We start from the raw sequence: 48,473 nt of genomic DNA, 5'->3' as shown, positions 1-48,473 counted from the left end.
AAGTAGGTGTGGTCATAAATCATCTCTTTTTGGTATAGCTTAAAGAAATGACACAGAAATTTGAACACTACCTTGTTTACGCATGGATGGTGCAGGGAGCACAATAATAGCGGGATAGCTTAACAGAGAACAGAAGGGCGTGATCTTAGGATCGCGCCCTTTCTTTTATGGGGATTGGTGACTTGGTTTGACTATTGAGACTGAGCCTTTTCGGTAGTCAGTCGCTTAATGGCACTTGCCTGAGCTACAGCCGCTTTGCGTACCACAACCGCCAAATTTCCCCTGCGCTGTAGGCGCTTCATGCCATTCTGGTTCAGGGAAGATTGGCCACTCAATTTTTTGAATTTTTTTGCCGAGCATCCAAATATGACCACTGTATTGGTTGATACCGTCGGTACTAAATTCAAATAAATATTTAGCTTTCCAGCATATTCCTGTCGTCCCGCCAAGGCTTGGACGGGCGGTTTCCATGGCAATCGCTAGGAGCTGAACTTTTTGCCGACAACATTCTTTCTCGGCAAAAATACGGCTTAATTCTGCCATTTGTCTTAGTTGCCAAAAGAATGCGGCAATCACGACCAATGCAATAATTAACAGTAAATCTGACATCATTTGCTTGCCGCCTTAAACAAACCACCTATGGCCTGTGATAGTTGAACGCTACGATTGGGATTTCTTAATTCACCTAGTAATTGATTGCGTAAACTAGGGATAGCCACAATATCAGCAAAGACCTGATTAAAAAAGGCTTGGGGTTGAAGGGCTAGTGCTTCTAAGTAAATACTGCGACTCACCTCTTGCTTTAGTACTGTCCAATTACGTCCTGCGATACTGAGCAGGCTATTGGCATCTAGCTGTGATGCTAGATGCAAATGAATAAATGCCTTTTGGCTTAACTCGTTATTGGAGGCTAATGCGCGCAGAAAATAGGTTTTGTATTCAACTGGGGCCAAGGTGAACTTGTCAAAAATTTTGTTGGCAAGTGCTGGGCTTAAATGCACATGCTCTAAACATTGGCAAAGGGCGATTTGCACTTCCATTGCTGCCGTATCAAAACTGGCAATAATGTGTGCCTCATGGTCTTGCTCGTTAACTCGCACGCATACATCGGCAATTCCTTGCATTCCTACCTGTTGCCATTGGCTGGGAGCGATTTGACCAGCAAGGTATTGCATTGCAAATTCATACTGTGTTGATGCCCTTTGTCCTAATTGCTTACGTACTAATGCATTGAATACCGCTAATTTTTCTTGGCTTGGTTTAAAGCTAAAAGGGTTGTTGGCTAAGCGTTCTTGCTGCTCATCACTCAGTGGTTGGGTGGGATCTTGCCCTAGGGCCGATAACACCATTTCGATAAATTGTGACCGTGGCGCGGGCGACAGTAATCCTTGTTCATCTAACGCCAGTTTTAGGAACCAGATAAAATGCTGCTGGCTCGCATCCCAAAATACAATGGCAAATTGTGCATGTCCCTGTATTGGATAAGGATAGGGAGTTGCAAGGGATTCGATTTGATGAAACGCCAGCAGATCAATATGCTGCACCCTGCGGCCTAGGTCATATACTTGAAACTGGGTTTTGGCTGTGGTTAAAAATTGGCTAAGAGTAGTAATTTCAGTCATTTGGCTACAATATCATCAAAAAGGCTCAATAAATGGGTGACATTATAGGGGGAAGTGCGTCTGGATGGTATGATTGCCGGACTTTAATCGGCCGAATGAGTGTGCGGGCATCTTGGGGATGTCGCTATCCCGCGCTAAATGTCAGTGGATTTGAAATCAATGTTATATAGCCAAACGCGAACAAAACTAGCGCAAATATCCGATTGCTTACGTCAAGCAGGGTTATGGTCAACCACAGCACCCTCCGCGCAGGCTATGGCAAGCACAGCCCCTTTTGCCTGTGATCTTATGCCCTTGGAGCAATGGTTACAGTTTATTTTTATCCCCCGCATGCAAGCGCTGATTGACGCCGGGCAGCCATTACCCTCGCAAATTGCTATTGCTCCAATGGCACAGCATGTGTGGCAAAACATGGGCCAATTACAGTTGTTAATTGGTGTCTTAAACGAATTGGATATGTTGTTAAATGAACCAAGATGATGCATGGCTGGAGATGCCCGATGCTGCACTAGACCCAGCCACCCAAGGTGACTGTGATGAGCAAGCGCCGGAGTTGACTATTTTATTTGAAGATGAATATATAGTTGCGATCCATAAGCCCGCAGGCTTACTCGTTCACCGTAGTTATTTGGCCCGCCGTGAGCGTTTTTTTGCTATGCAGTTGACCCGGGATTTAGTTGGTTGCCATGTATTCCCCGTGCATCGCTTAGACAGGCCTACTTCCGGTGTATTAGTGTTTGCCAAAAGTAGCGAGATAGCCAATAACCTCTGTGAGCAATTTGCTAATCATACTGTTGAAAAACAATACCTTGCACTAGTTCGTGGCAATATGCATGAATCAGGTGTGCTCGATTATGCCCTCAAAGTTGAACTCGATGAAGTGGGGGATAAATACGCAAGCCAAGATAAAGCGGCGCAGGATGCCGTCACTGCCTATGAGCCTTTGCTCAATGCGGAAATTCCATATCCTTCAGGACGATACCCAACGAGTCGTTTTGCGTTAGTGCGACTTTGCCCTAAAACGGGGCGCAAGCATCAACTAAGAAGACATATGGCCCATTTGCGTCATCCTATTTTAGGTGACACCACCCATGGTGATGGCAAACAGAATGCCTTTTTCCGGGAACATTTTGGCTTGAATCGCCTGTGGCTTATCGCTAAAAAACTCACCTTTACACACCCCGTAACCCAAACACGGATCAACATTGAGACTGAGCTTGAGCCACAATGGGAGCAGGTATTTTCTGGTCTTGGTTGGGATGATGCCGTACTCAGCCAAGAGCCGACACTCTTGATTGCTAAATAGTTGATTGCTAAGAACGAGCAGAACCCTGTCTAGAATGGGCTGAGAGGCTTATCGAGCGTCTTTTCATTTGCATGCTGGATTTATCAAAGTGATGCAGGTTACGGCGATTCGTTAAGCGCCCGCCGACATCAGTCTTGTATGCTTGAAGTATTTGTCACCTGTGGACGCAGCTTTTGCATCATATTGGCTAAGGTCGAAAAACCGGGAGTCGGAGCGAGGGGGGATTGAAGGTCCTGTTGAGCGGCGTGGAAGTAATGCTTGCGTCTAATTTTGGTGGTTTTGTGATGTTGCTTGAGGTGTTTGAGCCTAGTGGTCTGTCGCATCAGTAGCCTTCCTCATGCTCAATAACTTGATTTATAAATATTTTACGTCGTTACTTGCCCTAAAGCCTGAGAATAAAGTAAGTTCAGCTTAATAGCGCAAGATGGAGTATATCATGAAAAAGGTGAATCTGGTGTTTGGCACTGTGTATGGTAGTGCGCAGTTTACGGCTGAAACCTTAGAAAAGGCATTAATTCAACTCGGTTATGAGGCGAAACTATGGCAACCGGACGAGATTGCCCACTTCACCCCACCCCAGGATGAGTTGTTAGTGGTGGTGACTTCAACCACGGGGCAGGGTGATTTACCCGATGACATTCAGCCTTGGTTTTATCACCTAAAAAATACCGCCCCTTACTTACCAGAGCTTAAATTCAGTGTTATTGCACTTGGGGATTCGAGTTACGAGACTTTCTGCGGTGCGGGTAAGTCGGTCGATGAGTTACTGATTGAATTAGGTGCAAAACCTATCCTTGAGCGTCTTGAAATCGATGCCTGTGAAACCATGGAACCTGAGGTAGAAGCAATAAAATGGCTGGAACGTTGGAATCAAGTCGTCAAATCCGAGCTCGCCGCTTAGGTCACTTTGTCACTCAACAATGGTTTAAATTTGCCCAGCGCCTAAGCCAAGCGCTACTCATACCTATTGCTATTTTACCGGCGGCAGGCGTGATGCTGGGGTTAACCGTAAGCCCCATTCCTTTTATGCCCGCCGAGCTTACCGTGCTGATGTTGGCTGTGGGTAAGTTGATTTTTGCCATTATGCCCATGCTGTTTGCGGTGGCGGTCGCTATCGGTTTTTGCCGCGATCAAGGCATTGCCGCATTTACCGCCGTGTTTGGATATGGGGTGATGACGGCAACCCTAGCGGCCCTCGCCGATCTATACCGACTTCCAACCCAGCCCTTACTTGGAATGGAGACTTTAGATACTGGCATTGCGGGCGGTATGTTGCTCGGTGGTATCACTTGTCTTGCGGTGCGTTGGAGCCAATATATTCAATTGCCAGCCATTTTCTCCTTCTTCGAGGGGCGGCGCAGCGCATCTTTGCTGATTATTCCTTTAGCCATGGGGCTAGGCTATGGGCTTGCCCATGTTTGGCCACCCCTGTCACTTCTGATTGAGCAAGTGTCAGACTGGGCCGTATATCAGAAGCCCGCCATTGCGTTTGGCGTATATGGTGCGCTAGAGCGCTTGCTCATTCCATTAGGGCTACATCATATTTGGAATGCGCCTTTCTATTTAGAAGTGGGACAATATCAATTACAGGGGCAGGAAGTTATCCGTGGCGAAGTGGCGCGCTATTTAGCGGGCGATCCCCAGGCGGGCAATCTTGCCGGTGGGTATTTGATTAAAATGTGGGGGTTGCCCGCGGCGGCCCTTGCCATGTGGCGTTGTGCCGATAGGTCTGAGCGCAATCGGGTGGCCGGCATTATGCTCTCGGCCGCGGCGGCGAGTTGGTTGACTGGGGTGACTGAACCTATTGAATTTGCCTTTATGTTTGTGGCGCCGGTTTTATTTTTAATTCATGCGTTACTCTCAGGGCTTGCCTATTCGGTGTGCATTCTGCTCGATATTCACCACAGCATAGTGTTTTCCCACGGGCTGGTGGATTTTTCGCTCTTGTTTTCCCTTTCTCGCAATACCAGTTGGTTTATTTTCCTTGGTCCATTAACGGCGATAATTTATTACCTTTTGTTTAGATTGAGTATTTTAGCCTTTAATTTAAAAACCCCCGGTCGACTCGAACAACAAGAGCATCAAGGGGCTAAGGAGAGTTTAAGGGCGATCATTGCCGCACTTGGTGGAAGAGAGAATATTGTTGAGTTGAATGCCTGTTTAACCAGGTTACGCTTAAGTGTGCATAAACCTGAGTTGGTGAATAAAGTACGTTTGAGCCAGCTAGGGGCCAAGGGCGTGATTGTGATGGGGAAAGGTGTCCAAGTGGTGTATGGCACTAAGGCTGAAACCCTGCGAAAAGTACTGCAACGCTATTTGGATACTCGCCGTTAAGTCTATTGAATTTGATCAAAATTGGCCGAGATATCCGCTGATCTTTCGTGTGCTATTCATTTGCTTGTCTCAATATTGATCCCATTGCCTTAGATTTCCCAAATTAGTGGCTTAAATTTTGGGGTTTATCGAATGAATCTTCTAAAATGTCGGCTTTATCTCGTTATTTGTTGGATTTTCTGCTGTTTGATGTAATGAGCTATGGCACACTCGAATGAGGGACCATAGAGGAGATCAGATTTTGCAGTCACAGCATGAACAAACATTGAATGCTCAGCCAGCCTTAACACGTAAAATCCTAATGACAGATTGCGCCGATGCCCAAGGGCTTATCGCTAAGATCACGGGCGTTTGTTTTAACCATAAACTCAATATCATTAAAAACAGTGAGTTTGTGGATAATGCCCAGGGGCGATTTTTTATGCGCACTGAGTTAGAAGGGATATTCGATAGCGAGCAGTTACTGCAGGATCTGCGGGATGTACTGCCAGCACAGAATCATATGACCTTAGTCAGTGCCGGTAAAAAACGCATTGTGGTGCTGGTCACTAAAGAAGCGCACTGCTTAGGTGATTTACTTATGAAAGCCTATTACGGTGGGTTAAGTGTTGAAATTGCGGCCGTGGTCGGTAATCACAACGCGCTGCGGGAACTGACGGAGAAGTTCAATATTCCCTTTCATTTAGTCAGCCATGAAGGATTGGACAGAACTCAACACGAGCAAGCGCTGCTCGCTGCGGTGTCCCAATATCAACCCGATTATTTAGTGCTGGCAAAATATATGCGGGTATTAACCCCCGATTTTGTGGCGCAATTCCCCAACCGTATTATTAATATTCACCATTCATTCTTACCCGCCTTTATTGGCGCAGCGCCCTATCGTCAAGCCTGGGAGCGCGGGGTGAAGATCATCGGCGCGACAGCCCATTTTGTGAATAATTGCCTCGATGAGGGACCGATTATTAAGCAAGATGTCATTCCCGTCGATCATAGCTACAGTGCCTTAGAAATGGCGAGGGCGGGGCGGGATGTCGAGAAGAGTGTGCTCAGTAAGGCATTACAGCTTGTGCTCAACGAGCAAGTGGTCGTTTATGGTAATAAAACCATCGTATTCTAAGGGTGGCTTTTAATTGAAAGTCGGGGGCAGCTTAACGTTAGTAGTCTCGCCCCATTGACTCATAACAATATTCATTTTTTATATTATCAAATTGTTTATTAAGATTTTTTATTAGAGTATTTTGGCAAATACCCGTAAAGTGTTTATCCAATGTGCTAGTCATGGATGGGAGTGATAAATGTCAACTAGTCGAAGTCTTATCGTTGGGATAAAGGACCTACCTGACAATTTGACTTTATCATGGGCGCAACTCGATGAACAATTTCGAGTGCAACGCATGAGCCAAGCCTTTTACGCCCGTTGTAAGCGCTCTGCTGCGCAAATCATCAATCAGCCACTCTCAGAACTTTTTAGCGCCTTCAATGCTGAACTCTGTGCCGACATTGCTCGCCAGCAAAGACAAATTGTGGGGTTTCAGTTACAAGATGATCAAGGCATGCGATTACATTTTTCGCTGCATTTAGTGCCCAATGTGGGCTGGAATTTGATCCTATCCGACACCAATTTTGAAGATCCACAGATTAAAGAATTACACTCAGATTACCGACGTGCGATTCAAGCAAGTGATGCATGGCTACAACATATTGAAGATGTTATTAAATCTCCCCAAGAAGATGTATTTAGAATCGCAATATCGAAAGCCATGTCCTTAACGGGGAGTCATTATGGCTTTATTTTACTGCATAACGAGAAGTTAGGTTCGTTGACACTGGCTGCGCGTACTGAATATCCCACCCCTAAGAATAATGCGGCGGATTTTGTTAAAGAAGGTACTCAAGTCGCGGAGCGTGAGTGCCGTTTATGGCTTGAATGTGCCAAAAACTATAAGCCCATTATCCACAACGACAGGGACAATCTGCCACATCGGGGGGATTTTGTATTTGATCAGTTGCTGTTAAATGGCCGCTATATGGCGGTGCCAATTTTATTTCGTGCTCGAATGGTCGGCTTAGTTTGTGTGATAGGCAGGGATGAACCCTATACTCGCAGCGATGCAAGATCTTTGCTCACCTTTGCAAGTATTCTTTGGCATACCATAGAGTTACCACGGTCATTACGGGCCGTTTCCCGCCAGTCAAAAATCATTAAGGCCCAAAAAGAGCAGTTATCTCACTCATTAACTCAGTTGATCAGCGCGATTTCAGAGGCGCTAGAGCTAAAGGATGCCTATACCGCGGGGCATCAAAAATCAGTTGCTCAGTTAAGTTATTTGATTGGAGAAAAGCTTGGCTTAGAACCGCAGCGTTTAGAAGGGCTTAAAATAGGTGCCCTAGTGCATGACATAGGGAAGCTCGCCATACCGTCACAAATTTTGACTAAACCTTCTAAGTTATCCAAGGAAGAGTACGCGTTAATCCAAACTCATCCGCAGCATGGTGCGGAAATTGTTGAAGGTGTGGAGTTTCCCTGGCCGATCAGACAGATGATTTTACAGCACCATGAACGGCTCGATGGCTCGGGTTATCCGCTAGGGCTGAAAGATAAAGCCATTCTCTACGAGGCCAAGATCATTGCGGTTGCCGATGTGGTCGATTCAATACTCTCCCACCGACCTTATCGGCCATCCTTGGGCTTGGCGAAAATGACTGAAGTATTACGGGCGGGCAAAGGTACGCTGTTCGATCCCGAAATAGTGGAAACCTGCTTAGAGATTTTAATTAACCGTGAGCTTAGCATCAGTGATCATATCGGCTCAGCGGCATTAGAACCAGTAGTGACTGTGACACTTGACCATGAGCTTGCCGATATCAAACGTTTATTAGCGACGGCCCATGCGAAAGTTGCCGTGGTGCTGAATGAGACACACAAGATCACGGGTATGATTACTCAACGTCTCTTAGATTACTGGTTGAGCCCCTTAATAGACACAGCCGCAGAGCGGGAACAGGATAGGGCCTTTCTTCGTAAAAAAGCCCATCAAATTATGGATCGCTCTGTGCCTATCATCAACGATGTCGCGACCTCAGAAGATGCTTTGCAACAGCTTAATCAATTGGACACCGAGTTTCTTGTGGTCGTTAATAAAGCGCAACATGCTATAGGAGTCATTGGCTGGCGAGCAATAGCGATGGCAAACAAGGAGCGGCAAGACGTCGAGCGTTTGATTTAACCCTATCGCAATATGTTGAACACTATCAATCAATATATCAGTCAAAAAAAAGGCGCCTGAATGACGCCTCTACAGTGAAACTTAAATGGATTAAAAATTAACGGCATAGACCTCATCCATAGTGTTTGCGGTAATATCTTTAATAGTCACTTGACCTTGTACATAGCGTCCTATGCGTTGTGCGGTTTTTTCGGCACCTTGACTCAAGGCGAACTGATGAAAGTTCTCACCATTACAGACTAAACGTGGAAATATTCGTGCCTCATTAATCCGATATTCTTTCATCGTACCATTGAAGGACACTAAGTTATTGCTGGCACCGGCTTTACATACCGCGATGAGGGTATTTTCAAGCTGTGGATCCATTGCTGCAAACGCATGAGTGCTCATACCGAGCGCACAGAATGCGGCTATACCACCTAATTTTGCCAATGTAGACTTCATATTAAGCTCCTTGCTGGGGGATATTCCTTTTTAGTTAAGTTGCTTTTAGATGGTCTTGCTGGGGGAATTTAGCGATGAAATGTATCTAAATGTTGGATCTGGAACTATGTGTGTCCCTGTGTAACTGTATGTGTTTTTTTGGATAAAAGAGCCGTTAGGGTTTAAAAAATGCCAAGTAAGGGCTTGGCATCTTAGTTAACATTAGCTAACACGAAACATTAAGGATTGAAGGCTAGTCAACAATACGCAGCAGTTCGTTGATACCCACTTTACCGCGGGTTTTAGCGTCCACTTTCTTAACGATAATCGCGGCATAGAGGCTGTACTTGCCACAGGCAGAGGGCAGGTTGCCAGAAACGACAACAGAGCCCGCTGGCACACGACCATAATGCACTTCGCCGGTTTCGCGATCATAAATTCGAGTGCTTTGGCCGATATACACGCCCATAGAAATCACTGAGCCTTCTTCAACCACTACGCCTTCAACAATCTCAGAACGCGCACCGATAAAGCAGTTATCTTCGATGATGGTTGGGCCCGCTTGCAATGGCTCAAGTACACCACCAATACCCACGCCGCCAGATAAATGCACGTTTTTACCGATTTGTGCACATGAGCCAACGGTCGCCCAAGTGTCAACCATAGTGCCTTCATCAACATAGGCGCCTAAGTTCACATAGGATGGCATCAAGACGGTATTTTTACCGATGAATGAGCCTTTACGCACTGTGGCAGACGGCACCACACGAATCGCTTCCGCTTTGAAGCGGGCTTCATCATATTCGGCAAATTTTAACGGCACTTTATCGAAGTATTTGGTTTCGGCGCCATCGATAACCGCATTATCGAAAATACGGAAGGACAGTAATACCGCCTTTTTCAGCCATTGGTGCACATGCCATTGTCCGTCGATTTTCTCGGCGACACGGACTTCACCTTTGTCGAGCATATTGATGACATGTTGCACATCGTCACGCACGCTGGTGTCAACTGTGCTTGGCGTGATGTCGGCGCGAGCTTCAAAAGCCGCCTCAATACGTTGGCGTAAAGCCTCCATTTACTTCTCCCACTGGTCTCGTTAATTAACTGATTCGATATTTTTTGCACTCAAGGCACTGATTAAAGCGTCCCTGAGGGTATTTTCCTGGGTTTCGTTAAGCTGCAGGCCGTCATTGGTTTGCAGCATAAAAAAGTCTTCGGCCCGCTCTCCAATGGTGGTGATCTTGGCCGCGAGTAAGGTTGTGTTGCAACGGTAAAAGATATCGCCGACTTTTGCCAGTAATCCCGGCGAATCTAAGGCGATAAGCTCCATCATACTTGTACCATGACGACTGCTTTCGAGGAAACTCACTTGTGTTGGCACATTAAAAGGTTTCATCTTGCGCGACAGTTTTCTAAAGCGAGGCAGTTTTGGGCTGTCGCTCGACAGGGCTTTCTCGAGTGCCTTACGGATACTTTGGATGCGTGAAAGCTGGCTCACTGGCTCGCCATCCTGTTCTAAGATCACAAAGGTATCGAGGGCATAATTGTCCTTTGAGGTCATAATGCTGGCATCATGGACGTTGATATTTTTATTGTCGAGTACCGCCATCACAGTTGCGAATAACTTTGGTCTGTCTTGGCAATAGACAAACAGCTCAGTGCCGCCACGAGTCGTGTGTTTGGACACTAAAACTAGGGGCTCATCCTGTTGTTTGTGCTTTAAAATCGCCTCGGCGTGCCACGCCACTTGGTTGGGTTGGTGACGTAGAAAATAGTCGGCTTTAAAGCGTTGCCACAGGGTATCGAGATCTTTCTCTTTCAGTCCACGGCGCAGCAGCTCTTTCTTGGCCTTGGCTTGGTATTCGCGCACCCTAGCACGGATATCGACGGGTTTTTCTTTGCCGCGTGCGAGCACCCTTTGGGTCGAAAAATACAAATCCCGCAGCAGTGAGCCTTTCCAATTATTCCAGGTTTTTTCGTTGGTGGCGCAGATATCGGCAACGGTTAAGCAGTACAGATAGCTTAAATGCACGGCATCACGGACTTTATTGGCAAAATCGGCCACCACATCGGGATCGGAAATATCCCGGCGCTGGGCGGTCACGGACATTACTAGGTGATTCTCAACCAGCCAAGCGACTAGACGGCCATCGTGATCGTTTAACCCGTGCAGCTTACAAAAGGCGAGGGCATCGCTGCTGCCCAGTTTACTGTGATCGCCACCGCGGCCTTTGGCGATATCGTGAAAGATTGCACCGAGTACCAGCAAGCCCTTTTTCGGCAGTTGGTTGATCAGAATTGAGCCTAGGGGAAATTCTTCCTTTTGTTCTGGCTGGGAGAATCGTTCAATATTGAGCAGCAATCTGTGGGTATGCTCATCGACTGTGTAGGCGTGAAACAGGTCGAATTGCATCTGGCCTTCAATGTTTCGCCACGCGGGTAAATAGGCCGACAGTACGCCGTGTTTATGCATTAAAGATAAAGCAACAATGCCGCGGGGATGACGCAGAATTTCCATAAAGGCTTGGCGACAGAGCGGATTTTCTTGCAGCGCTTGCGGCTGTGCACGCCTTGCACGGCGCAGTGACCGCAGCGTTGGTGCGTAAATGCCTTTGATGTTGGAGTTTTTAGCGACTAACAAAAACAGTCGGACAATTTCTTCGCCGCTATCGAACAGATCATCGCTGAGCGCTTCAATAAAAGTGCCGCGGCGCTGGTAGTGTTTATCTATTGATTGAATTTCTAAGGCTTTTGTGTGCCCTAATGTTGCTCGCTTAAACAGCTGCAACAGCATTTCGTTCAGCTCCATCACCCGGCGCACCGTGCGATAGTAACGCTTCATCATCTGCTCGACGGCAAGCTGGGTGGCGTCTTCATAACCCATTAGCTCTGCAACTTGGCGCTGCACATCAAACAGTAAGCGGTTTTCATCACGACCTACTACCATATGCAGGGCAAAGCGCAGTTTCCACAAAAAATGCTGACATTCGAGTAATTCTTCTAACTCGGCGGGTTCTAAAAAGTCGTATTGAACCAATTCTTCAAGTCTTGATGCGCCAAAGTGACGCATGGCGACCCAGGCGATGGTTTGAATATCCCTAAGGCCACCCGGACAGCTTTTTAAGTTTGGCTCTAAATCGAAGGCACTGGCCTTAGCATGGCGGGCATTCTGTTCATCCCGTTTGGCGATAAAAAAATCGCTGGAGGTCCAAAAATCACTCTGGCGAATGGCGTCATATAAACGGTCGAATAGGGATTCAGGGCCTGCGATCAACCGTGCTTCTAAAAGATTTGTCGCAATCGTGATATCTTCGCGGCCCAGTCTTAGGGTGTCGTCCAATGTCCGCACACTGTGGCCAATTTCAAGGCTTGCATCCCACAGAAATGCAATAAATTGACTGAGTGCGGCTTCTGCCGCAGGGGATAGGTCGCCCTCAAACAGAAACAATAAATCAACATCCGAGTGGGGATGTAATTCGCCCCGACCATAACCACCTACCGCAATAAGGGCTATGTCATGGGCTTGGAGGCCATGTTGCCCCCAAGCCTGCTTGACGAGGGAATCGACAAATTGGCAGCGCTGCGTGACGAGCTCTTCAATCGGGGCTTTTGCTTTAAATTGTGCTAAAAGCGCTTGATTCTGTTCGATTAGTGCAAGTTTTGCGAGCTGAGCTGTATTCATCGAGTCCCTTGTTTGGATTGTTTAGTGATTGATAAAGCGTGGAAAATCTTCCTCATCACGTAAGGTGAGCACTTCAACACCAGTTTGTGTCACTAATAACGTGTGTTCCCACTGGGCTGAGTTTTTACCATCGGAGGTGGTCACAGTCCAGTTATCCGACTTGTCGAGCACTGTGGTGTGGCGACCCGCGTTGATCATTGGCTCAATAGTAAAGCACATGCCTGGGCGCAAAATAGTGTTATCACCGTTACGGTAGTGCATGACTTGAGGTTCTTCATGGAAACCTGCACCGATACCGTGGCCACAATAATCTTGCACGATGGAATATTTCTCAAGGCCTGTTTTACTGGCCTTGATGAATTTTTCGATAGTATTGCCGATTTCACCCAATTTTAAGCCTGGACGCACCTTACGGATCGCCAAATACAGGCTCTCTTGGGCAATACGACATAAACGCTTATCTTTCGGACTCACTTCGCCGATTAAAAACATCATTGAGGTGTCGCCGTGGTAACCGTCTTTAATGACTGTGATATCGATGTTGAGAATGTCGCCATTCTTCAATGGGGGATTGTCATTGGGGATACCATGGCAAATAACACTATTCACCGAAGTGCAGATTGACTTAGGAAAACCATGGTAATTAAGCGGAGCGGAAATGGCGCCTTGCTCTTCGGTGTATTTTGCGCAGAGGTCGTTGAGCTCATTAGTAGTGACACCCGCCTTAACATAGGGGGCGATCATTTCTAATACCTGTGCGGCAAGCTTACCCGCTGCGCGCATTTTTTCGATTTCTTCTGCTGTCTTAATGACGATACTCATTGCGTTTTCTCTTGTGTCTTCGATGTCTATTGGCCACGCCATCCCTATGCAAAAATTTGTGCTTTAGGGCTATTTATGGTATAAAGCGCGCCGTTATGTTTAAGTCTTGATGAATTACCCAAGCTCAGCTTTATCTGCTCTTGGGCGATGGCAAAACTAAATATGGCGGCCATTATACATGGCAATTTGTCTAAATACTAAATCACACACGTGTCGACACATTCTTCGGGGTGCCCTCAGTTATTCTCTGCGGGGTCGAAGACATGGGATACGTGGAGGTCTAACCCCCTAAATTTTAAGGTAATAGAAATGACTACAGTTTCAATGCGCGATATGCTTCAGGCCGGTGTCCACTTTGGTCACCAAACCCGTTACTGGAACCCAAAAATGAAGCCATTCATTTTCGGTGCTCGCAACGGTGTTCACATCATCAACCTTGAGCATACTGTGCCAATGTTCAATGAAGCACTGGCTTTCATCAGCAACGTTGCTTCAAAGAAAGGTAAAGTATTATTCGTTGGTACTAAACGTGCTGCTGGCGAAGCGATCAAAGAAGCGGCTCTGTCTTGTGACCAGTACTACGTTGATCACCGCTGGTTAGGCGGTATGCTGACTAACTGGAAAACCGTTCGTCAGTCAATCAAACGTCTGAAAGAACTGGAAAGCCAATCAGTAGATGGTACTTTCGACAAGCTGACCAAGAAAGAAGCGCTGATGCGTACTCGTGAGCTTGAAAAGCTGGAAAAATCTTTAGGCGGTATTAAGAACATGGGCGGCCTGCCAGACGTATTATTCGTCATCGGTGCTGACCACGAGCATATTGCTATTAAAGAAGCTAACAACCTGGGTATCCCTGTTGTTGCAGTTGTTGATACTAACTCTGCGCCAGATGGTGTTAACTACATCGTTCCTGGTAACGACGACGCGATGCGTGCTATTCGCCTGTACACTACCTCTGTAGCTGCTGCTGCTAAAGCTGGCCGTGGTCAAGATCTGGCTGTTCAAGCTGAGCAAGACGGTTTCGTAGAAGCCGAATAATAATAAGGCGGGATGATTATCATCACCCTTATTAACCAAGATTTTTGATTGGTTAACAGGGGCCATTCGGCCCCTGTTTTATATCTGCAAATTAGTCGAATTTTTAGAGAGGATTTAACAATGGCAATTTCTGCTGCCCAAGTTAAAGAACTGCGTGAGCGTACTGGCGCAGGCATGATGGATTGTAAAAAAGCGTTAGAAGAAACCAACGGCGACATGGAGTTAGCGATTGACAACATGCGTAAGTCTGGTGCTGCTAAGGCTGCTAAGAAAGCAGGTAACATCGCTGCTGACGGTACTATCCTAATCAAAAACGGCGAAGGTTTCGCTGTGCTGTTAGAAGTCAACTGTCAAACTGACTTCGTTGCTAAAGATGCTAACTTCTTAGGTTTTGCTAACGCTGTTTTAGACGTTGCTGCAGCGTCTAAAGTTGCTTTAGAAGACTTAAAAGCACAGTTTGAAGAAGCGCGTGTTGCCTTAGTTACTAAAATCGGTGAAAACATCAACGTTCGTCGCGTTGAGTACATCGACGGTGCTAAATTAGCTTCTTACCGTCACGGTGAGCGTATCGGTGTAGTTGTGACCGGTGACGCTGATGACGAAACTCTGAAGCACCTTGCAATGCACGTTGCCGCTTCTAAGCCTGAATACGTTAACCCAGAAGACGTTCCAGCTGACGTAGTGGCTCGTGAACAAGCTCTGCAAATCGAAATTTCAATGAATGAAGGCAAACCTGCTGACATCGCTGAAAAAATGGTAGTGGGTCGTATGAAGAAGTTCACCGGTGAGATTTCTCTGACTGGTCAAGCTTACATCATGGAACCAAAGAAAACTGTTGGCGAATTCTTGAAAGAGAAAGGCGCTAAAGTCACTAACTTCATTCGTTTAGAAGTGGGTGAAGGTATTGAGAAGAAAGAAGAAGATTTCGCAGCTGAAGTTGCTGCTCAAATCGCTGCTTCTAAAAAGGCTTAATCGCCAACGCTAAATACCCCCAAGACCGCAGCAATGGCTGCGGTCTTGTTATGACCAGGATAAAAATTATGAGCACCAATCCAAAACCTACATTTAGACGCATTCTTCTAAAATTAAGTGGCGAAGCACTGATGGGCGAAGAAGGCTTCGGCATCGACCCTAAAGTATTAGATCGCATGGCTCAGGAAGTAAAAGAGCTGGTAGAGTTAGGCATTCAGGTGGGTGTGGTCATTGGTGGTGGTAATCTGTTTCGCGGTGAAGGCTTAGCAAAAGCGGGCATGAACCGTGTGGTGGGCGATCACATGGGTATGCTGGCAACGGTGATGAACGGCTTGGCTATGCGTGACGCCCTGCACCGTGCCTATGTTAATGCTCGTCTAATGTCAGCAATCCCATTAAAAGGGGTGTGCGATGACTACAATTGGGCTGAAGCGATAAGCCTATTAAAATCGGGCCGTGTGGTGATTTTTGCTGCGGGTACGGGGAATCCCTTCTGTACGACCGATTCTGCGGCTTGTTTACGTGGCATTGAAATTGAAGCCGAAGTCGTGCTAAAAGGCACCAAAGTTGACGGCGTCTACTCCGATGACCCAATGAAAAACCCTGAAGCCGTTAAGTTCGATGAGTTAACTTACGGTGAAATACTTGAAAAAGAATTAAAAGTAATGGACTTAGCTGCCTTTACTATGGCGCGTGACCATGACATGCCTATCCTAGTGTTCAATATGAACAAACCCGGCGCACTACGTCGCGTAATTATGGGTGAAGAAGAAGGCACATTGATCCGAGCAAAAAAAGTTATTTAATGACCAAGAAGGACATTTAACGTGATTACAGATATTAAAAAAGATGCCCAAGAGCGTATGGGTAAGTGCGTAGAAGCGACCAAAAACCAAATGGCTAAGGTGCGTACCGGTCGTGCACACCCAAGTCTGCTGGACTCAATCCAAGTGTCTTACTACGGTACAATGACACCACTGAACCAAGTGGCCAACGTGGGTGTTGAAGACTCCCGTACTCTGTCTGTGACTGTGTTCGACCGTAGCGCTATTCAGGCGGTTGAAAAGGCGATCATGAGTTCAGACTTAGGTTTAAATCCAATGTCTGCCGGCGCAACCTTACGTATTCCATTACCTGCGTTGACGGAAGAGCGTCGTAAAGACTTTATCAAAGTGGTGCGTAACGAAGCGGAAGCAGGGCGAGTCGCTATCCGTAACGTGCGTCGTGACGCGATTTCGGAAGTGAAAAAGCTTGAGAAAGCCAAAGAATGCACCGAAGATGATGTTCGCCGCACTGAAGATGAAGTACAAAAGTTCACCGATGCGCATATTAAGAAGGTCGATGATATTTTAGCGGCTAAAGAAATTGAGTTGATGGAAGTCTAATCTCAGGCGCTATAAGCTAGAGTTGATGCGCCGTGTAGGGGTATACTACACGGCGTTTGTCTATTTTAAAGGGTTGTAATAGATGTCATCCACAGTGGAATTTGATCCGCAATCTAGGTCGGACGAGTGTGAACACTATGCTCAAACGACACTGCCTGGACAATTACCCGAACTCGTGAAACAGTCATTACCTAAGCATGTTGCCATCATTATGGACGGTAATGGCCGCTGGGCCCAAACCCAGGGCAAACCACGCGTCATGGGACATAAGGCTGGGGTTAAAGCGGTGAGACGTGCGGTGAGCACGGCGAGTCAATTAGGGATCCAATCGCTGACGTTATTTGCGTTTTCCAGCGAGAATTGGCGTAGACCCGATAAAGAAGTCAGTTTGCTGATGGAATTGTTTTTTACTGTGCTGCAGCGTGAAATAAAGCTGCTGCATAAAAATCAGGTTAAGCTCAATATCATTGGTGATATCAGCCGTTTTTCTGCTCGTTTACAAAAGCAAATCAGTGCCGCCCAAGAAAAAACCGCAGCTAATACTGGGCTTATCTTAAATGTTGCCGCCAATTACGGTGGCCGCTGGGACATACTGCAAGCGGCGCAAAAGTTAGCACAAAAGGTCGAAACTGGCGAAATGACCAGCAGTCAGTTCACCGAAGAAGCCTTAAGTGAACATTTGTGCATGCAAAGTCAGAGTGAAGTTGATTTAATGATCCGCACGGGTGGGGACTGTCGCATCAGCAATTTTGTGTTGTGGCAGGCGGCCTATGCAGAATTGGTGTTTATTGACACCCTTTGGCCTGATTTTGATGAACAGGCTTTTCATGAAGCGATTGCTATTTTTGCCAGTCGCCAGCGCCGTTTTGGTCTGACGGGAAGTCAGATTGATGAGATGCGCGCATTGTAAAACGTCATGAGGGATTTTTTTTGCTAAAACAACGTATAATAACAGCAATTTGGTTAATTCCATTAGTTTTGGGGGCAATCTTTTTACTCCCTGTCGAATATTTTGCTTGGGCTTTAGTCGCCGTCTTTCTTATCGCCGCTAAGGAGTGGGGGCGGATTATCGATAGTCAGTGCGATGTTACTCAATGGAGTTTCACCTGCACCGTCGGTATTTTATTAATCGCAATCAATTTAATTGTCCCCATCGATGCCGTTTGGCTTAGGGGACAGTTGCATCCTATCTATTTAGCCGTGATCTCGATTGGCACTCTTTGGTGGGCTATTTCGCTTTTGCTGGTGGTGACTTATCCTAAAAGCGCCAAAATCTGGCAAAAAAATCCTATGCTAAAGTCCATGTTTGGACAACTCACCTTAGTGCCTTGTTTTGTGGCCCTCATTGCCCTTAAGTCTATGAGTTCACAGATTTCGCCTTACTATGGCGCATCTTTAGTACTATTGGTGATGCTGATTGTATGGGCGGCGGACTCAGGCGCTTACTTTGTTGGCAAGGCGATAGGTAAGCACAAACTGATGCCCGCAGTCAGCCCAGCTAAGACCCTTGAGGGCTTGGTCGGTGGATTAGCGACGACCATGATCGTCGTGGCGGGGATTATGTATGTTTCCCCCGAACAAGAACTGGGATTAGTCGTGGCGGTCACTATCTTTGTGGCGCTGATTTCGGCCCTTGGTGACTTGTCCGAGAGTATGTTTAAACGCGCCGCCTGTATCAAAGACTCGGGAACGATTCTCCCTGGGCACGGCGGCGTGCTCGATCGCATCGACAGCCTGACAGCAGCCTTGCCGGTGTTTACCCTGATCTACATTGCATTTTGGATGTAACGCTATGCAAAATATGGTGATTTTGGGGGCGACAGGTTCAATTGGTGCCAGCACCTTAAGTGTCATTTCAGCCAATCCTGCCGCCTACCATGTGTATGCTCTAGTGGCGAATGGGAGTGTTGATAAGATGCTCGCCCTCTGTGTGGTGCATCAACCCCAAGTCGCCCATATGGTTGATAAAAGCGCGGCCTTGGCCCTAAAAGTATTATTGCCTCCCGCGCTCAATATCCAAGTCACCAGTGGTGAGGATGAACTGCTGGATTTAGTCACCTCATCGAAGGTAGATACTGTGATGGCGGCGATTGTCGGCGCCGCAGGGCTAGTGCCGACCCTCGCCGCTGTGAAGGCGGGTAAGCGGGTATTACTGGCCAACAAAGAAGCCTTAGTCATGTCGGGTGAGTTGTTTATCGAGGCGACTAAAGCTTCTGGTGCCACATTATTGCCTGTGGATAGCGAACACAATGCCATCTTCCAATGTTTACCCCAAGAAGTGCAGGCAAATCTTGGCCGCTGCGACTTAGCGGCGTCGGGGATTTCCCATATTCTGCTAACCGGTTCTGGTGGACCTTTCCTGCGGTCTGATCTTACGACACTTGCCGCCATGACACCTGCCCAAGCCTGTAAACACCCTAATTGGTCGATGGGGCCGAAGATCTCGGTTGATTCGGCGACCATGATGAACAAGGGCTTAGAGTTTATTGAGGCGCGCTGGTTGTTTAACACTCAGGCTGAGCAACTCAAGGTGGTTATCCACCCGCAAAGCGTGATCCACTCTATGGTGCAGTACCGTGATGGTTCGGTTATTGCCCAAATGGGTAACCCAGATATGCGCACACCGATTGCCCATTGCATGGCTTATCCGCAAAGAATTCATTCTGGCGTTGAACCTTTAGATTTTTTCAAAGTCGGACAGTTAAGCTTTTATGAACCTGATTTTGAACGTTTCCCCTGCTTGGCTTTGGCAATGGAAGCCTGTGCCCAAGGCCAAGAGGCGACAACCGTATTAAATGCAGCCAATGAGATTGCAGTCGAAGCATTTTTGCAGGGGCAAATTGGCTTTACGCAAATTGCCAAAGTGAATGAAGCCTGTTTAGTAACCGTACCTAAACGCCCTATGGGCAGCATAGAAGATATTTTGGCTCTAGATGCGCAAACCCGCGTGTATGCGCGTGAGACCTTAGCAAGCATCGCTTAGCAATAGTTGAGTGATTAAACCGATAACGTAAGGAGTGGAATGTTAGATTTTTTATGGAACTTAGGTTCTTTTATCGTTGCACTGGGCCTGTTAATCACTGCCCACGAATACGGCCATTTCTATATCGCGCGCCGTTGTGGTGTCAAGGTCGAACGTTTCTCCATAGGTTTTGGTAAGGCGATTTGGCGCCGTGTCGGTAAAGATGGCACTGAATACGTGTTAGCCATGATCCCACTCGGTGGTTATGTCAAAATGCTCGATGAGCGAGTAGAAGATGTGCCAGATGAATTAAAAGATCAAGCATTCAATCGTAAGACCGTATGGCAGCGCATCGCCATTGTGGCTGCTGGCCCGATTGCGAATTTTATTTTTGCTATTGTTGCCTTGTATTTTATGTATTTGATTGGTGTGCCATCACTGAAACCTGTGATCACATCGACAACACCTGGCACTGCCGCCGCGCAAATCCAGGTCACTGAGCCGATGCAAGTGACCGCGATATCGGGCCAAGCCGTGCGTAATTGGGAAGAAGTGAATTTAGCCTTAGTGGGCCACATAGGTGATGAAAGCCTGAGTGTATCGCTGATGCCATTAAACGGTTTACAGGGCTTAGACTCAAGTTTGCGGACTTATACTTTAGATACTCGCAATTGGCGTTTCGATCCTGAAAAAGAGTCGCCCATCACAACCTTAGGTTTAGGTATTTATCGACCAGAAATTGAGCCTAAGATTGCATTAATCAGCCAAGGTAGTGCCGCCGAAAACAGTGAACTTAAAGTCGGTGACATGTTAGTTGCCATCAATGGTGAAAATTATACCGATTGGCAGGCTTTTGTTGACATTATTCAACATTCTGCCAATGTGCCTGTGGAGCTTACTGTGCGTCGTAATGGAGAGCAGTTTACTGTCTCTGTGACCCCGTCGAGTGCTAAAAATAGTGAAGGGCAGGAAATAGGGGTATTGGGTGTGAGCCCCGCCCAAGCACAGTGGCCCGAGAATATGCGTTTACAACTAGAATATGGACCAATTGATTCTTTGGGCATCGCAGCCGATAAAACATGGCAACTTGTTGTTGTGAGCTTTAAGATGATTGGCAAATTATTTACCGGCGACGTGTCGGTGAAAAACCTGAGTGGACCCATTTCAATCGCACAGGGTGCGGGCAGTAGTGCAAACTATGGCTTGGTCTACTTTCTCGGGTTCCTCGCGCTCATCAGTGTGAATTTAGGCATCATCAATTTGTTGCCTTTACCCGTGCTCGATGGGGGACACCTGCTGTATTACTTTATTGAAGTAATAACTGGTAAACCTGTATCTGAAAAGGTGCAGGAAATAGGATTCAGATTTGGGGCAGCACTATTGCTGATGTTGATGAGCATTGCGCTTTTCAATGATTTTGCCCGACTCTGAGCAAGGACAGACTAATAATTAGAAGTGCTCTATGAGATTGAATAAACTTTTTGCCTCGATGTTATTCGTCGGTGCGTCGTTTTCAGGGACTGTGTTGGCGGATACTTTCCAACCCTTTGAAGTGACCGACATCCAAGTTGAAGGTTTGCAGCGAGTCGCACTGGGTGCTGCCTTGTTAAGCTTACCAGTAAAAGTAGGTGACACTGTTGACCAGCTAAGAATTCAACAAGCCATCAAAAGTCTGTATGCCTCGACTAACTTTGAGAATGTCTCTGTGAGTCGTGATGGTGGTGTGTTAGTGGTGAAAGTCACTGAGCGTCCCACCATCAGTGCCGTGACCTTTGAAGGCAACAAAGACATTAAAGATGAGCAGTTACAGGAAAGTCTGGACGGCTCAGGCGTTAAAGTCGGCGAATCTTTAGACCGTACTATGCTGACAGGCATTGAAAAAGGCCTGCAGGACTTCTATTACGGCGTGGGTAAATACGGTGCTAAAGTCGAAGCTCAAGTGATTAACTTGCCCCGTAACCGGGTTGAGCTGAAATTTAAATTTACCGAAGGTTTAGCGGCTGAAATCCGCCAGATCAACGTGGTGGGTAATAAAGAGTTCACCGATGCTGAGCTTATCGGCATGCTGGAACTCAAAGATTATGTGGCTTGGTGGGATCTGTTCGGTGAGCGTCGCTACCAGAAGCAAAAGCTACAGGCCGATCTCGAGACCATCAAAACCTATTATCACAATAAAGGTTATATCCGCTTTGAAGTCACTTCGACACAAGTGGCGATGACCCCTGACCGTAAAGGTTTATATATCACCATCAACGTCAACGAAGGTGAGAAATATAAAGTTAAAGAAGTAAACCTGACTGGCGATCTGATGGGCCGCGAAGAGTTGATGCAATCAATTCTGCCTATCAAAGCGGGCGATATGTACAACGGCGGTGATGTGACCTTCACCGAAGAAATGTACAGCAAATATTTAGGCCGCTTCGGTTATGCCTACCCAGAAGTCAAAACCTACCCTGAAATCGATGATAAGACTAAGGAAGTGACCTTAAATATTAACGTTAAACCGGGTAAACGGGTTTATGTGCGGTCGGTGAACTTCAGCGGTAATACCGTCACCAAAGATGAAGTAATGCGCCGTGAGCTGCGTCAAATGGAAGGGGCTTGGTTAAACTCGGCGCAAATAGAGCAATCGAAAGCCCGTCTTAACCGCCTAGGTTTCTTTGAAACTGTCGATACTGAGACTATCCAAGTACCTGGCACCGATGATTTAGTCGATGTCGCGGTTAAAGTGAAAGAGCAGCCATCGGGCTCATTCAACGCCGGTGTCGGTTATGGTACTGAATCTGGGTTAAGTTTACAGTTTGGGGTACAGCAAAATAACTTCTTAGGCACAGGTAACCAAGCGGGTATTAGCTTGAGCACCAACAAATACTCTAAAAACGTTAACTTATCTTATACCGATCCCTACTGGACCAAGGATGGTGTGAGTTTAGGGGGGAGTGTTTATTGGAACGAGTTTGATGCGAACGAGGCCAACCTTGAACGCTATAAGAACAGTTCCTACGGTGTGGCACTCAACTCGGGTTTCCCGATCAACGAATACAACCGTATCAACGGTGGTATTGGTTACCGCCATAACACGATTTCTGAAATTTCCGCCTATGAACAGGCACTGCGTTTCTACAACATCTACCGTGATGATGATCCAAATGCAGACTTGAGCTTCGATAACTTCGAGCTAAACCTTGGTTGGTACCGTAGTACCTTGAACCGTGGCACCTTCCCAACGGACGGTTCATCACAACGTTTAAGCGGTAAGATGACGGTGCCAGGTTCGGACTTACAGTACTTTAAGACGGACTTTGACACTAACTTCTATCAGCCTATTAATCGTAGTCATAGCTTTGTGCTGCTGGCTCGTGGTCGTTTAGGTTATGGTAACGGTTATGGTCAATTTAATGATAACGATCAGATCCTACCTTTCTGGGAAAACTATTACTCCGGCGGTAGTAGCTCCTTACGGGGCTTTAAGTCTAACTCTGTGGGGCCACGTTCATTCTACCTTTATCGCGGTAGCGAACCTTGTGCGCCGGATCCATCCGGTGATGGCTGTAGCCTACCGGGCGATCCAAATAGCATTCAAGTCAGTTCAGGCCGCTCTATCGGTGGTAACGCCATTGCAACGGCCAGTATGGAGTTGATCGTTCCAACCCCATTCTTGGATGAGGCTTACACTAACTCAGTGCGTACGAGTTTCTTTGTTGATGCGGGTAACGTCTGGGACACTGAGTTTGATTACAACGCCTACCAAACCCTGCCAGCAGACGAGTTTGCTAAGTTACAGGATTATAGTGACCCATCCCGTATTAGGGCTTCCTGGGGCTTAAGTTTACAGTGGCTATCGCCAATGGGACCTATGGTATTTAGTCTGGCGTGGCCAATAAAAGAATACGAAGGCGATGAAACAGAGATCTTCTCGTTCAATATTGGCAAAACTTTTTAAAAGGCATACACTCGGCAGGTTTTGCTGAATATAACAAAGGTAACAAGGAGTCTATTTTGAACAAGATGGTAAATCGTGCCCTGATGACGTTAGTCTTATTAGGTGCGCCGTTAGCAGCACAAGCTGAGAATATTGCCGTAGTGGATATGGGTGCTGTGTTTGAACAGTTACCACAACGTGAACAGATCTCTCAATCTCTGAAAACGGAGTTTGGTGATCGCATGGCAGATGTTCAGAAAATGCAGGAAGAAATGCGTTCTCTGATGGAGAAGCAGCAGCGTGACGGCGCATTGATGAATGACGCGCAAAAAACTGAGCTGGTTCGTAAAATGGAGTCGCTAAAATCTGAATATCAGTTAAAGGGTAAAGCACTGGATGAAGACTTACGTCGTCGTCAAGGTGAAGAGCAAAACAAACTGTTAGTTAAAGTGCAAAAAGCCATTAACACTATCGCTGAAAAAGAAAAATACGATTTAGTCTTACAACGTGGTGCCGTCATTTATGTTAAGCCAAATGCTGACATCAGTGGCAAAGTGGTTGAAGCCTTAAGCAAAGGCAAGTAATAGATGAAAAGTGTGACTTTAAAAGAGTTAAGCCTGTTATTGGACGGTGTGATCCAAGGTGACGATACGTTAGTGATAACTAATGTCGCGACCCTAGAACATGCTAAAGCGGGTCAAATCTCTTTTTTAGCCAACAGCAAATACCGTACTCAGCTTGAGGCAACTCAAGCGAGTGCGGTGTTATTGTCGGCTAAAGATGCGCAGGACTATCAAGGTACTGCATTAATCGTAAAAGATCCCTATGTGGGTTTTGCCCGCGTAGCTCAGTTTTTAGATACCACGCCTAGGGCGGCTATGGGGATTCATCCTTCCGCACAAATTGACCCTTCTGCCCAGTTAGGAGAAGGTGTGTCTATCGGTGCCAACGCCGTGATTGGTGCGAATGTTATCCTCGGTGAAAATGTGCAGATTGGCGCAGGGACTGTGATTGGGCAAGATGCGATCATAGGTTCAAACACCCGTCTTTGGGCGAATGTGACTGTGTACCATGACGTGCAACTTGGCCAAGATTGTATTATCCATTCGGGCGCAGTATTAGGCTCAGATGGTTTTGGTTATGCCAATGAACGTGGTCAGTGGATTAAAATTCCACAAACGGGCGGTGTGCGTATTGGCGATCGGGTTGAGATTGGTGCCAATTCAACGGTAGATCGCGGAGCATTAGGCCATACCGAGATCCACGATGGTGTGATTATCGATAACCAAGTGCAAATTGCCCATAATGATATCATCGGTGAGAATACTGCCATTGCTGGCAGTACCACCATTGCCGGCAGTGTCACTATCGGCAAATACTGTATTATTGGTGGCAATAGCGCTATTGCGGGCCATTTGTCCATCACAGATGGTGTGCATATTTCCGGTAGTACTAATATTACCAGTACGGTGCGCGAGCCCGGTTTATACTCGTCAGCCACTGTGGCAATGGACAATAAACTTTGGCGTAAAAACACAGTGCGTTTCCGTCAATTGGACGAGCTGTTTCAGCGCGTGAAGACGTTGGAAAAGAATTTAAAAACACCAGATTAATTGCCCCAAGGCAATTTGAGGAACAAGGTTCGTGTCTAATCAAATGAACACTATGGATATTACGGAGATCCTTAAGTATCTGCCCCATAGATATCCATTCCTATTAATCGATCGCGTGCTGGACTACACCCCGGGTGAGAGTCTACAGGCGATTAAAAACGTCACTATTAATGAGCCCTTTTTTCAGGGACACTTTCCCGTGCAGCCAGTGATGCCAGGTGTGCTCATTTTAGAAGCGATGGCACAGGCGACGGGTTTACTTGCCTTTAAAACCATGAGTGATGACGTGCCGCCACCGGGCGTGCTGTATTACTTCGCGGGTATCGATAATGCGCGTTTTAGACGTGTGGTTGTGCCTGGCGATCAAATCCATTTTGATGTCAAAATGATTAAAGAGCGCCGCGGGATTGGCGTTTTCTATGGTGAGGCCAAAGTGGATGGTGAAGTGGTTTGTTCCGCTGAAATCATGTGTGCCCGCAGAGAGATTAATCAGTGATAGATACATTAGCGTTTGTGCATCCCGATGCAAAAATTGGTAACAACGTCACCATAGGTCCATGGAGTTATGTGGGCGCGGGTGTCGAAATTGGTGATGATTGTTGGTTAAGCTCCCACGTAGTGGTTAAAGGCCCAACGGTTATTGGTAAAGGCAACCGTATTTTCCAATTTGCCTCCGTGGGTGAAGAATGCCAAGACAAAAAATACGCTGGTGAACCGACACGCCTTATCATAGGTGATAACAATGTTATCCGTGAGCATGTGACTATTCACCGCGGTACAGTTCAAGATAACAGTGAGACCCGTATTGGCTCCAATAACCTGTTTATGAACTATGTGCATATCGCCCATGACTGTGTGGTCGGCAATAACGTTATTTTGGCGAACAATGCATCAATTGCCGGCCATGTACATGTGGGTGACTGGGCGATTTTAGGTGGCATGACAGGGGTTCATCAGTTCGTGCATATCGGTGCCCATGCCTTTACCGCAGGATACTCTTTGATCTTGCAAGATGTGCCGCCTTTTGTGATGGCATCGGGTCAGCCGGCTATTCCGCGCGGTTTAAATAGCGAAGGTATGAAGCGTCGTGGTTTTTCTAAGGAAAGCCAGTTGTCGGTTCGCCGTGCCTATAAAACCTTATACCGCAGTAGTTTAACGGTAGAAGAAGCGATGGAAGCCTTGGCTGAGGATGCACAAAACGATGAACAAGTGAGCTTGCTCCTTGAATTTGTCAAATCGTCGAGCCGTGGCATTATTCGCTAACTCGATAAATGCATAAAAAACAAAAGGGCATTTTTATGCCCTTTTGTTTTATGGGTTTGGAATGATGTTTTTTACCTCATCCACTGTCATTAATTCATGGGATGTGATTGGTTTATGAGCAATAAAACTCCATTAGTGTTTGCCATGGTTGCCGGAGAACTCTCGGGCGATATTTTAGGTGCAGGTTTAATGGCGGCGCTGCAAAAGCAGCATCCCGATGCACACTTTGTCGGTATCGGTGGCCCTCGAATGGAGGCCCTCGGTTTCAAATCCCTGTTTGCGATGGAAGAACTCGCAGTGATGGGCATTGTTGAGGTCCTATCTCGTTTGCCGCGTTTACTCCACGTACGCTCCGCGCTGATTAAATCCATTACTGAACTTAAACCCGATTGCTTTATCGGTATAGATGCACCGGATTTTAATATCGGCTTAGAGCTTAAGCTGAAGGCGCGCGGCATTAAGACGGTCCATTATGTGAGTCCTTCCGTGTGGGCGTGGCGCCCCAAACGTATTTTTAAAATCGCCAAGGCGACCAATATGGTGCTATCACTGTTGCCCTTTGAGAAAGCCTTCTACGATCGGCATCAAGTGCCTTGCACCTTTGTAGGCCATACCTTGGCCGATGATATTCCCTTGCAAAGCGACAAGGCCGCGGCCCGTGTATTGCTCGGGTTAGATGCCGATGCCGAATATTTGGCGATTCTTCCCGGCTCCCGTGGCGGTGAGTTAAAACAATTAGCCGAACCCTTTGTCAAAGCGGCGTTGCTGATTAAAGAAAACTTCCCCGATATCCGTTTTGTCACACCATTGGTAAACCAAAAGCGCCGTGAGCAGTTTGAACAAGCGCTAAAAGATTTTGCGCCGGATCTTGAAATTCACATGGTCGAAGGCCAGTCCCGTGAAGTGATGGCGGCGGCCGACGGCATTTTACTCGCATCTGGTACCGCGACCTTAGAGGCCATGTTGGTCAAGCGTCCTATGGTGGTGGCGTACCGTGTGAGTCCATTAACCTACCGCATTGCCAAGGGCATGATGCAGGTCGAGCGTTTTTCTTTGCCGAATTTGCTTGCTGGAAAAGATCTCGTGCCTGAGCTTATTCAAGACGATTGCACCCCAGAGAAGATTGCCGCAGCGGTGACGGTTGAACTCAGCCGCGATTTTGCGCCGCTTAAAGCGGAGTTTGAGCGGCTCCATAGGATGCTTCGTTGTGATGCCAGCCAAAAGGCCGCCGAAGCCGTACTTGCGCTCGTAGACTCGAAGGAGACAAATTAATGACTGTCTTTAAACTGTTAACCGAGTCCGATATGAGGGCCTTTGCGCAGGAACTCATTGCTGGTGTCGATGAAGTGGGCCGTGGCCCCTTAGTCGGCGATGTCGTGACTGCGGCTGTGGTGTTAGATCCCAATAGGCCCATCAGTGGACTCAATGATTCGAAAAAGCTCAGTGAGAAGCGCCGCGAAGCCTTGTTCGATGAGATTTGTGAAAAAGCCCTGTGTTACCACGTTGGCCGCGCAACCCCGGCTGAAATCGACGAGCTTAATATTCTGCACGCCACTATGCTCGCCATGCAGCGCGCCGTAGCTGGGCTTAACATCGCGCCTAAGCTCGTTTTAGTGGATGGTAATCGTAGCCCCGCGTTTAGCCACAATGGCCTGCCTATTGCCAGCCATAGCATTATTAAAGGGGATGGTTTAATTGCCAGCATCAGTGCGGCGTCGATTATCGCCAAAGTGACCCGTGATCGTGAGATGGACGCGCTCGATGCCGCTTATCCCCAATACGGTTTTGCCAAGCATAAGGGTTACCCCACTAAGGCGCATTTTGAGGCCATTGCCCTGCATGGTGTTTTTGACCAATATCGGAAAAGTTTTAAACCCGTCAAGGCATTACTGGAGGACTAACGCGTATTTTTACGCCATAGTCCCAGTTATCCAGCAAAGTCACTAGCCCTAGGTGCGTGACTTTGCTAGTCTGCTTTTTAGTTATTGTTAACCTGCTAGCCAAAGATAATCCTAATTATGTCCGATCCTCGTTTTGTGCATCTTCGTGTCCACAGTGACTTTTCTATGTCCGATGGCGTAGCCAAAGTTAAGCCTATTCTTGCCCAAGTTGAGGCATTAGGCATGGCTGCGGTGGCATTAACCGATCAAAACAACTTCTGTGGTTTAGTTAAATTTTACAGTGGTTGCCATGGTGCGGGGATTAAACCCATTATCGGGGCCGATTTTTGGATGCAGGTGCCAGGGTTTGAGGGGGAATTGTGCGCCTTATCCATTATCGCCATGAACAATGTGGGTTATCAAAATCTGACTCAAATCATCAGTCAGGCCTATTTACGTGGCCAGGTGGCAGGGCGAGTGGTGATAGACCAAGAATGGTTGCTCACCTATAACGAAGGCATTTTATTGTTATCGGGCGCCAAAGAGGGCGATCTCGGTAAGGCGCTACTCAAGGGCAATGGCACCCAAGTCGAATCCTTGTGCGAGTTTTATCAAACCCACTTTAGCGATCGTTATTTCCTCGAGCTTATCCGCACGGGGCGTGCCGATGAGGAGCGTTATCTGCATATGGCGGTGGCCTTAGCGCAGGAGAAAGGCATTCCTGTGGTCGCGACCAATCAGGTGGTGTTCCTCAAACCTGAAGACTTCGACGCCCATGAAATTCGCGTCGCGATCCACGATGGTTTTACCCTTGCCGATCCCCGCCGCCCTAAAAAGTACAGTGAACAGCAATATTTACGCAGTGAAGATGAAATGTGCGAGCTATTCGCCGACATTCCTGCCGCGCTGTCCAATACGGTGGAAATCGCCAAGCGTTGTAATGTGACCATACGTTTGTACGAGTATTTCCTGCCTAACTTTCCCACGGGCGATATGTCCATCGAAGACTTCCTCGTCGATTGTTCGAAGAAGGGGCTTGAGGAGCGGCTCGAATTTTTATTCCCTGATCCACAGGTGCGCGCCGAGAAACGTGGCGAATACGACGAGCGCCTCGATATCGAATTGCAAGTGATAAACCAGATGGGATTCCCTGGTTACTTCTTGATTGTGATGGAGTTTATCCAGTGGGGTAAGGACAACGGCATCCCTGTAGGGCCGGGGCGTGGCTCGGGTGCGGGTTCGCTTGTGGCCTATGCGCTGAAAATTACCGACTTAGATCCCCTCGAATTTGACTTGCTGTTTGAACGATTTCTCAACCCAGAGCGGGTTTCTATGCCCGACTTTGACGTCGACTTCTGCATGGATAGACGTGATGAGGTGATTGACCATGTGGCCGAATTATACGGCCGCGAGGCGGTGTCGCAAATTATCACCTTCGGTACTATGGCGGCAAAAGCGGTTATCCGTGACGTCGGCCGAGTGCTAGGTCACCCCTATGGTTTTGTTGACCGCATTTCAAAACTGATCCCACCAGAGCCCGGGATGACGCTGGCCAAAGCCTTCGAGGTCGAGCCCGCGCTGCAGGAGTCCTACGACGCCGATGAAGACGTGAAAGATCTGATCGACATGTGCCGCAAACTCGAGGGTGTGACCCGTAACGCGGGTAAGCACGCGGGTGGCGTGGTGATTGCGCCGACTAAAATCACCGACTTTGCGCCGCTCTATTGCGATGCTGAGGGTAAAAACCCAGTAACCCAGTTCGATAAGAACGATGTTGAAACCGCAGGTTTAGTGAAATTCGACTTCTTGGGGTTACGTACGCTCACTATCGTCGATTGGGCGCTGGAGATGATCAACCGGGTCGAGGTTAAAAATGGCCGACCTCCAGTACGCATTGAAGCGATTCCCCTAGATGACGCGGCCTCATTTCGCTTACTGCAACGTTATGAAACCACTGCGGTATTCCAGCTTGAATCCCGGGGTATGAAGGATTTGATCAAGCGTCTGCAACCCGACTGTTTCGAAGATATGATCGCGCTTGTGGCCCTGTTCCGTCCAGGGCCGTTGCAATCGGGCATGGTGGACAACTTTATCGAACGTAAGCACGGCCGTGAGGAAGTGTCTTATCCCGATTCCCAGTACCAGCATGAATCCTTAAAAGAACTGCTATCGCCGACCTATGGCATTATTTTGTACCAAGAGCAGGTGATGCAGATTGCACAGGTGCTGTCGGGTTATACCCTCGGCGGCGCCGACATGCTTCGCCGAGCTATGGGTAAGAAAAAGCCCGAGGAGATGGCTAAGCAGCGGGGGACCTTTAAAGAGGGGGCGATTAAAAACGGTGTCGACGGTGAACTGTCGATGAAGATTTTCGACCTAGTGGAGAAGTTCGCCGGTTATGGTTTTAACAAATCCCACTCCGCCGCCTATGCCTTGGTCTCCTACCAAACCCTGTGGTTAAAAACCCATTATCCCTCCCAATTTATGGCGGCGGTGATGTCCGCGGATATGGATAACACCGACAAAATCGTCACCCTAGTCGACGAGTGCGAGCGCATGGGACTCCCTCTGATCCCGCCGGATGTGAACAAGGGCCTGTTTAAATTTACCGTCGATGATGATTTGCGCATCGTATATGGTATCGGCGCCATTAAAGGGGTTGGTGAAGGTCCGGTAGAATCAATTTTAGAGGCGCGTAAGGATGGCCCCTTCGTAGATCTATTCGATTTTTGCGCCCGTATCGATTTGAAAAAGCTCAATAAACGCGTTATTGAAAAGCTTATCTGCGCCGGCGCCTTAGACACGCTCGGGCCGCATCGTGCTTCTATGATGGCCACCTTGCCCGAGGCTATTCGCGCCGCCGATCAACATGCTAAAGCCGAGGCGATTGGCCAACACGATATGTTTGGTTTACTCAACAGTGAACCCGAAGACAGCAAGCAGCAATTTGTGGAATGTACGCCATGGCCAGATAAAATTTGGCTAGAAGGCGAGCGTGAAACCTTAGGTCTGTATTTGACCGGCCACCCGATCAATCAGTATTTAAAGGAACTTAAGCACTACACCTCCGGCCGTTTGAAGGATGTGCATCCCACCGAGCGGGGTAAAACCGTTAAAGCGGCGGGCTTAGTGGTCGCTACTCGGGTGATGCTGACTAAACGCGGTTCCAAAATGGGTTTGTTGACGCTTGACGATAAGAGTGCGCGTTTAGAAGTCATGCTCTTTACCGAAGCCTTTGAGAAGTTTAATCATCTGCTCGAGAAAGACAGGATCCTGATCTGCGAAGGCGAGGTCAGCTTCGATGATTTCGCCGGCGGTAACCGCATGACGGCGCGCAATATTATCGATATTGGTGAGGCACGTAGCCATTTTGCCAAGGCGCTAGAGGTTGATCTCGATGCGGCGCAGCTAACCCCTGCGATCTTAGACAATATTGAGCAGACTATGAGTCCATGGCGAAACGGTGCCGTGCCAGTGCTCATTAATTACAGCCAAACCCAGGCTCGGGGACAGTTTAGATTAGCCGACGGTTGGCGGGTCAATCCCAGCGATGAGTTGGTCTTTGCCCTCGAAACCTTACTCGGCCCCAACAAAGTGCGGATTGTATTTTAAACGGGTCTTTGGCTTAAAGCTCAAATTTATACAGTATTATCAAAGGATAATGGATGTCATTCCCCGATCTCTGTGCCCATATCAGCACCTTTTTAGACTCGCTTAGGGTGAAAGCGGGTTGTCAGTTAGTGCTGGCTTACAGTGGCGGAGTCGATTCTGAGGTCCTGGCCTTTGGTCTCGCTGAATATGCTAAACAGCATAGCGAGTTTCGCTACCAACTTATTTATGTTCACCACGGTCTTAGCCCCAATGCGGATGATTGGGCGCAGCATTGTCTGACTAGGGGCTCATTCTATGGGTTACCCGTCACGGTTGAGCACGTGACGTTGCACCTTGGCTCGAGGGTGAGTGTAGAGGCCGAAGCGCGGCGAGCCCGTTACCTTGCCATTGAACAACACCTCGGGGCCGATGATTATTTGCTGACGGCGCACCACGAGGACGATCAACTCGAGACTATATTGCTGGCGCTTAAACGGGGCCAAGGTCCTAAGGGACTGGCGGCCATGGGACAAATTCAGCCCCTAGCGAAGGGGACTCAAGTTCGACCATTATTGGATGTGAGTCGTAGCCAGATTGAAGCGTTTGCCAAAGCTCAGGGTTTAGTCCATATCGAAGATGAAAGTAATCAAGATGATAAGTTCGATCGCAACTTTTTACGCCTTGAGATCATTCCCCGTCTGAAGAGCCGTTGGCCGAGTATTGCCACGACAGCGAGCCGCAGTGCGTTTCTGTGCGCCGAGCAGCAAGCCCTAGTGAACGAGGTCGTCGGTGAGCATTTACCCCAATGGCTCACTAAGGCCACTTTTAGCCAGCAAACCGTGTTAAATCTCGAAGGATTTGCGGCGCAGACACCCCGTTGGCAATCCCTACTATTACGTGGTTTTATTGAATCCCAGGGATTTGCATTGCCTTCCTTAGTACAACTCAACCAAATTATTTATCAGCTACTGAGTGCTAAAGAAGATGCAAAGGTACAGATCCGAATTGGGGATTGTGAGCTGCGCCGTTTTGCCAATCAGCTTTATGTGTCGAGCTTTATGCCCCCGAACAAGTTCATCAAAACTCGAATTGTGATCCCCCATGATAGTCTTAACCCCTTGATACGCGGGGAGTCTGACTCGCTTTGTATCGCTTTGCCGCAGGGAGGACCGTTGCAATTAAGGCTCAGCTCTTCAGGGCCACGACTGCGTTTGCCTATGTCCGATGAAGTCGTGAGTGTTCGATATCAATTACCGGGGCAACTGCGTTGCCATCCCCACTATCGGAGTAGGGGGCGCGAGCTTAAAAAATTACTACAGGAATCCGCCGTTCCACCTTGGCTGCGCGGGCAGCTTGGCTTTCTATTTTACGGTGAGCAGCTAGTGATGGCGCAGGGATTATGGATTGAAAAAGCATTTTGTGTTGCAGGTGATGGGGTGGGTATAGTGTTTGGTTGATGCGAGTGGTGATATTTTTTAATCCGATGTTTACATTCAATAGCTAACGGCTAACGACAAATGAGCATCCCTGCCCGCCACTAAGATAATTGTTCTAGGTTAAGTTGGTAACCATTTCGACCGGATGCTTTCGCTCGATACAAGGCTTTATCGGCCAGTTCATAGACTTGTTCGGCCTCTAATGCCTCCCCCGACTCCGCCGCGCCTAAACTGCAGCTGACGCCAAATTGGTCGAAGCTATCATGTTGGTTTGTGGCTGTGACTATGCGCTCGCACAATAATCCCGCAGCATGGATATTCCCCTGCACAATGATCACAAACTCATCGCCACCGATGCGAAACGCCTGATCTGTGTTACGTATTGTGCCGCGAATAATGTCGCCAAATTCCTTAAGAATATAGTCACCACACTTATGCCCATGCCTATCGTTAAGTTGTTTGAAGTTATCTAAATCCAACACGATAAGCGATACCGAACCTTGTTTTCGATGGGCCCTAGCGATGGCATTTTTAAGGCTTTGGGTATAGTAATGCCGATTACCTAGGCCTGTCAGCGAGTCAAACATGGCTTGCATCGACATTTCTTGGTATTGCATGGCATTGAGCAAAGGCTGAAGTAGCAAGGGTTCTATTTCTTGCAATAGGAGCTTTTGTGAAGGCGTGAGCGGCGTGAGCAACTGATAGTGGAGATTGAGCGGCATCCCCCCATTAAGTAATTGGCGCTTAAGGCTAATGCCATAGCGTTTTCCCCAACTCAACTTATATTCATCATTGGTCAGGCGTATCCCTTGAACCGGCAGGTATTGTCCCAGCACTTTGCCATAACAGGCAAAGACTGTCCTCGGATCTAAGCTAGCATGCAGCTGCTGGATCACTTGCACTAGGTCCAGTTGCTGCGCACTGGAGCTATATGTCTCTGTGGGATAGTGGTATTCGTCAGGATACAAGCTTGTCGCTAGGCCAAAATCCATCATTATTACTCCAGCAAATAGAATTGCGGTACGTCATTTGGCTTACATTTAGCAAGTTTCATGCCGTAACTATTGTTAATATAATTTGTCTTTGTTTGTCATTCGGTTAAGCTTAAAGCTCGTTGAGGTATTTTTGACGCGCCAGCAATTTGACAGGAGTTATCGAGTCCATGGAACACGGTTTCTTGATCCAAATTTTACTCATGTTAGTGATTGCTATCGTGGCTATTGCGCTGCTTAGGCGCATGGGGCTGCCTGCTATTTTGGCCTATCTATTAACGGGTGTCGTCAGCGGCCCAAGTGGCTTCCACTGGTTTACTCAACAGCAAATGCAGTCGGTAGCCGAACTGGGAGTGGTACTGCTTATGTTCACTTTGGGACTTGAGTTTTCAGTCCCTCGACTTTGGGCGATGCGCAGAACGGTATTTGGTCTTGGCAGTGCCCAGGTTGTGGTCACTACCTTGCTCACTATGCTGGTGGTCTTACTCTGTGGGCTCAATTGGATCCAAGCCTTAGTCATAGGCGCGGCGATAGCCCTGTCATCCACTGCGATAGTGCTTAAATTGCTCAATGAGCAGGGCTGGCTCAGGCGTCGCCACGGCGAGCTTTCTGTCAGTGTATTGTTATTTCAAGATTTAGCCGTTGTTCCACTGCTTATTCTGCTGCCCTTGCTCGCGAATAATGATGAGCCCTTAATGCTAGCGGGCATTGCTTTTGCCCTGCTTAAAGGCATTTTGGCATTCTTTCTATTGATGGCGTTTGGGAAGTGGGCATTGCCACGACTCTTCGATGAAGTTGCACGTTCTCGCTCTAATGAACTCTTTGTCCTGTCGACACTGGTGGTGGCCTTAGTGACGGGCGCGTTTACCCAATGGTTGGGGTTATCTATGGCCCTTGGTGCATTTATGGCGGGGATGCTCTTAGGCGAGAGCCAATATCGGCGGCAACTCGAGGCGGATATCAGGCCGTTTCGCGATCTACTCATGGGGCTGTTTTTTATTTCTATCGGCATGATGCTGAACTTTGAGTTAGTGATGCGTTTTTGGTGGCAAATATTGCTGATCCTATTGGCGGTTGTACTAGGTAAAGCATTGATTATTCATGGGCTGCTACGGCTTATTGGCGAACCATTTCGCATTGCTCTGAGCACGGCAATGAGTTTGGCCCAGGTCGGTGAATTTAGTTTTGTCGTATTAGCCCTTGCCGTTAATTATCAGCTTCTAGACACTGAAATCAGTACCATGCTCGTCATGGTCGCCGTGCTGTCCATGAGTATTGCCCCTTGGTTAGTGCGCCATAGTGTCGATATTGCGAAATGGATGTTGGGGATACGTCAGTCACAGCATAGGGATGATGTTGTTCCTATCGTGACCGATGAGCATGATTTAGTCGTTATTTTTGGCTATGGACGGGTGGGGCAGACCATCGCCCGATTTTTAAAAACGGAAGCCGTGCCCTATCTCGTGCTAGATCTTGATCCTACACGGGTTTCTGAAGCCCGACGAGCGGGTGAACCCATTTACTTTGGTGATGTGTGTAAGAGAGCAATCCTGAAACAGGTGGGGATCAAGAGGGCAAAGATGATCGTTATTACCTTTTGCGAATCCCGCAGCTTAGAGGAAGCGTTACCCCTATGTAAGTTGCTTGCTCCCGATGCGAAAATCTTAGTTAGAACCCGTGATGATAGCGATTTAGATCGGCTGCAAAAGGCAGGGGCTAATCAAGTGATCCCCGAATCGTTGGAGGGAAGTTTAATGTTAGTGTCCCAGGTGTTGCACCAGTGCGGGGTGCCATTAGCACGGATATTAAAGCGCTTGGAATCTGAGCGACGTAATCATTATCAATTTTTACATGGTTTTTTTTCGGGAACTGAAACAGACTTCACCCTAGAGTCGTTGCATGCGGTATCACTGCCCCGTGGTGCGGATGCCGTGGGTAAAATGGTGGCGGATATTGATTGGGCTTTGTTGCGGGTTGAGCTGAGGGCAATACGCCGTTGCGGGGCTGAGGTGGAGCATCCCGGACAGGATTGGATCTTTAGTGCTGGGGATATTTTGCTGGTAGTAGGTAAACCTCGAAGGCTTGAAAAAGTCGAGGCCAAACTTTTGCATGGCTAATGATTAGTGCATGACTAATGATTAGTGCATGGCTAATGGTTAACGGCTGCTGAGGGATAAAATACAGCAATAAAAATGCCGACGTAATGTCGGCATTTTTGTCTGCAATCTGTTATCCGATTAATCTATCCCTTGCGAGATAAGGATTAATTACAGAACAACAACGTTCGCAGCTTGAGGACCTTTTTGGCCTTGTTCGATATCAAAAGAAACCTTTTGACCTTCAGCAAGGGTTTTAAAGCCTTCTGAAACGATTGCGCGGAAATGAACGAATGCGTCAGCGCCACCATTGTCAGGAGAAATAAAACCGAAACCTTTTTCTTCGTTAAACCATTTAACTACACCAGTAGTTTTAGACATGAATGTCTCCAAAATTTTCAAACAAAATAATTCGCAATTATGCGGGAACTTAGCCAGAAATAGAATTATTTACATTGATGATAAGTTATGAGTGGAAAGCTTCATGACAGCAAACAAATTACAGGGTGCAGCGAAGGTTTTCAAAAACATAATATTGCTTATAAATAGGTCTGAATCACAGGCCGAGGTGCAGAGTAACACACTCTGATCTTTTGTATAGTTTTATTTTTAATCGCCACGATACCCTAGAGCGTACTTTTAAAAGATATTGAAAATAAAATATTTTTTAACTATGCATATTCAAATAGATAGACATTTTTTACCCTTTAATGTGTTTGGCAAAATAAGTTTTGACGCTCAATTATAATTTCCCTTAGATGGGGGATTACCCCTACCGATGGATTGCAATGATTCGTTACGTTATTAAATTGTTGCTTAAATGTGCTAGTGATATTATCACTGCCGAATAGGGATCTTGTTGCTCTATTTAGCCCACAGATAATGAGACATGGAGACTTAAGTTTGAAAACAGTATTAAAACGAATTGGACTCGGTAGTTTACTTTTGGTGTTACTTTTGAGTGCCTTGGCAGCGCATGAATGGTTTGCGAAGAAGCCCTTTTTCTTTCGTGCTTTTTTAGACCGAAGTGTTGTTAAAATGGCGTTTGAGAGCCCTGAAACCTTAACTTCTCTGGGTTTCTTAGAATCCTTTGGGATCACAGGACATAACGCACAGTTAGATGATGATAGCCCAGCGGCGATGGATAAAACCTTTGCCCAAGTGCGTGTGCTGCGAGATACATTGCTCAGTTATCAAGATACGGATTTAGATGAAAATCAACGTATTTCTAAGGACATCGCCCTCTATCTGGCCGATTTCGCCCTCGCAGCTGAGCCCTATCGTTACCATGATTATCCACTGAATCAGCTGTTTGGTGTGCAGAATGGTTATCCCAGCTTTATGCAGGCCCAGCATCAGGTTCATTCGGTCGACGATGCTGAAAACTATCTTGCCCGCCTGCAACGGGTGCAAACTAAATTTGCCCAAACCATGGAAGGGCTCACACTCAGAGAATCTAAGGGCATTATTCCGCCAAAGTTCGTGATTGAGCGGGTACTGACTGAGATGAATGATTTTGTCGCGACACCTATTCAAGACAATATTCTCTACAGTTCATTCAAAACTAAATTGGCTGACACGGATATCAGTGCCGATGAGCAAGCGCGTTTATTGGCTGCGGCTGAAGCGAACATAAAAGCTTACGTACACCCTGCATATCAATTATTTATCGATTACTTTACCCAGTTACAAGCCAAAGCGGGGACGGATGACGGTTACTGGGCGCTGCCTAACGGCGATGTAGCCTATGAACAGTTGCTGAAGTTTTTCACTACCACTAACTACAGCGCCGATGAGATCCACGCCAAAGGACTTGCTGAGGTGGACCGTATTCAGAGCGAGATCATGACTATCTTAGCCGCGCAGGGTTATGATGTCAGCCAAGGTTTTTCGGTTGCAATTGAGTCATTAGCCGCCGATCCCAAGTTTTATTATGAGGATAGCGATGCGGGTAGGGCGCAAATCCTCGTCGATTATCAAGGGATCCTCGATGAAGTGAACGCGGGACTGGGTAATGCCTTCCGTATTCGCCCAGAAGCGGGCATGGAGGTGGTACGTATCCCTGAATTTAAAGAGAAAACGGCGCCAGGTGCCTATTATCAACAGCCCGCCATCGATGGCAGTCGTCCCGGTCGTTTCTTCGCGAACCTCTACGATATCAAGGCGACCCCTAAATATGGCATGCGCACCTTGGCCTACCATGAGGGCATTCCTGGGCATCACTTTCAAATTGCCGTTGCCATGGAGTTAGAAGGTCAGCCGATTATCCGCAAGATGGCGCCTTTTACGGCCTATATTGAGGGTTGGGCACTCTACAGTGAGCGTTTAGCTTGGGAGCTGGGTTTCCAAAAGGACCCCTTTGATAATATTGGCCGATTACAGGCGGAGCTGTTCCGCGCCGTGCGTCTAGTGGTCGATACGGGTATTCACCATAGCCGCTGGACTCGCGAGCAGGCCATCGACTATATGAAGAAAAACACTGGCATGTCCGACCGTGATGTGACCGCCGAAATTGAACGCTATATAGTGATGCCGGGTCAAGCGACCGCCTATAAAGTCGGGATGATGAAAATTCTGGAGTTAAGGGAGAAGGCTCAGTCGGCGCTTGGAGATAAGTTTAATCTGCGGGATTTTCACGATGTGGTGCTGAAAAATGGCGCTGTGCCGTTAGATATTCTGGAGAAGCTCGTTAACCGTTATATCGCGGAAACGAAAAGTAGCACCTGATAAGTTAGCTTTTTTAGCTGTGATTTTTGCTGCTAGTTTCCCGTCTGATACCTTCGAGTTGCCGTCTTTAGGTACTCGAAGGTATGTTCTATTACCGTGATTCTGGCTTTCCGCCAAGGCTTTCAATACAATCCCAATCACTCATTATTAAATGTCCGTGGGCAATAGCGCTATTGTCTCTATGGGCAATTTGTCGTTGCAAGGTTTTGCTGATGAATCGCTTGTCCCCCCAAGAGCCTATCCAATTGACTCAAAGTACGATTGAGTCATTATTCACGCCGCCAACACTGATGCGCGCCCGTGATTATGTGATGAAAGGGCGAGTGATAAGTGCAAAGGCCAACGCCGATTTTCGCCATATTGAGGGGCAAGTCAGTGGTACGGAGCGAACGCCCTACCGTCAGGATATTCGCCTCTTCAGCGTTAACCATAAATTGATTATGAATGGTTTTTGCTCCTGCCCTGCGACTGGGCATTGCAAACATCTTGCCGCGGTACTTTACAGTTTACTCAGTGATAAAACCGTTGAAGATCAGCGCATCGCCCAGTGGTTGCACTTACTCGATGAGGCCGATGATCCTAAGCTTTATGAGGTCGAACAGCTCTATGCGGATAGGGTGCTCTACGTGCTGTCGAAGGATGATAACGGTGTTTTTATCGAACTGCGCTGCGGCAAGCTAACGAAGAATGGCGGTTATAACAAGGGTTCTAAAATAGCCCTGTCCGATGTGCAATATTTTATGCCCGCCTGGATCGGGGCCGAAGATGTGCTCATTATTAACCTTATTATGTCCACTCGCCGCCACGGCAGCTCTCGTCTTTATTTAAAGGCACAACTAGGGGCGGTGGCCCTCGATAAAATGCTCGCGACTGAACGCTGTTTTTGGGAGGAAAGTCGCATTGCCCTTAGCCGAGGGGAACCCATAAGCCCGACATTTGTTTGGAATGACATCGATAATGAGCATAAACAAATGCAACTGGTACTCGCGGGTAAGGATAACTGGGAGCTTATCCCCACGGAGCCGCCCGCCTATATTGAACTGGATTATTTCCAGATTGGGCCGGTAGAAACAGATATTGGTATTGATAAATTAATGCTGTTAAATCATATGCCGCCTGTACCTAGCTCGCAGATTGAAGCCGTGAGCCATAAGCTTATAAAACATTTTTCCGTTGAAACTGTGCCAACGCCCCTTGCGATTGATTTTGTCGAACTGCGCTCGCCCTTACAGATCCGCTTAACGCTAACCTCATTGGCATTACCCGAGTTTGCTATGGCGCAGCCATTTGTGTTGCTGGAGTTTGTCTATCAGGATGTAGTGCTCAGTGGTCGCCATATCGATGAAGCACTCTCTTTAGTCAATCAGGGGGGGAAAACATACCAAGTCATGCGGCAGTTAGCGTTGGAAAAGGAGGCAATTGAGCGTTTGATGGCCCTCGATTTTGTTGAACTTGCACCAGCTTCTCTGCCCAGTAGCACTAGCTTAACCAGTATGTGGAGTTTGGGTCCATTACCTGAGGCTATTAAACAGTGGTTACAGTTTATCGAGCAGCGCATCCCCGAGTTGGAAAGCTGGGATTACCAAGTGTGTTATGCCGATAATTTTAGCTTAAATGTGATCGACACGCCGTTGGCAATTGAGCTGGATGATTCACAGGACGGCTGGTTTTCCCTGTCACTCAATGCGGATATTGATGGTCAAAGTATTCCCATGCTGCCGCTTATTGCCACTTGGCTTAAACAGCATGGCGAGCCGGCGGATAATGCTGAACTGTTACTCCCAAGCCCAAATGGGACTTGGCTAAAGGTTAAAGCCAGTGTGATCAAGCCATTAGTGAGTATTATTTTAGAGCTATTCGATGGGCATAGGGGCAACAGTGTCTCTTTACCTAAATATCGCGCCCATCTACTCAATGACTTTGCTGAGAGCGATATTCGTCTGCTTAATGGCCAGCGAGTCCTTGAGTTAGCGACAAAGCTTGAAAACTTTAATGGCGTAGTCGAGGTTGCAATACCTGAAGCGCTAGGAGCCAAGTTGCGTCATTATCAGCAGCAAGGGTTAAATTGGCTTTGTTTTTTAAAGGAATATCAGCTTGGTGGTATCTTAGCCGACGATATGGGACTGGGTAAAACGGTCCAAACCTTAGCCTTTTTACTTCAGCAACGGGAATTAGCCGCCGCGGGGGCGAGTCCAAGCCTGATTATTTGCCCCACCAGTTTAGTGGGCAATTGGGCCAAAGAGGCCGCTAAATTTGCCCCTTCGTTAAAGCTGGTGGTGATCCACGGCGCTTTGCGTAAGCCTTTGCTCGAACGCTTAACCGAATACGATATAGTGGTGACGACCTATCCGTTAATTGTGCGGGATAATGAATATTATCAGTCACATAAATTTGAGCATATTATACTCGATGAAGCCCAGCAGATAAAAAATGCCCAAGCGAAAGTGACTCAAATCATCAAGGAATTACAGTCCCCCTTTAGATTATGCCTAACGGGGACACCGCTGGAAAACCACTTAGGCGAGCTGAAATCCTTAATGGATTTTAGCTTGCCTGGCCTCTTAGGTACTAATGCCTTCTTTAACAAATCCTTTAGACACAGCATCGAGCGCTATGGTGATAGCGAAAAGGCTAAGATATTAAGCCAGCGTATCGCCCCCTTTGTGCTGCGCCGAACTAAAGATGAAGTCGTCAGTGAATTACCGCCAAAAACGGAGATCTCCCAGAGCCTAGAGCTAGAAAAGGATCAGCGTAATCTCTACGAGAGTATTCGGCTGGTGATGGAGAAAAAACTGCGGGATTTATTTGCCACCCAGGGCGTTGGCAGTAGTCATATTGAGTTTCTGGATGCCTTACTTAAGCTGCGCCAAGCCTGCTGTGATCCTAGGTTGGTGAAGTTAGAACAAGCGCAGAAAGTGAAGAATAATGCCAAGTTAGACTGGCTGAAACAAAACTTGCCCGAGATGGTGCAAGAGGGACGTAAGATATTGATCTTCAGTCAGTTCACTAGCATGTTAGGCTTGATTGAAGCTGAGCTTATGGACCTAGGGCTCGATTACAGTAAGCTCACGGGGCAGACTCGCCTGCGCCAAGCGCAGATAGATAAGTTCCAAGAGGGTGATACGCCCGTATTCTTAATCAGCTTAAAAGCCGGCGGAACTGGGCTTAATCTCACCGCCGCCGATACGGTTATCCATTACGATCCTTGGTGGAATCCTGCGGCGGAAAAACAAGCCACGGACCGCGCCCATCGTATCGGCCAAGAAAAACCCGTATTTGTCTATAAACTGATTGCAGAAGGCACTGTAGAGGAAAAAATCCAAGAAATGCAGCAACATAAGCAAAGCTTGGCGGACAGTATTCTCGAGGGCAAAGGTAAGGGAACATGGCAAGGCAGTGCGGATGAATTGCTGTCACTGTTTAGCTAATGCTTATGTACTTAATTGATTGAATTATCTGACTGAGGTGAACCATGCAGTACCAAGTCGACACTCATACCCATACCGTGGCATCGAGCCATGCATACAGCACTATTCATGATTATATCGCCGTGGCCAAGCAGAAGGGCATTCGCCTGTTTGCGACCACGGACCATGGTCCCGCCATGGCCGATGCGCCGCATTTTTGGCATTTTGTGAACTTAAGGGTGTTGCCGCGCATGGTCGATGGCGTCGGGATTTTGCGTGGCATCGAAGCCAATATCAAGAATATCGACGGTGGGATTGATTATTTCGGCGATTATTTATCCCAGCTCGATATTGTGCTCGCGGGATTTCACGAGCCTGTTTATCCGCCATCGGATAAGGCGACTCACACCACAGCCATGATTAATGCGATTAAGAGCGGTAAGGTCGATATCATTACCCATCCGGGGAACCCTGCTTATCCTATTGATATTGACGCCGTTGCCCGCGCCGCTGCCGAATACGGTGTGGCATTGGAGATCAATAATTCCTCCTTCGAGGTGTCTCGTAAGGGCAGTGAGGCCAACTGTACCGCCATCGCTAAGGCGGCAAAGGAATTTGGGACCATTTTGGTTATGGGATCCGACTCCCATGTTGCCTTCAGTTTAGGGGAGTTTGGCTGCGCTCAAGCCATTATTGATGCTGTGGCTTATCCCGAATCTCGCTTACTTAATCGCAGCCCTGCTGCATTGCTGGCCTTTTTAGTCGGCCGCGGCCACCAAAGCGTTGCCGATTTGGTGGCCCTTTTTAATGATGACAATGATAAGTAAGCACTTGGCTTACCCAGAGGATGCCAAGGGCAATGGGCCGCAAGCCGTGCTTATCACGGGGGCCGATAGTCAACTGGCTAAGGCGCTGCAACGTAGGGCCAGCGCTATTGCTCAGGCATTTAGTACTCAGGCATTTAGGTTAATTCCCCTGACGCGAGAGCAACTAGATATTAGCGATGCATTGGCTGTGGCCAAGGCATTTAGCGAATATCGCCCGGATTGGGTGATAAATTGCGCCGCCTACAATGGGGTAGACTATGCCGAGCGCGAACCAGATCTCGCCTACAGGGTTAACTCACTCGGCCCTGAACTTCTTGCGAAACAATGCATTAATCTCGATGCACGTTTAGTACATATCTCCAGTGACTATGTCTTTAGTGGCGTGGTGTTTAGTGGCGCTTTTGACGGCAATGCAGTGAACTCAGATGCCAGCCTGCTGCAAAAAACATCCCCCTACCTGGAAACCGATCCCCCTTCGCCTCTGTCCGTTTACGGTAAAAGCAAATTGGCGGGTGAGGATGCGGTACTGAGACTGCTAGGTGAGCGCGCCATAGTGATTAGAACCGCCTGGCTCTACGGCCAAGATGGGCATAATTTTGTAAAAACCATGCTTAAGCTGATGCAAACCCAAGCGAGCCTAAATGTGATTGACGATCAAATCGGCTCGCCCACTTGGAGTGATGCGCTGGCGTATACTGTCTGGCAGCTGATCCTTAAGCAGGGGCAGGGTGTGTTCCATTACGCTGGCCTTGGTGAATGCAGTTGGTATCAGTTTGCCTGCGAGATCCAACGTCAAGCGCTTCAATTCAAGTTGTTAACCAAACAAATTCCCATAGTGCCCATCGATAGCGCAGGCTATGCCGCTAAGGCTTTAATGCAGGGAAAATCCCTTGCATTAAGGCCTAGTTACAGTGCACTTTGCAGTGAAAAATTGCAGCATTTTATCGCTATGCCAGCGTTACAGACACAAAATTTACCGACACACAATTTACAGGATCATCAAGACCCTCTTATGTCGATAGTGTGGCAGGACTGGCGGCAACAGCTCAAGGCCATGTTGCAATCAATATAGATTGTGAATGTGAGCATTATAATCGCGCACCGTTATTTGTAGCTGTCGATAGCTATTTTGCCAGCATTCGCGCCTGTGAATACGAATGCAACTGCACCTATGGCTCTTTTCAGTCGGTTGGGCTTGGCTTAGACTCGGGGAGCCTAAGTGTTTTACCCTAGGCTCAATAGGTGTCAGTGGCTTTCTTAGTCGATTTTGCTCGATGTATGATGAATTTGTTCTTAATTTTCAATCTATGGCGATGGCATAATGCCAAGATACTCAACGGATAAAGGACATCGAAATGACAGATAAGGCGACACTGGCGCCCCTCACTAAGCAAGATTTGCTGGCGGTGGTGCAGATAGCTAAAGCCGCGGGCGAGGCCATTATGACGATTTACGGTCAAGATGACTTTTCCGTGAGCCATAAGGGCGATGATAGTCCGGTGACGGCCGCCGATCTTGCCGCCCACAGTGTGATTGTGGCAGCACTGGCGGAGCGATTTGTGGGTATTCCCGTGATGTCCGAAGAGGCCGCCGAAATCAGTTGGGATGAACGCAGGCAATGGGACACCTATTGGTTGATCGACCCCTTAGATGGCACCAAAGAGTTTATTAAGCGCAACGGTGAGTTTACGGTCAATATTGCGCTTATTCATCAAGGAGTTGCATTGGCTGGGGTTGTGTATGCCCCCGTGCTTGGCACCTATTATTATGGTGCAAAACATCTGGGTGCTTGGCGGCAAAAGGCGGGGCAGGAAAGCCCATTACTGGGGGCGAGTCACCCGCGGCAGATACCGATAGTCGTCGGCAGTCGCTCGCACTTAAGCCCTGATATCGCTGAGTATTTGCAGCATTTGGGTGCTCACGAGATGCTCAGCGTCGGCAGTTCTCTGAAGTTCTGTATGTTGGCAGAGGGGGAGGCCGATCTCTACCCTAGATTAGGCCCGACCAGCGAGTGGGACACGGCTGCAGCACAGGCCGTACTGGAAAGTGCAGGCGGAAGCGTCGTCTGTTATGACTCTGGTTTACCCTTAACATACAATCAAAAACCAGCAATATTAAACCCTTACTTTATTGCCACAGCCCCTGGCTGGGTAGCATAACCATAACGATGGATCGAGTGCGGTATATTCACTCGACAACACGGCAAGATAACATTGGAGTAGCGATTCATGATACGCATGGGCATCGATTTAGGCGGAACAAAAATAGAATTAGTGGCCCTAGGCGAAGCAGGCAATGAGCTATTTCGCAAGCGTGTCACGACACCGCGTGACTATCAGGCAACCCTTCAAGCCATTGTGGATTTAGTCAATGAAGCCGAAGCAACCTTAGGTGAAAAAGGCACTGTGGGGGTGGGGATCCCCGGCGTTATTTCTCCCTATTCAGGTTTAGTTAAAAATGCCAATTCCACTTGGATTAACGGTCATCCGCTCGATGTGAATTTAGGTGAATTGCTTGGGCGTGAAGTGCGTGTTGCCAATGATGCAAACTGTTTTGCGGTATCAGAGGCGGTCGATGGTGCGGCCGCAGGCAAGTCCGTGGTATTTGGCGTGATTATCGGTACTGGTTGCGGCGCTGGTGTGGCGATTAACGGTAAAGTCCATGCCGGCGGTAATGGGATCGGTGGTGAGTGGGGGCATAATCCACTGCCTTGGATGACGAAGGAAGAGTTCAATACCACCCGCTGTTTTTGTGGTAACCCAGATTGTATTGAAACCTTTATTTCCGGAACGGGTTTTGTCCGCGATTATAATGCGGCACTAGAGGCGGCGGGCAAAAGCCGAGCGCCCGCGAAATCGGGGGCCGATATTATGTTATTAGTCGATCAAAATGACGATATCGCCGTCGCTGCCTTTGATCGCTATATGGATAGGCTCGCCCGATCACTGGCCCATGTGATTAATATGCTTGATCCCGATGCAATTGTGCTGGGGGGCGGCATGTCAAATGTTGAGGCGATTTATCCAAGATTACCAGCCTTATTAACCCGTTATGTGGTTGGCCGTGAATGCCGCACCCCTGTGGTCCAAAATCTTTATGGCTGTTCATCGGGCGTTCGCGGCGCCGCTTGGTTGTGGGAAAAATAATCTCTGTAATACCCGTACTGACTTTTATACCATCGCCCAGCTTAATGCTGGGCGATGCGTTTATGGCACTTTTGGTGCTATGATGGCGCTTTTTTAGGGGAACTTGGTATGGATATCTTGTTTTGGGTAAAAAAAGTGGTTTCTCAGGGGATCATGCCTATTCCCTTTATCCTACTGTTATTGCTCGTTTCATTATTAGTTTGGCGCCGCCGTAGCCTAGCTAAGTGCTTAGTAGCGGGGGCATTTTTCCTGTTACTTTTTCTCGCTAGCCAACTGAGTGTCAATACCCTAGTGCGGCCGTTAGAAGCACAGTATCCGGTTAATTCCGCCGCTATTTCCGGCCAATGCTATGTGATGGTATTGGGTTCGGCCCATTCCGATATCCAAGGTGCAACGGCGGTGCAATCCCTTTCTGCCGTAGCCCTTGCAAGACTCTCTGAAGGAATACGGCAGCTTAAGTTAGGTCAGGATTGTAAGTTGCTGGTGAGCGGTTGGGGGGGCGAGCTAACTCAGATCCCCCATGCTGAAATGATGGCAAATGCTGCCGTTGAGCTGGGTGTCGATAAAAATCAGATCATTCCATTTCCCCTCGCGCGGGATACCTTAGAAGAAGCGCAATATGCAAAATGGGAGCTAGGGGAAGAGTCCTTTCGCTTAGTCACGTCGGCCTCCCATATGCCAAGGGCGATGGCAATTTTCACCGCTAAAGGGTTACATCCTAGTGCGGCGCCAACGGATTTTAGGGCGCGGGATGACTTTGGTTGGCGCGTGACGGGTGACAATTTATTAGCCTCCCAGCGGGCGATTCATGAATATATTGGCCGTTTATGGTTATGGGTAAAACAGGAATAAAAAGATGACCTTAGAGTCAAATGTCGTCTCGATTCGGCCGTTGTCAAAGCGCAATGGGCTGACGTTAACTTGGATTGGTGCCAGTGCTGTTATGCTGGGCCTTGGTTTGTTTATTGTTTTTCCTGACCTAATGGCGGTAGGTTTAGTCTTTTTTAGTTTAGGGGCCATTGCCTTGATCTTAGGTTTAGCTAAGGTTTATGAACCGGAAACGACCATTAGTCTCGACGAACAGGGACTGACCTATTTCCATCGCCGCGGTAAGGTGTTCATCACTTGGGATAATATTCAGCGGGTCGATATTCCGAGGGTAACACTGGGGGTGGATACGATTGAGCTGTCCTATTTAGGGATAAAATTCAAACACCTTAATCCCATACTCGATAATATTTCCCTGCGTTTAGCCGCGGGATTATTAACGGAGCAGCGCCCTTTGTTAGTCACTGCGGCCTCCCAGCAGGAGGACCTCGCCACCCTCGAAACTTACCTAGGGGCTGAATTTAGCCCGCTGGTGGTCGAAGGGGACCGTTATCGCGGCGTGTTAGCGATGTTTGGCCACCGCTGTGTGATGCTCAATACCCACTTGGGCTATCACCTTTATATTCCCCACGACAGTTTGGACCGAGACCCAAAAGAATTTATTAAACTGTTAAGGCAGCGTATTGTACAGGGGATGTCATAGTTAGGCCTAAGGGCTCTACTAAAACGAGAAGATCACTGGTGCAACAATGGCAATCTTAACTATCCCTCTAGCTTTGCGTTCAGCTAAAAAGCTATTGCCCCAAAGTGTGTTTCGCAGTTCAAAAGGGGAATAGGCCAAGTAAAGCTTTGCCTATAGAAAAGTTGATGGTTCGACTTAGAAGTTATGTATCCCATCTTTTTCGTAGTTTGAATGCTTTAATCAAAATCAAAGTCGTGGGGCTTCACCCCACACCCGACCAAGGAGGA

Annotated in this window: 41 protein-coding genes; 32 read left to right on the top strand and 9 right to left on the bottom strand. The window is 47.7% G+C overall.

Features of this window, described 5'->3' with window-relative positions:
• Positions 1–225: 225 nt before the first annotated feature.
• Positions 226–612 (bottom strand): DUF3301 domain-containing protein, encoded by a 387-nt coding sequence (locus tag COW15_RS09785; RefSeq protein ID WP_198782851.1) that lies wholly within the window; start codon positions 610–612, stop codon positions 226–228.
• Positions 609–1,622 carry a DUF3549 family protein gene (locus COW15_RS09780; RefSeq protein ID WP_293632379.1) on the bottom strand — a complete coding sequence of 338 codons (1,014 nt, stop codon included), beginning with the start codon at positions 1,620–1,622 and terminating at the stop codon, positions 609–611. The genes COW15_RS09785 and COW15_RS09780 overlap by 4 nt, the downstream gene beginning before the upstream one ends.
• Positions 1,623–1,781: 159 nt before the next feature.
• On the opposite strand from COW15_RS09780, the gene COW15_RS09775 reads away from it, so the two are divergent.
• Positions 1,782–2,102, top strand: coding sequence for a YqcC family protein (locus tag COW15_RS09775; RefSeq protein ID WP_293632377.1), 321 nt, complete (start codon positions 1,782–1,784; stop codon positions 2,100–2,102).
• On the top strand, positions 2,089–2,928 hold the full coding sequence (truC, locus tag COW15_RS09770) for a tRNA pseudouridine(65) synthase TruC (RefSeq protein ID WP_293632375.1): 840 nt from the start codon (positions 2,089–2,091) through the stop codon (positions 2,926–2,928). The genes COW15_RS09775 and truC overlap by 14 nt, the downstream gene beginning before the upstream one ends.
• 128 nt (positions 2,929–3,056) lie before the next feature.
• Here the strand turns inward: truC and COW15_RS09765 are convergent, their stop codons facing one another.
• The gene (locus COW15_RS09765; RefSeq protein WP_293632373.1) at positions 3,057–3,251 is read right to left on the bottom strand and encodes a hypothetical protein; all 195 of its coding nucleotides are present in this window, start codon (positions 3,249–3,251) and stop codon (positions 3,057–3,059) included.
• Between the two features lie 113 nt (positions 3,252–3,364).
• Between COW15_RS09765 and COW15_RS09760 the strand changes: the two genes are divergently transcribed.
• From COW15_RS09760 to COW15_RS09745, 4 genes are all read left to right on the top strand, one after another.
• Positions 3,365–3,829: a flavodoxin gene (locus tag COW15_RS09760; protein WP_293632371.1), complete on the top strand. Its 465-nt coding sequence runs from the start codon at positions 3,365–3,367 to the stop codon at positions 3,827–3,829.
• Positions 3,781–5,262 (top strand): PTS transporter subunit EIIC, encoded by a 1,482-nt coding sequence (locus COW15_RS09755; RefSeq protein WP_293632369.1) that lies wholly within the window; start codon positions 3,781–3,783, stop codon positions 5,260–5,262. The genes COW15_RS09760 and COW15_RS09755 overlap by 49 nt, the downstream gene beginning before the upstream one ends.
• Before the next feature lie 214 nt (positions 5,263–5,476).
• Positions 5,477–6,379 carry a formyltetrahydrofolate deformylase gene (gene purU / locus COW15_RS09750; RefSeq protein WP_293632367.1) on the top strand — a complete coding sequence of 301 codons (903 nt, stop codon included), beginning with the start codon at positions 5,477–5,479 and terminating at the stop codon, positions 6,377–6,379.
• A 178-nt stretch (positions 6,380–6,557) separates the two neighbouring features.
• Positions 6,558–8,489: an HD domain-containing phosphohydrolase gene (locus tag COW15_RS09745; RefSeq protein WP_293632365.1), complete on the top strand. Its 1,932-nt coding sequence runs from the start codon at positions 6,558–6,560 to the stop codon at positions 8,487–8,489.
• Positions 8,490–8,579: 90 nt separating this feature from the next.
• On the opposite strand, the gene COW15_RS09740 is transcribed toward COW15_RS09745, so the two are convergent.
• From COW15_RS09740 to map, 4 genes are all read right to left on the bottom strand, one after another.
• Complete coding sequence (locus tag COW15_RS09740) at positions 8,580–8,933, bottom strand: DUF3718 domain-containing protein (protein ID WP_293632363.1); 354 nt, start codon at positions 8,931–8,933, stop codon at positions 8,580–8,582.
• 232 nt (positions 8,934–9,165) lie between these two features.
• Positions 9,166–9,990, bottom strand: coding sequence for a 2,3,4,5-tetrahydropyridine-2,6-dicarboxylate N-succinyltransferase (gene dapD / locus COW15_RS09735; protein WP_293632361.1), 825 nt, complete (start codon positions 9,988–9,990; stop codon positions 9,166–9,168).
• A 21-nt stretch (positions 9,991–10,011) separates the two neighbouring features.
• Entirely contained in the window at positions 10,012–12,597 is a 2,586-nt protein-coding gene (gene glnD / locus COW15_RS09730; protein ID WP_293632359.1) for a bifunctional uridylyltransferase/uridylyl-removing protein GlnD, read from the bottom strand.
• 21 nt (positions 12,598–12,618) lie between these two features.
• Complete coding sequence (gene map, locus COW15_RS09725) at positions 12,619–13,419, bottom strand: type I methionyl aminopeptidase (RefSeq protein WP_293632357.1); 801 nt, start codon at positions 13,417–13,419, stop codon at positions 12,619–12,621.
• A gap of 309 nt (positions 13,420–13,728) precedes the next feature.
• On the opposite strand from map, the gene rpsB reads away from it, so the two are divergent.
• The 17 genes from rpsB to tilS all read left to right on the top strand — a co-directional run bounded on the left by rpsB (position 13,729) and on the right by tilS (position 33,502).
• Positions 13,729–14,457 (top strand): 30S ribosomal protein S2, encoded by a 729-nt coding sequence (rpsB, locus tag COW15_RS09720; protein WP_037458301.1) that lies wholly within the window; start codon positions 13,729–13,731, stop codon positions 14,455–14,457.
• Positions 14,458–14,577: 120 nt separating this feature from the next.
• Positions 14,578–15,429, top strand: a complete 852-nt coding sequence (gene tsf, locus COW15_RS09715) for a translation elongation factor Ts (RefSeq protein WP_293632353.1) — start codon at positions 14,578–14,580, stop codon at positions 15,427–15,429.
• Positions 15,430–15,497: 68 nt separating this feature from the next.
• Positions 15,498–16,235, top strand: a complete 738-nt coding sequence (gene pyrH / locus COW15_RS09710) for a UMP kinase (protein ID WP_293632351.1) — start codon at positions 15,498–15,500, stop codon at positions 16,233–16,235.
• Positions 16,236–16,256: 21 nt separating this feature from the next.
• Positions 16,257–16,814 (top strand): ribosome recycling factor, encoded by a 558-nt coding sequence (gene frr / locus COW15_RS09705; RefSeq protein ID WP_198782863.1) that lies wholly within the window; start codon positions 16,257–16,259, stop codon positions 16,812–16,814.
• Positions 16,815–16,896: 82 nt separating this feature from the next.
• The gene (locus COW15_RS09700) at positions 16,897–17,724 is read left to right on the top strand and encodes an isoprenyl transferase (protein ID WP_293632346.1); all 828 of its coding nucleotides are present in this window, start codon (positions 16,897–16,899) and stop codon (positions 17,722–17,724) included.
• Positions 17,725–17,744: 20 nt separating this feature from the next.
• A complete protein-coding gene (locus tag COW15_RS09695) occupies positions 17,745–18,602 on the top strand; it encodes a phosphatidate cytidylyltransferase (RefSeq protein ID WP_293632344.1) in 858 nt (285 codons plus the stop codon).
• Between the two features lie 4 nt (positions 18,603–18,606).
• Entirely contained in the window at positions 18,607–19,797 is a 1,191-nt protein-coding gene (ispC, locus tag COW15_RS09690; RefSeq protein WP_293632342.1) for a 1-deoxy-D-xylulose-5-phosphate reductoisomerase, read from the top strand.
• A 39-nt stretch (positions 19,798–19,836) separates the two neighbouring features.
• The gene (gene rseP / locus COW15_RS09685; RefSeq protein WP_293632340.1) at positions 19,837–21,207 is read left to right on the top strand and encodes a sigma E protease regulator RseP; all 1,371 of its coding nucleotides are present in this window, start codon (positions 19,837–19,839) and stop codon (positions 21,205–21,207) included.
• Between the two features lie 31 nt (positions 21,208–21,238).
• Entirely contained in the window at positions 21,239–23,719 is a 2,481-nt protein-coding gene (gene bamA / locus COW15_RS09680; protein ID WP_293632338.1) for an outer membrane protein assembly factor BamA, read from the top strand.
• 65 nt (positions 23,720–23,784) lie between these two features.
• A complete protein-coding gene (locus COW15_RS09675; RefSeq protein ID WP_037458306.1) occupies positions 23,785–24,282 on the top strand; it encodes an OmpH family outer membrane protein in 498 nt (165 codons plus the stop codon).
• A 3-nt stretch (positions 24,283–24,285) separates the two neighbouring features.
• Positions 24,286–25,311: a UDP-3-O-(3-hydroxymyristoyl)glucosamine N-acyltransferase gene (lpxD, locus tag COW15_RS09670; protein ID WP_293632336.1), complete on the top strand. Its 1,026-nt coding sequence runs from the start codon at positions 24,286–24,288 to the stop codon at positions 25,309–25,311.
• Between the two features lie 31 nt (positions 25,312–25,342).
• A complete protein-coding gene (gene fabZ / locus COW15_RS09665) occupies positions 25,343–25,807 on the top strand; it encodes a 3-hydroxyacyl-ACP dehydratase FabZ (RefSeq protein WP_293632334.1) in 465 nt (154 codons plus the stop codon).
• Positions 25,804–26,574 carry an acyl-ACP--UDP-N-acetylglucosamine O-acyltransferase gene (lpxA, locus tag COW15_RS09660; protein WP_293632332.1) on the top strand — a complete coding sequence of 257 codons (771 nt, stop codon included), beginning with the start codon at positions 25,804–25,806 and terminating at the stop codon, positions 26,572–26,574. Before fabZ ends, lpxA begins: the two co-directional genes overlap by 4 nt.
• Positions 26,575–26,688: 114 nt before the next feature.
• A complete protein-coding gene (gene lpxB / locus COW15_RS09655; protein WP_293632330.1) occupies positions 26,689–27,846 on the top strand; it encodes a lipid-A-disaccharide synthase in 1,158 nt (385 codons plus the stop codon).
• A complete protein-coding gene (gene rnhB, locus COW15_RS09650; protein WP_293632328.1) occupies positions 27,846–28,475 on the top strand; it encodes a ribonuclease HII in 630 nt (209 codons plus the stop codon). Before lpxB ends, rnhB begins: the two co-directional genes overlap by 1 nt.
• A 117-nt stretch (positions 28,476–28,592) precedes the next feature.
• Positions 28,593–32,066: a DNA polymerase III subunit alpha gene (gene dnaE, locus COW15_RS09645; RefSeq protein ID WP_293632326.1), complete on the top strand. Its 3,474-nt coding sequence runs from the start codon at positions 28,593–28,595 to the stop codon at positions 32,064–32,066.
• Positions 32,067–32,119: 53 nt separating this feature from the next.
• Positions 32,120–33,502, top strand: coding sequence for a tRNA lysidine(34) synthetase TilS (gene tilS, locus COW15_RS09640; RefSeq protein WP_293632324.1), 1,383 nt, complete (start codon positions 32,120–32,122; stop codon positions 33,500–33,502).
• An 80-nt stretch (positions 33,503–33,582) separates the two neighbouring features.
• Here tilS and COW15_RS09635 read toward each other — a convergent pair whose 3' ends face one another.
• Positions 33,583–34,473, bottom strand: a complete 891-nt coding sequence (locus COW15_RS09635; RefSeq protein WP_293632384.1) for a GGDEF domain-containing protein — start codon at positions 34,471–34,473, stop codon at positions 33,583–33,585.
• A gap of 170 nt (positions 34,474–34,643) precedes the next feature.
• Here COW15_RS09635 and COW15_RS09630 point away from each other — a divergent pair, with 170 nt between their 5' ends.
• On the top strand, positions 34,644–36,590 hold the full coding sequence (locus tag COW15_RS09630) for a monovalent cation:proton antiporter family protein (protein ID WP_293632322.1): 1,947 nt from the start codon (positions 34,644–34,646) through the stop codon (positions 36,588–36,590).
• A 150-nt stretch (positions 36,591–36,740) separates the two neighbouring features.
• Here the strand turns inward: COW15_RS09630 and COW15_RS09625 are convergent, their stop codons facing one another.
• Entirely contained in the window at positions 36,741–36,950 is a 210-nt protein-coding gene (locus COW15_RS09625; protein ID WP_293632321.1) for a cold-shock protein, read from the bottom strand.
• A 522-nt stretch (positions 36,951–37,472) separates the two neighbouring features.
• Between COW15_RS09625 and COW15_RS09620 the strand changes: the two genes are divergently transcribed.
• The 8 genes from COW15_RS09620 (at position 37,473) to COW15_RS09585 (ending at position 48,207) form a co-directional block, all read left to right on the top strand.
• Positions 37,473–39,296 (top strand): DUF885 domain-containing protein, encoded by a 1,824-nt coding sequence (locus COW15_RS09620; protein ID WP_293632320.1) that lies wholly within the window; start codon positions 37,473–37,475, stop codon positions 39,294–39,296.
• A gap of 212 nt (positions 39,297–39,508) precedes the next feature.
• Positions 39,509–42,724 (top strand): DEAD/DEAH box helicase, encoded by a 3,216-nt coding sequence (locus COW15_RS09615; protein ID WP_293632319.1) that lies wholly within the window; start codon positions 39,509–39,511, stop codon positions 42,722–42,724.
• A 44-nt stretch (positions 42,725–42,768) separates the two neighbouring features.
• A complete protein-coding gene (locus tag COW15_RS09610) occupies positions 42,769–43,530 on the top strand; it encodes a phosphatase (protein WP_293632318.1) in 762 nt (253 codons plus the stop codon).
• Positions 43,520–44,602, top strand: a complete 1,083-nt coding sequence (gene rfbD / locus COW15_RS09605; RefSeq protein WP_293632382.1) for a dTDP-4-dehydrorhamnose reductase — start codon at positions 43,520–43,522, stop codon at positions 44,600–44,602. Before COW15_RS09610 ends, rfbD begins: the two co-directional genes overlap by 11 nt.
• A gap of 283 nt (positions 44,603–44,885) precedes the next feature.
• Positions 44,886–45,689, top strand: coding sequence for a 3'(2'),5'-bisphosphate nucleotidase CysQ (cysQ, locus tag COW15_RS09600; RefSeq protein WP_293632316.1), 804 nt, complete (start codon positions 44,886–44,888; stop codon positions 45,687–45,689).
• Positions 45,690–45,758: 69 nt separating this feature from the next.
• Complete coding sequence (gene mak, locus COW15_RS09595; protein ID WP_293632315.1) at positions 45,759–46,676, top strand: fructokinase; 918 nt, start codon at positions 45,759–45,761, stop codon at positions 46,674–46,676.
• A 153-nt stretch (positions 46,677–46,829) separates the two neighbouring features.
• Positions 46,830–47,528, top strand: a complete 699-nt coding sequence (locus tag COW15_RS09590; protein ID WP_293632381.1) for a YdcF family protein — start codon at positions 46,830–46,832, stop codon at positions 47,526–47,528.
• Positions 47,529–47,532: 4 nt separating this feature from the next.
• On the top strand, positions 47,533–48,207 hold the full coding sequence (locus tag COW15_RS09585; protein WP_293632313.1) for a DUF2982 domain-containing protein: 675 nt from the start codon (positions 47,533–47,535) through the stop codon (positions 48,205–48,207).
• The last annotated feature ends 266 nt before the right edge of the window (positions 48,208–48,473 follow it).

It is taken from the genome of Shewanella sp. CG12_big_fil_rev_8_21_14_0_65_47_15 (assembly GCF_002783505.1).
In the GTDB taxonomy this organism is placed as follows: domain Bacteria; phylum Pseudomonadota; class Gammaproteobacteria; order Enterobacterales; family Shewanellaceae; genus Shewanella.
This window is presented reverse-complemented; position numbering and strand designations above follow the sequence as displayed.

What these genes read in the sequence shown, in the direction of transcription:
- COW15_RS09785 (WP_198782851.1), bottom strand. Translation starts at nt 612, where the DNA reads ATGATGTCAGATTTACTGTTAATTATTGCATTGGTCGTGATTGCCGCA.
- COW15_RS09780 (WP_293632379.1), bottom strand. Translation starts at nt 1,622, where the DNA reads ATGACTGAAATTACTACTCTTAGCCAATTTTTAACCACAGCCAAAACC.
- COW15_RS09775 (WP_293632377.1), top strand. Translation starts at nt 1,782, where the DNA reads ATGTTATATAGCCAAACGCGAACAAAACTAGCGCAAATATCCGATTGC.
- truC (WP_293632375.1), top strand. Translation starts at nt 2,089, where the DNA reads ATGAACCAAGATGATGCATGGCTGGAGATGCCCGATGCTGCACTAGAC.
- COW15_RS09765 (WP_293632373.1), bottom strand. Translation starts at nt 3,251, where the DNA reads ATGCGACAGACCACTAGGCTCAAACACCTCAAGCAACATCACAAAACC.
- COW15_RS09760 (WP_293632371.1), top strand. Translation starts at nt 3,365, where the DNA reads ATGAAAAAGGTGAATCTGGTGTTTGGCACTGTGTATGGTAGTGCGCAG.
- COW15_RS09755 (WP_293632369.1), top strand. Translation starts at nt 3,781, where the DNA reads ATGGCTGGAACGTTGGAATCAAGTCGTCAAATCCGAGCTCGCCGCTTA.
- purU (WP_293632367.1), top strand. Translation starts at nt 5,477, where the DNA reads ATGAGGGACCATAGAGGAGATCAGATTTTGCAGTCACAGCATGAACAA.
- COW15_RS09745 (WP_293632365.1), top strand. Translation starts at nt 6,558, where the DNA reads ATGTCAACTAGTCGAAGTCTTATCGTTGGGATAAAGGACCTACCTGAC.
- COW15_RS09740 (WP_293632363.1), bottom strand. Translation starts at nt 8,933, where the DNA reads ATGAAGTCTACATTGGCAAAATTAGGTGGTATAGCCGCATTCTGTGCG.
- dapD (WP_293632361.1), bottom strand. Translation starts at nt 9,990, where the DNA reads ATGGAGGCTTTACGCCAACGTATTGAGGCGGCTTTTGAAGCTCGCGCC.
- glnD (WP_293632359.1), bottom strand. Translation starts at nt 12,597, where the DNA reads ATGAATACAGCTCAGCTCGCAAAACTTGCACTAATCGAACAGAATCAA.
- map (WP_293632357.1), bottom strand. Translation starts at nt 13,419, where the DNA reads ATGAGTATCGTCATTAAGACAGCAGAAGAAATCGAAAAAATGCGCGCA.
- rpsB (WP_037458301.1), top strand. Translation starts at nt 13,729, where the DNA reads ATGACTACAGTTTCAATGCGCGATATGCTTCAGGCCGGTGTCCACTTT.
- tsf (WP_293632353.1), top strand. Translation starts at nt 14,578, where the DNA reads ATGGCAATTTCTGCTGCCCAAGTTAAAGAACTGCGTGAGCGTACTGGC.
- pyrH (WP_293632351.1), top strand. Translation starts at nt 15,498, where the DNA reads ATGAGCACCAATCCAAAACCTACATTTAGACGCATTCTTCTAAAATTA.
- COW15_RS09700 (WP_293632346.1), top strand. Translation starts at nt 16,897, where the DNA reads ATGTCATCCACAGTGGAATTTGATCCGCAATCTAGGTCGGACGAGTGT.
- ispC (WP_293632342.1), top strand. Translation starts at nt 18,607, where the DNA reads ATGCAAAATATGGTGATTTTGGGGGCGACAGGTTCAATTGGTGCCAGC.
- rseP (WP_293632340.1), top strand. Translation starts at nt 19,837, where the DNA reads ATGTTAGATTTTTTATGGAACTTAGGTTCTTTTATCGTTGCACTGGGC.
- bamA (WP_293632338.1), top strand. Translation starts at nt 21,239, where the DNA reads ATGAGATTGAATAAACTTTTTGCCTCGATGTTATTCGTCGGTGCGTCG.
- COW15_RS09675 (WP_037458306.1), top strand. Translation starts at nt 23,785, where the DNA reads ATGGTAAATCGTGCCCTGATGACGTTAGTCTTATTAGGTGCGCCGTTA.
- lpxD (WP_293632336.1), top strand. Translation starts at nt 24,286, where the DNA reads ATGAAAAGTGTGACTTTAAAAGAGTTAAGCCTGTTATTGGACGGTGTG.
- lpxB (WP_293632330.1), top strand. Translation starts at nt 26,689, where the DNA reads ATGAGCAATAAAACTCCATTAGTGTTTGCCATGGTTGCCGGAGAACTC.
- rnhB (WP_293632328.1), top strand. Translation starts at nt 27,846, where the DNA reads ATGACTGTCTTTAAACTGTTAACCGAGTCCGATATGAGGGCCTTTGCG.
- dnaE (WP_293632326.1), top strand. Translation starts at nt 28,593, where the DNA reads ATGTCCGATCCTCGTTTTGTGCATCTTCGTGTCCACAGTGACTTTTCT.
- tilS (WP_293632324.1), top strand. Translation starts at nt 32,120, where the DNA reads ATGTCATTCCCCGATCTCTGTGCCCATATCAGCACCTTTTTAGACTCG.
- COW15_RS09635 (WP_293632384.1), bottom strand. Translation starts at nt 34,473, where the DNA reads ATGGATTTTGGCCTAGCGACAAGCTTGTATCCTGACGAATACCACTAT.
- COW15_RS09630 (WP_293632322.1), top strand. Translation starts at nt 34,644, where the DNA reads ATGGAACACGGTTTCTTGATCCAAATTTTACTCATGTTAGTGATTGCT.
- COW15_RS09625 (WP_293632321.1), bottom strand. Translation starts at nt 36,950, where the DNA reads ATGTCTAAAACTACTGGTGTAGTTAAATGGTTTAACGAAGAAAAAGGT.
- COW15_RS09615 (WP_293632319.1), top strand. Translation starts at nt 39,509, where the DNA reads ATGAATCGCTTGTCCCCCCAAGAGCCTATCCAATTGACTCAAAGTACG.
- COW15_RS09610 (WP_293632318.1), top strand. Translation starts at nt 42,769, where the DNA reads ATGCAGTACCAAGTCGACACTCATACCCATACCGTGGCATCGAGCCAT.
- rfbD (WP_293632382.1), top strand. Translation starts at nt 43,520, where the DNA reads ATGATAAGTAAGCACTTGGCTTACCCAGAGGATGCCAAGGGCAATGGG.
- cysQ (WP_293632316.1), top strand. Translation starts at nt 44,886, where the DNA reads ATGACAGATAAGGCGACACTGGCGCCCCTCACTAAGCAAGATTTGCTG.
- mak (WP_293632315.1), top strand. Translation starts at nt 45,759, where the DNA reads ATGATACGCATGGGCATCGATTTAGGCGGAACAAAAATAGAATTAGTG.
- COW15_RS09590 (WP_293632381.1), top strand. Translation starts at nt 46,830, where the DNA reads ATGCCTATTCCCTTTATCCTACTGTTATTGCTCGTTTCATTATTAGTT.
- COW15_RS09585 (WP_293632313.1), top strand. Translation starts at nt 47,533, where the DNA reads ATGACCTTAGAGTCAAATGTCGTCTCGATTCGGCCGTTGTCAAAGCGC.